Annotated in this window: 53 protein-coding genes and 1 pseudogene (1 of these 54 running past the window's edge); 17 read left to right on the forward strand and 37 right to left on the reverse strand. The window is 36.8% G+C overall.

From position 1 onward, the window contains the following. On the forward strand, window positions 1-438 hold a 438-nt coding region (locus ACIQ0C_RS21015), incomplete at its 5' end, for a proline dehydrogenase family protein (protein WP_403063569.1). A gap of 1,545 nt (window positions 439-1,983) precedes the next feature. On the opposite strand, the gene ACIQ0C_RS21020 is transcribed toward ACIQ0C_RS21015, so the two are convergent. After that, on the reverse strand, window positions 1,984-2,454 hold the full coding sequence (locus ACIQ0C_RS21020; RefSeq protein WP_403063572.1) for a DinB family protein: 471 nt from the start codon (window positions 2,452-2,454) through the stop codon (window positions 1,984-1,986). Window positions 2,455-3,065: 611 nt separating this feature from the next. On the opposite strand from ACIQ0C_RS21020, the gene ACIQ0C_RS21025 reads away from it, so the two are divergent. Together ACIQ0C_RS21025 and ACIQ0C_RS21030 are read left to right on the forward strand one after the other, a co-directional pair. After that, window positions 3,066-4,175, forward strand: a complete 1,110-nt coding sequence (locus tag ACIQ0C_RS21025; protein WP_403063575.1) for a HesA/MoeB/ThiF family protein — start codon at window positions 3,066-3,068, stop codon at window positions 4,173-4,175. Window positions 4,176-4,198: 23 nt separating this feature from the next. Then, window positions 4,199-5,434, forward strand: a complete 1,236-nt coding sequence (locus tag ACIQ0C_RS21030) for an MFS transporter (protein WP_403063579.1) — start codon at window positions 4,199-4,201, stop codon at window positions 5,432-5,434. A 481-nt stretch (window positions 5,435-5,915) separates the two neighbouring features. Here the strand turns inward: ACIQ0C_RS21030 and ACIQ0C_RS21035 are convergent, their stop codons facing one another. Together ACIQ0C_RS21035 and ACIQ0C_RS21040 are read right to left on the reverse strand one after the other, a co-directional pair. Beyond that, a complete protein-coding gene (locus ACIQ0C_RS21035) occupies window positions 5,916-6,767 on the reverse strand; it encodes an isocitrate lyase/PEP mutase family protein (RefSeq protein WP_403063582.1) in 852 nt (283 codons plus the stop codon). A 148-nt stretch (window positions 6,768-6,915) separates the two neighbouring features. After that, window positions 6,916-7,785 carry an aminoglycoside phosphotransferase family protein gene (locus ACIQ0C_RS21040; protein WP_402844465.1) on the reverse strand — a complete coding sequence of 290 codons (870 nt, stop codon included), beginning with the start codon at window positions 7,783-7,785 and terminating at the stop codon, window positions 6,916-6,918. A 220-nt stretch (window positions 7,786-8,005) separates the two neighbouring features. Here ACIQ0C_RS21040 and ACIQ0C_RS21045 point away from each other — a divergent pair, with 220 nt between their 5' ends. After that, entirely contained in the window at window positions 8,006-8,128 is a 123-nt protein-coding gene (locus tag ACIQ0C_RS21045) for a helix-turn-helix domain-containing protein (protein WP_403063813.1), read from the forward strand. 125 nt (window positions 8,129-8,253) lie between these two features. Here the strand turns inward: ACIQ0C_RS21045 and ACIQ0C_RS21050 are convergent, their stop codons facing one another. Together ACIQ0C_RS21050 and ACIQ0C_RS21055 are read right to left on the reverse strand one after the other, a co-directional pair. Beyond that, window positions 8,254-8,445 carry a hypothetical protein gene (locus tag ACIQ0C_RS21050; RefSeq protein WP_403063585.1) on the reverse strand — a complete coding sequence of 64 codons (192 nt, stop codon included), beginning with the start codon at window positions 8,443-8,445 and terminating at the stop codon, window positions 8,254-8,256. A 27-nt stretch (window positions 8,446-8,472) separates the two neighbouring features. Beyond that, window positions 8,473-8,658 (reverse strand): transposase, encoded by a 186-nt coding sequence (locus ACIQ0C_RS21055; RefSeq protein ID WP_403063588.1) that lies wholly within the window; start codon window positions 8,656-8,658, stop codon window positions 8,473-8,475. 359 nt (window positions 8,659-9,017) lie between these two features. Here ACIQ0C_RS21055 and ACIQ0C_RS21060 point away from each other — a divergent pair. The 3 genes and pseudogenes from ACIQ0C_RS21060 (at window position 9,018) to ACIQ0C_RS21070 (ending at window position 11,583) form a co-directional block, all read left to right on the forward strand. After that, window positions 9,018-9,417 (forward strand): annotated as a pseudogene (locus tag ACIQ0C_RS21060) (YjdF family protein). A 287-nt stretch (window positions 9,418-9,704) separates the two neighbouring features. Beyond that, window positions 9,705-10,250 (forward strand): sigma-70 family RNA polymerase sigma factor, encoded by a 546-nt coding sequence (locus ACIQ0C_RS21065; RefSeq protein WP_403063591.1) that lies wholly within the window; start codon window positions 9,705-9,707, stop codon window positions 10,248-10,250. Beyond that, complete coding sequence (locus ACIQ0C_RS21070) at window positions 10,219-11,583, forward strand: DUF4179 domain-containing protein (protein WP_403063594.1); 1,365 nt, start codon at window positions 10,219-10,221, stop codon at window positions 11,581-11,583. The genes ACIQ0C_RS21065 and ACIQ0C_RS21070 overlap by 32 nt, the downstream gene beginning before the upstream one ends. Before the next feature lie 821 nt (window positions 11,584-12,404). Here the strand turns inward: ACIQ0C_RS21070 and xerS are convergent. The 6 genes from xerS to ACIQ0C_RS21100 form a co-directional block, all read right to left on the reverse strand. Further along, window positions 12,405-13,532: a tyrosine recombinase XerS gene (gene xerS, locus ACIQ0C_RS21075; RefSeq protein ID WP_403063598.1), complete on the reverse strand. Its 1,128-nt coding sequence runs from the start codon at window positions 13,530-13,532 to the stop codon at window positions 12,405-12,407. 137 nt (window positions 13,533-13,669) lie between these two features. Beyond that, on the reverse strand, window positions 13,670-13,834 hold the full coding sequence (locus ACIQ0C_RS21080; protein ID WP_403063601.1) for a hypothetical protein: 165 nt from the start codon (window positions 13,832-13,834) through the stop codon (window positions 13,670-13,672). Window positions 13,835-13,846: 12 nt separating this feature from the next. Further along, complete coding sequence (gene hepT, locus ACIQ0C_RS21085) at window positions 13,847-14,251, reverse strand: type VII toxin-antitoxin system HepT family RNase toxin (protein ID WP_403063604.1); 405 nt, start codon at window positions 14,249-14,251, stop codon at window positions 13,847-13,849. Next, complete coding sequence (gene mntA / locus ACIQ0C_RS21090) at window positions 14,241-14,648, reverse strand: type VII toxin-antitoxin system MntA family adenylyltransferase antitoxin (protein ID WP_403063607.1); 408 nt, start codon at window positions 14,646-14,648, stop codon at window positions 14,241-14,243. Before mntA ends, hepT begins: the two co-directional genes overlap by 11 nt. Window positions 14,649-15,089: 441 nt before the next feature. After that, the gene (locus ACIQ0C_RS21095) at window positions 15,090-15,560 is read right to left on the reverse strand and encodes a DUF2690 domain-containing protein (RefSeq protein WP_403063609.1); all 471 of its coding nucleotides are present in this window, start codon (window positions 15,558-15,560) and stop codon (window positions 15,090-15,092) included. A gap of 370 nt (window positions 15,561-15,930) precedes the next feature. Further along, a complete protein-coding gene (locus ACIQ0C_RS21100) occupies window positions 15,931-16,185 on the reverse strand; it encodes a hypothetical protein (RefSeq protein WP_403063612.1) in 255 nt (84 codons plus the stop codon). Window positions 16,186-16,325: 140 nt separating this feature from the next. Between ACIQ0C_RS21100 and ACIQ0C_RS21105 the strand changes: the two genes are divergently transcribed. Beyond that, a complete protein-coding gene (locus tag ACIQ0C_RS21105; RefSeq protein WP_403063615.1) occupies window positions 16,326-17,468 on the forward strand; it encodes an Ig-like domain-containing protein in 1,143 nt (380 codons plus the stop codon). Window positions 17,469-17,967: 499 nt separating this feature from the next. Here ACIQ0C_RS21105 and ACIQ0C_RS21110 read toward each other — a convergent pair whose 3' ends face one another. The 15 genes from ACIQ0C_RS21110 to ACIQ0C_RS21180 all read right to left on the reverse strand — a co-directional run bounded on the left by ACIQ0C_RS21110 (window position 17,968) and on the right by ACIQ0C_RS21180 (window position 33,590). After that, window positions 17,968-18,117 carry a hypothetical protein gene (locus ACIQ0C_RS21110; protein WP_403063618.1) on the reverse strand — a complete coding sequence of 50 codons (150 nt, stop codon included), beginning with the start codon at window positions 18,115-18,117 and terminating at the stop codon, window positions 17,968-17,970. Between the two features lie 46 nt (window positions 18,118-18,163). Beyond that, on the reverse strand, window positions 18,164-18,295 hold the full coding sequence (locus ACIQ0C_RS21115; RefSeq protein ID WP_403063621.1) for a hypothetical protein: 132 nt from the start codon (window positions 18,293-18,295) through the stop codon (window positions 18,164-18,166). 759 nt (window positions 18,296-19,054) lie between these two features. After that, window positions 19,055-19,186, reverse strand: coding sequence for a hypothetical protein (locus ACIQ0C_RS21120; protein WP_403063625.1), 132 nt, complete (start codon window positions 19,184-19,186; stop codon window positions 19,055-19,057). Between the two features lie 418 nt (window positions 19,187-19,604). Beyond that, complete coding sequence (locus tag ACIQ0C_RS21125) at window positions 19,605-20,231, reverse strand: hypothetical protein (protein ID WP_403063628.1); 627 nt, start codon at window positions 20,229-20,231, stop codon at window positions 19,605-19,607. Continuing rightward, complete coding sequence (locus ACIQ0C_RS21130; protein ID WP_403063631.1) at window positions 20,215-20,703, reverse strand: hypothetical protein; 489 nt, start codon at window positions 20,701-20,703, stop codon at window positions 20,215-20,217. The genes ACIQ0C_RS21125 and ACIQ0C_RS21130 overlap by 17 nt, the downstream gene beginning before the upstream one ends. Before the next feature lie 325 nt (window positions 20,704-21,028). Next, the gene (locus tag ACIQ0C_RS21135) at window positions 21,029-21,304 is read right to left on the reverse strand and encodes a hypothetical protein (protein ID WP_403063634.1); all 276 of its coding nucleotides are present in this window, start codon (window positions 21,302-21,304) and stop codon (window positions 21,029-21,031) included. A gap of 2 nt (window positions 21,305-21,306) precedes the next feature. Continuing rightward, window positions 21,307-21,603: a JAB domain-containing protein gene (locus ACIQ0C_RS21140; RefSeq protein WP_403063637.1), complete on the reverse strand. Its 297-nt coding sequence runs from the start codon at window positions 21,601-21,603 to the stop codon at window positions 21,307-21,309. Between the two features lie 1,080 nt (window positions 21,604-22,683). Then, window positions 22,684-23,241 (reverse strand): hypothetical protein, encoded by a 558-nt coding sequence (locus tag ACIQ0C_RS21145; protein ID WP_403063640.1) that lies wholly within the window; start codon window positions 23,239-23,241, stop codon window positions 22,684-22,686. Between the two features lie 249 nt (window positions 23,242-23,490). After that, window positions 23,491-24,111 carry a recombinase family protein gene (locus ACIQ0C_RS21150; protein ID WP_403063643.1) on the reverse strand — a complete coding sequence of 207 codons (621 nt, stop codon included), beginning with the start codon at window positions 24,109-24,111 and terminating at the stop codon, window positions 23,491-23,493. A 434-nt stretch (window positions 24,112-24,545) separates the two neighbouring features. Continuing rightward, on the reverse strand, window positions 24,546-25,859 hold the full coding sequence (locus tag ACIQ0C_RS21155) for an HAD family hydrolase (RefSeq protein ID WP_403063646.1): 1,314 nt from the start codon (window positions 25,857-25,859) through the stop codon (window positions 24,546-24,548). 191 nt (window positions 25,860-26,050) lie between these two features. Then, window positions 26,051-27,040 carry a ferredoxin--NADP reductase 2 gene (gene yumC / locus ACIQ0C_RS21160; RefSeq protein WP_403063649.1) on the reverse strand — a complete coding sequence of 330 codons (990 nt, stop codon included), beginning with the start codon at window positions 27,038-27,040 and terminating at the stop codon, window positions 26,051-26,053. Between the two features lie 147 nt (window positions 27,041-27,187). After that, window positions 27,188-28,336 carry an aromatic ring-hydroxylating oxygenase subunit alpha gene (locus ACIQ0C_RS21165; RefSeq protein WP_403063652.1) on the reverse strand — a complete coding sequence of 383 codons (1,149 nt, stop codon included), beginning with the start codon at window positions 28,334-28,336 and terminating at the stop codon, window positions 27,188-27,190. A 78-nt stretch (window positions 28,337-28,414) separates the two neighbouring features. Further along, window positions 28,415-29,566: an N-methyl-L-tryptophan oxidase gene (gene solA / locus ACIQ0C_RS21170; protein WP_403063655.1), complete on the reverse strand. Its 1,152-nt coding sequence runs from the start codon at window positions 29,564-29,566 to the stop codon at window positions 28,415-28,417. 26 nt (window positions 29,567-29,592) lie between these two features. Continuing rightward, complete coding sequence (locus ACIQ0C_RS21175; protein ID WP_403063658.1) at window positions 29,593-32,025, reverse strand: GcvT family protein; 2,433 nt, start codon at window positions 32,023-32,025, stop codon at window positions 29,593-29,595. Between the two features lie 911 nt (window positions 32,026-32,936). Continuing rightward, window positions 32,937-33,590 (reverse strand): TetR/AcrR family transcriptional regulator, encoded by a 654-nt coding sequence (locus ACIQ0C_RS21180; RefSeq protein ID WP_323066577.1) that lies wholly within the window; start codon window positions 33,588-33,590, stop codon window positions 32,937-32,939. A 696-nt stretch (window positions 33,591-34,286) separates the two neighbouring features. Here ACIQ0C_RS21180 and ACIQ0C_RS21185 point away from each other — a divergent pair. Further along, on the forward strand, window positions 34,287-35,813 hold the full coding sequence (locus ACIQ0C_RS21185) for a glycine betaine uptake BCCT transporter (RefSeq protein ID WP_403063662.1): 1,527 nt from the start codon (window positions 34,287-34,289) through the stop codon (window positions 35,811-35,813). Window positions 35,814-35,959: 146 nt separating this feature from the next. Here ACIQ0C_RS21185 and ACIQ0C_RS21190 read toward each other — a convergent pair whose 3' ends face one another. From ACIQ0C_RS21190 to betB, 3 genes are all read right to left on the reverse strand, one after another. After that, entirely contained in the window at window positions 35,960-36,373 is a 414-nt protein-coding gene (locus ACIQ0C_RS21190) for a cupin domain-containing protein (RefSeq protein ID WP_403063665.1), read from the reverse strand. Window positions 36,374-36,568: 195 nt separating this feature from the next. Beyond that, window positions 36,569-37,807, reverse strand: coding sequence for a choline dehydrogenase (gene gbsB, locus ACIQ0C_RS21195; RefSeq protein WP_403063668.1), 1,239 nt, complete (start codon window positions 37,805-37,807; stop codon window positions 36,569-36,571). A gap of 53 nt (window positions 37,808-37,860) precedes the next feature. Continuing rightward, window positions 37,861-39,354, reverse strand: a complete 1,494-nt coding sequence (betB, locus tag ACIQ0C_RS21200; protein ID WP_403063816.1) for a betaine-aldehyde dehydrogenase — start codon at window positions 39,352-39,354, stop codon at window positions 37,861-37,863. A 200-nt stretch (window positions 39,355-39,554) separates the two neighbouring features. Here betB and cudC point away from each other — a divergent pair, with 200 nt between their 5' ends. From cudC to ACIQ0C_RS21220, 4 genes are all read left to right on the forward strand, one after another. Further along, window positions 39,555-40,130 (forward strand): choline uptake/conversion transcriptional regulator CudC, encoded by a 576-nt coding sequence (cudC, locus tag ACIQ0C_RS21205; protein WP_403063671.1) that lies wholly within the window; start codon window positions 39,555-39,557, stop codon window positions 40,128-40,130. A gap of 661 nt (window positions 40,131-40,791) precedes the next feature. After that, window positions 40,792-42,495: a high affinity choline transporter 1 gene (locus tag ACIQ0C_RS21210; RefSeq protein WP_403063819.1), complete on the forward strand. Its 1,704-nt coding sequence runs from the start codon at window positions 40,792-40,794 to the stop codon at window positions 42,493-42,495. Window positions 42,496-42,551: 56 nt separating this feature from the next. Beyond that, window positions 42,552-43,019, forward strand: coding sequence for a helical membrane plugin domain-containing protein (locus tag ACIQ0C_RS21215; RefSeq protein ID WP_403063674.1), 468 nt, complete (start codon window positions 42,552-42,554; stop codon window positions 43,017-43,019). A gap of 37 nt (window positions 43,020-43,056) precedes the next feature. Beyond that, a complete protein-coding gene (locus ACIQ0C_RS21220) occupies window positions 43,057-44,235 on the forward strand; it encodes an NAD(P)/FAD-dependent oxidoreductase (RefSeq protein WP_403063677.1) in 1,179 nt (392 codons plus the stop codon). A gap of 1,497 nt (window positions 44,236-45,732) precedes the next feature. On the opposite strand, the gene ACIQ0C_RS21225 is transcribed toward ACIQ0C_RS21220, so the two are convergent. From ACIQ0C_RS21225 to glpX, 8 genes are all read right to left on the reverse strand, one after another. Further along, on the reverse strand, window positions 45,733-47,259 hold the full coding sequence (locus ACIQ0C_RS21225) for a glycine betaine uptake BCCT transporter (protein WP_403063680.1): 1,527 nt from the start codon (window positions 47,257-47,259) through the stop codon (window positions 45,733-45,735). A gap of 297 nt (window positions 47,260-47,556) precedes the next feature. Next, window positions 47,557-48,225, reverse strand: a complete 669-nt coding sequence (rpe, locus tag ACIQ0C_RS21230) for a ribulose-phosphate 3-epimerase (protein WP_403063683.1) — start codon at window positions 48,223-48,225, stop codon at window positions 47,557-47,559. Window positions 48,226-48,374: 149 nt separating this feature from the next. Beyond that, window positions 48,375-48,815 (reverse strand): ribose 5-phosphate isomerase B, encoded by a 441-nt coding sequence (gene rpiB, locus ACIQ0C_RS21235; RefSeq protein ID WP_403063686.1) that lies wholly within the window; start codon window positions 48,813-48,815, stop codon window positions 48,375-48,377. A 149-nt stretch (window positions 48,816-48,964) separates the two neighbouring features. Next, a complete protein-coding gene (gene pfkA, locus ACIQ0C_RS21240; protein ID WP_403063689.1) occupies window positions 48,965-49,939 on the reverse strand; it encodes a 6-phosphofructokinase in 975 nt (324 codons plus the stop codon). A gap of 223 nt (window positions 49,940-50,162) precedes the next feature. Continuing rightward, entirely contained in the window at window positions 50,163-50,390 is a 228-nt protein-coding gene (locus ACIQ0C_RS21245; RefSeq protein ID WP_048883430.1) for an aspartyl-phosphate phosphatase Spo0E family protein, read from the reverse strand. A 405-nt stretch (window positions 50,391-50,795) separates the two neighbouring features. Next, window positions 50,796-52,799: a transketolase gene (tkt, locus tag ACIQ0C_RS21250; RefSeq protein ID WP_403063693.1), complete on the reverse strand. Its 2,004-nt coding sequence runs from the start codon at window positions 52,797-52,799 to the stop codon at window positions 50,796-50,798. A 22-nt stretch (window positions 52,800-52,821) separates the two neighbouring features. Then, window positions 52,822-53,715: a class II fructose-1,6-bisphosphate aldolase gene (fba, locus tag ACIQ0C_RS21255; protein ID WP_403063696.1), complete on the reverse strand. Its 894-nt coding sequence runs from the start codon at window positions 53,713-53,715 to the stop codon at window positions 52,822-52,824. A gap of 106 nt (window positions 53,716-53,821) precedes the next feature. After that, complete coding sequence (gene glpX, locus ACIQ0C_RS21260) at window positions 53,822-54,802, reverse strand: class II fructose-bisphosphatase (protein ID WP_403063699.1); 981 nt, start codon at window positions 54,800-54,802, stop codon at window positions 53,822-53,824. Between the two features lie 393 nt (window positions 54,803-55,195). Here glpX and ACIQ0C_RS21265 point away from each other — a divergent pair, with 393 nt between their 5' ends. The 4 genes from ACIQ0C_RS21265 to ACIQ0C_RS21280 all read left to right on the forward strand — a co-directional run. Then, complete coding sequence (locus ACIQ0C_RS21265; protein ID WP_403063702.1) at window positions 55,196-55,540, forward strand: winged helix-turn-helix transcriptional regulator; 345 nt, start codon at window positions 55,196-55,198, stop codon at window positions 55,538-55,540. 451 nt (window positions 55,541-55,991) lie between these two features. Beyond that, window positions 55,992-56,876: a carbon-nitrogen hydrolase family protein gene (locus ACIQ0C_RS21270; RefSeq protein WP_202186457.1), complete on the forward strand. Its 885-nt coding sequence runs from the start codon at window positions 55,992-55,994 to the stop codon at window positions 56,874-56,876. Window positions 56,877-56,888: 12 nt separating this feature from the next. After that, on the forward strand, window positions 56,889-57,617 hold the full coding sequence (locus ACIQ0C_RS21275) for a GNAT family N-acetyltransferase (RefSeq protein ID WP_403063705.1): 729 nt from the start codon (window positions 56,889-56,891) through the stop codon (window positions 57,615-57,617). Further along, window positions 57,586-57,671: the 5' end (the start) of a GNAT family N-acetyltransferase gene (locus ACIQ0C_RS21280; protein ID WP_403063708.1), read on the forward strand. It continues 586 nt past the right edge of the window; only the first 86 of its 672 coding nucleotides appear in the window; the start codon lies at window positions 57,586-57,588; the stop codon falls past the right edge of the window. Before ACIQ0C_RS21275 ends, ACIQ0C_RS21280 begins: the two co-directional genes overlap by 32 nt.

Here is a 57,671-nt window from a genome sequence, read left to right on the forward strand (position 1 = left end):
TCCCAATTTGACCTGCAAGAATTACTGGAATTTCAAGGGAAAATCCGCTTAGTAAAAGGTGCTTATCAAGAAAAAGAAGGTACGTATATCCCACGGTCTGTAGAACTAGATAAGCGTTACGTAGATTTTGTTATGGCTTGTGTGGCAAGAAACCATCCTCTGTCGATAGCAACACATGATGAAAAGCTTGTCGCAGCACTTAAAGAAAATGGACTGATAGCCAATCCATATACTGAAGTAGAAATGTTAGATGGTGTTCGTCCAGATTTACTTAAATCACTGAGAGATGAGAATTTCCAGACGAAGGTGTACGTCACATATGGAACGGAATGGTACTTGTATCTTGCACATCGCATTGCAGAGCATCCACCAAATCTGTATACGTTTGTGTCTGATATGATTGAGTCAAAAAACCTACAGACCTCCCTTTATGAATAAAGAAGACCATGGATATTTTAAAGGCAGAATGATTGAGCTCTGCCTTTTTTTATTTCTCAGTTTATTTCAACTCTACATAAGTCTTAATGAACTAATGGGTGCTTTAGTTCATTAAGACAAATAAAAAATCGATTTCTTAATGTACAAGAAATCGATTTTTTGATTTAAAATTGTTGGTGGTACCCTATGCCCATCAAGGGAAGAAATCATAATACCCCCAGAACGAAAATTTTGTGCATCTTACTCGTTTTTATCGTTTTGGGGTAACTCGTTATTGTTAGCTTGATGGCGATGTGGGGGTACCCCATTAAGGAACAAAAAAAGGTGATAATGTTATGATATTTATAAGTTAGTTAATACATTAATCTTAACCTTAACCTTTATCTTAAGGTAGAGGTTAAAGTTATCCAAAGCTACAATTTTCCAAATTGAGTGCACCTGTCAATTTAATGTTGGGGGTACCCTGGTGCTACCCCATTGCCATCAAGTTAAAGTTTTGTAGTACCCCCAGAATGAAATTTTGGACTTTCTTGTAACTTATAAGCTCAATTTATCGTTATGGGGGGGACTTATTTTCTTAGCTTGATTGGCATGGGGTACCACCATGACAGTACCCCTTAATGAACTCCCATGAAAATTAAAAAGCTCAAAATCCGGAAAAAACCACAACAAAATAGACTCAGTAAAAACGCTTTTTAAAAAAGGCTGAGCCTTATGAGTGATCTGATTGAGTTTGGTCAATCGTTAAACAAAAACCTCCAATCATAGCAAATTAAGTAGAGGCTGGCGCGACGACCAAAAAAGGATTAATCTCCCATGAGTGCTACCCATAAAGGGCGCGACAGTCGGTGGTACACCGTGGTCGCCGGAGTCAGACTAACGGATGGGCTCAAAGGCACCATAGTTCAACGACCTTCTTCGCCAGCCATTAAAACATTATCGACATAGAGACCAATTTTCATTCTCTGTGGTGAAGCGCTGATTTTTGCGCTTCATGGATGGCTAACGGGTGCGTTAGCTGAAGATCAGAGCTGTTTTTAAGGCAGCTTTTTCTTTATGCAACTAAAGGGGAAGGTTAGTTTAACAAGTTATCATAAAATAAAGAAATTTTGCTCCCAGTAAAGGAAGAATAAATTAAGAAAAGTGGAAGGGATGAAGAAGATTTCACACCAAAGCAAAAACCACATTATTCACATTAAGCCTTGGGAGATAAGGACCTTGATAAACTTTTTCGATAAACGCTCCAGAGATGATCGAACATCTTGGAGGTCAAGAGAGCGTAAAGAACAGGTTTTGAAACGTCACAAACGGTATCTTAAGCTTGGTAGTAAGGGATGTATGTTTAGCATTACATTTTTACCAGAGTTAGAAGCAGTGGGTTCTGTTGGTTACTGGCAAACTTTTTGGAATGAAGAAAGTATGTACGAAATTGGATGGGCTGTACTGGATTTATGTCAATGTTTTCATCCTAAAACTCCTATACCCCTCTAGGAGATTTCCTCCATTTTCTTAGTTATCATAGTTGAGATTACAGGAATTTTCGTATTAATCCCAAATATTAGGACGTTCAACTTCCATTGTCCTTAAATAATCTAAGAGTTGCCCTGTATGCACTGCTTCATGATATGCGATACGCATTAACATATCTCCTAATGAACGAACATACCCTACATCAGAGCGATCAATTTTAATTAGACTTAGATCTTCATTAGAAAAGGAATGAACGGCAAGTAAAAATTGTTTGTGATAAATCTCTGCAAAATCTAATTCATCTTCAATTGATATATACGGTCTTTTTTCAAATGGAGAATGAAAATCCTTCACACTTCCTCTATTTTTAATAGCTAGATAATAATAATACTCAGATTCTAATACGTGACGAACCATTTCTAAACATGTCATTGCCATCTCATCTGGCTTCCAATTTAATTTGTCACTAGAAATTGCTTGCCATACAGTAATACTTCGTCTTCTAGTTTCTTTTAGGTTTAATACTAAGAAATCAATAGTGTTCAATTATATTTCTCCCTTCTATTCAACCTTATAAATTAAGTTTACTAGAGTCTCTGAATAAAATGCAAAGGTTCGTTCTTTTATTTGGATATATTCCCAAAATAAATCTTTCTGTAAGTGGGGTGGTTGCAACGAAATGCTTCATTTCAAAATAAATATTTTCGTATCAATTAGAATCAAATCCAACCATTTTTGTTAACAAGGTCTTATGACATAAACATAGGTTAATCGTACCCATAAATTGTTTTTGTATTTAGTATTTTTTTCCTGTTATTCAATAAATTACTATAAACTTATTGAATTTTTATTTAATTGGTAATATTATGAAAACACCTTGGAGGGATGGAGGTGTTAAGTATGACAGTTAAAGTTCAAAAAACTAGCAAAAAAGCTGCAGTTTTATACAGTTTCCCAGGTTAATAATTATTCATTCTATTATTACATAAACGGGGGTGTTAAACATGACAGTTAAAGTTCAAAAAACTAGCAAAAAAGCTGCAGTTTTATATAGCTTCCCAGGTTAATAATAGCTAAATGTATAAACTTCAAAAATTTTAAGAATAGGGAACTATCGTCAGATAGTTCCCTATTTAAATAAAATGGAGGATTTTTAAATGGTCAAACCTAAATTTAAAGAAACTATCCCTGTGTTTTTTGTAAATGATGAAATACATATAGGTGAAGAAGATGGAGTGGCAGGAATCATTGAAGATCCTAATGGTAGTATTAAGTATTTAATTTCATTAATCGATGGGGAAAATACTATTGATGAAATTATCGAGAAAGTAATACTGAAATTTCCAAATATTACATCTCAAGAAGTACATCAAGCCATTAAATCATTAGATGAAGAAAAATATTTAGAAGACAGCTCTATCAGTCCTAAAGTAATGGGAGAATATGAGAAAGAACGATATAAGGCAAATTTAAACTTTTTTTCACTTTTTACATCTTTAGAAGATAGTAAGTTTGAGATCCAAGAAAAAATTATGAATACTAATATTGCGTTGTTAGGTATTGGGGGGTTGGGTAGCCAGATACTATACCATCTAGCAGCATTAGGATTTCATAACATAAACGCATTAGATTTTGATACTTTAGAGTTAAGTAATTTTAATCGACAGTTGTTATATTCAGAAGAAAACATCAATGAATTAAAGACGGAACTTGCTAAGAAGAGAATTTCTAAGTTTAATCCTAATGTAAACTTAAATATTACAAACAAACGGATAGAATGTGCAGAAGATGTTATGAACCATATTAAAAATAGTGAATATGTCATTTGTGTAGCTGATAAACCAACATTGCATATTCAAGACTGGGTAAATGAGGCTGTAGTCAAGTTAAGAAAACCTTTAGTTTCTGGTGGAGTATTAAATACTAGAGGGCGTTTTTATTCTATGATACCTGGGGAAACTGGTTGTGTAGAATGCCATAAACAGACTGTAATAGACAGTGATGTAGCTATTGATGATCAACTTAATAATATGAATCAAGTAAACTTCCAGAGAAATAATGCAGCAATTAGTCCTAATGTAGCTATGTTAGCTGGAGCTATTGTTAATGAATTTTTAGGACTAGTTACTGGTATTAGTAAGCCAAAGTCATTAGGTAAGATGATGGAATTAAACTTTTCGACATACCAAACATATTCTATTTCAGAGTGGGAAAGACAAAAAAAATGCCCTGTTTGTTATTCAATACCTGTAACATTAACTCAGTAAATATATTATAAAAAGGGGTAAGTATGAAATCTTATCAAGTATTAAGAAACAAAGACTTTTTATTTTTATTTCTTAGTGCTACAACTAGTAAATTGGGCACTTCTTTTTTTCAAGTTGCATTACCTTTATTAGTTTATGAACTAACAAAATCACCAAGTTTAATGGCTTTTACTTTTGTGTTAGAGATAATTCCTCAAGTTTTATTTAGTTTGATAGGAGGAGTATTTGCAGATAGAATCAGTAAAAAGAACATCTTACTGATAGGAGATATTTTCTCGGCTATTTTAGTTATTGTTATTCCTATCTCAGCACTAATGAATCATTTAGAGGTTTGGGTTATTTATGTTATAGCATTTTTATTATCTTCTGTTAGTGCATTTTATCATCCTAGCTTTGAATCTATAGTTCCAGAAACCTTGCAAGGAAAAAACTTAATTCAAGGGAATTCTTTATTTAAATTATCTGAAACTCTAACTACTTTTATAGGGCCTTCTATAGCTGGTATTTTAATAGCTGTAATTGGAGCACATAACCTATTATATTTTAATTTTGTCACTTATTTCTTTTCAGCGATGTTTATTGGTTTTATAGCTAATAAATATCAGAATAAGAATATCGTCAATACATCAATTATTGTTTCTATTAAAGAAGGTATTGATTACGTAGTTAAGACTAAAAAAATATTAATAGGTACTATTTTTATATTTTTAGTTAATTTAGGATATGGAGCAATGGAATCTTTATTCATGTTTTACCTAAAAGGTACGTTGAATCTATCTTCTCAATATATTGGATTAGTGTTTTCTTTACAGACACTAGGATCATTTTTGGCCATTTATTTCGCCAATAAGTTAAACAAATTACCTAGAGGGAATGTAATCATAATTGCTGGAATCTTAATAGGGTTAGGGCAAACAGCATTAACAATGTCTCAAGGACTGTTAATAATATTAATAGCGTGTAGAATAATAATTGTAGGTTCAGTTACTTTATTGGCAATTAATTGGTTTACTTTACGACAAGAAGTAGTTCCATCTGCTTTACTTGGTCGTGTTATTAGCTCAACGCGCATGTTAGCCTTTTTGGCTTTACCTTTCGGTGGAATGCTGTCAGGTATATTTGCTGAATATGTAAATGTAGAAGTAATATTTATTTTAGCTGGCCTTCTTACGGTAATAGTATCTCTTATAGGAATTAAAACGACATTATTTCAAAAAAATCAACATGTTAATAATGAAGTAACTAGTGGAACTGATTGAATAAATTAAAATTTATTTACTGTACACAAGGTCATATACTTAGTTCCTTTATATTATTCGCTAGTAATAACTCTTGAAGATTGAAGATTAAGCCAAACGAAAGCCACATTGCATATGCAATGTGGCTTTCGTTTTCTGGTAAAAGACTTCAAGACGGATGGTACTATTCTAAAAAAGGTGTGTGACCAGTTAATATGGAAGCATTATCAGCCTGATATTATTTTACTAATGGTAAGATGGTACCTACGTAGAACCTCGATTTCTTAGTGCTGAGGGTTTGTTACTTTGCTAAATAAGAGAACGTCGCAACTCGGCAGCTAAAAATATGGATTGTCACTAAAAATCTAAAAAATAAGTTATCTATAATTGCTGTGGAAGGATTTTTACTTCGCTTTAGAAGATAAAGAAAATTTAATTTGATGAGCATGTGGTTAGATCTCCTAATTTGAAAATACCACTCTGCCAACTATTTATTTTTCTTTTACATATCTGTGCTTGGCTTTATCAATTCAGCCACATCTTTATATGTGATAACGTCGTCAATCATTCGCTGAAAATTTCCATGATTAATAATATCTTCACTAATTTTTCTTAATAATGTTACCGTTGCTCTAAAAGGTGCAGACCCACTACTAATTCTCTCAATTCCAGTTTCAGATAGCCGATTCAAAGAAGGTGTACCTTCCCCAGCTAACAAGTTAATTGGACAAGAAATTTCCTGTCTAAGCTTTTCAATGGTATCAATATTTTTTACACCAGGAATAAAAATACAGTCTGCCCCTGCTTTTTGATAAGCTTTTGCCCGATTAATGGCAGACTGAAGCCGAAACACAGAGTCACCAATATTTAGCCAATACAGATCAGTACGTGCATTGATAAATAAAGGCATATTCAACGATCGAGACAGTTCATTGATTGCAGATATTTTTTCGGCTTGTACTGAAACATCAAAAATTGGATCCTCCGGATTTCCAGTCCCATCTTCAAGGTTAATTCCAACCACTCCAGTTGAAATAATCTGTCTAACGTTTTCTACCACTTCCTCAATTGAAGTTCCATAGCCAGCCTCAATATCAGCGCTTACAGGAACAATCACAGAATTGACAATCATTTTGAGAGCTTCCATCAATTTTTCAAACGGAAGGTTCTCACCATCTGAATAACCTAACGAAATTGCCATACCTGCACTGGTTGTACCAATCGCTTTAAATCCACTTTCTTGAAAAATTCTGGCACTACTTGCATCCCAAGCATTTGGCAGTACAAAAGTAGATGATTGGCTATGAAGCTGCTGAAATGTATGGAATTTTATAGATCGATTCTGATAATTCATAAAGTATCTCTCCTTTTCCAAGTAACTTTCACTACTTTTCATTCCTCTATAAGTTTATTGTAAGCCATAATCATATTTTTTAAGTATCATCGAAATAGGGAATGCACAAGGAGTGAATGAACTATGATCTCGAATTTATATAACTCAATTATAATACTTTTTTTAAAATCTCTAGGTTTTCTTTGATGAATTCTTGATGCTTTGTTGCCTCTCGTATCTTACTCCATCCAATAGAACAAAATGCATCATAAAAAGTATAGAACGGCAGAATTTTTTGTAGATTAATCATAGGACGAACCGAATTATAGCCTTGTATGTATGATTCTTTTGTATTTGGTTGTTTACACCAAATATCACGATTAATTTTTGTGAAATCATTTTCTGTTGAGCCTAAACGTGCACTTTCAAAATCAATAATTCCTTTCACATTATTATCCTTTACTAAAATATTTCCGGGTCTAAAATCCATATGTATTAAACAAGGACCATCTGGTGTTGGTAAAGAATAAAAATACTTTTCGAAATAGTGTATACTTTTATCAAATAAATCTTTCGATAAAATCGCCTTTGTATGCTCAGAAAAGTACTCAAATTTTTGTTGAATGAATGCTCTCCATTCTTCTGGCTGATATCTTTCAATAGTATCACTTTTTTTAAAGAACGTTGCAGGTATGGAATGCAGCTTTGCGTGACTTAAGCCTATCTCATATGCTAATGCTTTATCGATTGTCTTTGTACATATTTCTCCATCTATTGCCTCTAATAACAATGCTCCAGGTATCACATCATTTCCTTCCCAAAAATCTAGTACTCTGGGCGTATTTAACTTATCTTGGAGTATTTGAAGAAATTCGTATTCTCGCATTAACTTAGTCTTTGAATAGGGGATTTTAACAAAAACTTGTTGTTGATTGTTTAAAAGTAATTTATAGACAGTTGAGCTATACGACTCTGGAACACTGCTAATTGATAAAACATTCAATCGAAATTGCTGAATAACTTGTTGTAAAATTCCCACTAGAATTTATTCCTCCCTAATTGTCGTTTCCTTTATTTTCCTCATAAATCATTGTATCGTAAACAGCGAGAGTCTACACTAAATAAATGCTCTAGTATCAGCTCATATTATTAAACAATTTTATTGTCTGCATACCAATGCTATCTTCAAGTGGAGATAGCTTTTTTACTGTCTTAAAATGCTAAATAGAACTTAAAGAAGGTGCAAAATAACAGCTAAAATAACAGAAAATACTTTAAAACGAGCTATTAAGCTTTATAGCGAAACAAACGGAATGAGTGTTAATGACATAGTAAAAGCTACAGGAGTTCCACGTTCCACTTTATATGTAAAAATCAGGTAATGGGGTTACTTTAGCAGCTCTTTTTTGTATGAAAATACCTTAGTAAAAAAGCCATGCTAAAATAAACCCTCTATATTCTCATTTTTTTTCGAAGGGCATAAATACTATCTCGTTATTTTAACTGGTTATGCATTTTGTTGTTTAGATGGAGCGATTGAATAGCCTTTCATTTTTAGGTATTCGATCATTTTTAATTCTTTGTTATTTTGTTTTTCTTCAAGGTAATTTGAGCCTAGTTCATGATAAGGTTCGCCAGTTTTTAAGATGTTGTAGGCAATCGTTAATAGTAAATGGGCAAAAGCGATTCGTCCCTTCATTCTTCCCTGCCGTTTGGTAATTCTTTTTCAATGTGTAGCAATTCGATTATTTTGCCTTGATGTCGCTAATACACACTCAACGGCCATCGTTTTCAAAGCTTTGTTACCTTGTGTGGTTTTACTCGTTTTTTTACCAGCACTTTCGTAATTTCCGGGACTCACACCAGCCCAAGAGGCAAGATGTTTAGCCGACTTTATAAAAGAATAATCCAATTAAATATTATAAGGGCATGTTTTGATGAATCTTTTTTCAAAACATGCCCTTTAGATTTATTTATCAAGGTTTCTTGTATTAATTTGATCAAACTTTGTTTCAAATCTACAAGTAACTAACAAATTTTTAAATTAATGAAATAAAAATAATTTTATGAACCAAAGATTCTAATGGTCTCCTAAAGGGAACGCATTACCAATACTTTACAAAAACATATATTTTCATATAATGGTTAATAGAGTGAAAAATCACAGTTTGGTTGGTAGTCCAGACGTATTAGTTGCATCATACTAATATTAGTAGCCTTCCCCCCTCGGGATGTCCATCACTCTGTTATTTAATTAGAGGGGGTTTTCTAATGAAATTAACACTTTACTTTGATGGCCAGTTCTGGGTAGGAATTGTTGAAGATAATCAAGATGGGTTTTTGAGAGCTTGTAAACATATCTTTGGAAAAGAACTTAAAAGATGAAGAGGTACAATACTTTGTAAACCACATAATGATGAGGTTACTGGAACGAGTTACAACAGGTGTAAAGGTTAATTAAAAGAAAGAACAGCACATAAACCCTAAACGGTTAGCTCGTGCTGTTGGAAAAGAAATGAAACAAAAAGGCGCCTCTACCAAAGCTCAAGAAGCATTGAAATTAGAGCTTGAAAAGCGAAAAGTACTTTCTCGTGAACAAATAGAAGAGGAAAAGGAAAAGAAAAGACAATTAAAGGTAGAAAAGCGTAAAAAAAAGCACCGTGGAACGTAAAACTACACCTCCAATTGTTAGATGTTCACTAATGCAGTTCACTTCGGCAGCTCTTTTTCTTAATGAACTAAAGGGGCAGGTTAGTTCTATAAGATGACCGTTAAATGGCGGTCTTTTTTTATGATTATCTTCTTAACGAATATTTGCAACTCAACTGGTTTGTGTCTGCTAAATTACACTATCGTATAATTTATATATAAAATTGTGGAAGTCTACTAATAATTTAATAAAAAAGTTGAAACTTTTTTGTGTCGACTTCTCTCTAATGAGCGAAAGGAGGTCAGTACATGAATGAAATGAAACTCGTAAAAAGGGCGATAAAGGGAAATAAAAACGCCTTTGAAGAACTTCTTGTCATACATAGTGATCAATTGTATCGCACTGCTTTTCTATATGTAGGAAATCGTGAAGATGCATTGGATATTGTTCAAGAAACAGCCTATAAAGCTCTTTTAGCAGTTGGACAATTAAAAAATGAAAGGTTTTTCTTAACATGGCTAACAAAGATTCTTATTCATTGTGCCTTTGATGTCATGAAAAAGAAAAAGAAAGAAATACCAATAGAAAAAATTATTGACCTATCATCTGGAAAAATAGAAAAAAGAGATGAGCATTTAGATTTAGTGAGAGCTATAAATCAATTAAAGGAGCATTATCGAAATGCTGTTATTCTATTTTACTTTCAAGATCTTCCAATCAGCGAAGTGGCAAAAATAATGAACGTGCCTGAAAATACGGTAAAAACATATCTTCACCGAGGAAAAAATCAGTTGAAAAAACTGTTAGGAGGGGTGGCGTACAATGGAGAAGAAACAATTTCAAGTAGAGTATGAGAAGATTGAGGTACCCAAAGAAGACGTTTTGAATGCTATACAAACGGGAGTAAGACGAGCAAATTCTACTGATACACCAAAAAGAAATAAAAAGCGATTGAGTGCATATAGTTTGTCGGCAGCAGCAGCTATTTTTATTTCCTCTAGTTTTATCTTTCCTTCAATGTCACATGTTATGGCTGAAGTACCCTTACTAGGGAAAGTATATATGAACTTTAATGACTTAGTTGGAAGAAATTTAGAATCTCAACAATTAATAACCAAATTAAATGAAACAGCAAGCAATAAAGGTATAGATGTATCTATTACCAGTGCTTATTATGATGGAGCAGTTATTGGTGTTACCTTTAATGTGGCAGGAAACATTAAAACGGAACAAGATGGTGGGCTTATGGGTTTTTATGAAATATTTGATGGTAAGGAAGGTATAGATGATAGTAAAGAAATCGTATATATGGAGCCTTCAGAAAAAGGGTATTCAGGTCATATCCAACTAAATTATCCGAAATCCGAATTACCTCCTGATACTACTTTTCCTCTTGAATTCAAGAGTATTGGAGAAAAAGAAGGAGTTTGGAAATTTGATATTCCAATTAAACAATTACCATACGAGACAATAAAATCAAATGAGGAAAGAAGAAACATTGGTGCAGACGTCAAGGTTCATTTTGATTCGATTATTAAAGGAAAAGCATCAACTGCAATTAATTACACAGCAACTTTTCCAAGTGAAGGAAAACATGATCAAGTCAGATTAGAGGTTTTCAACGACCAAGGAATGGAAATTCCCTTGTTGTCAGATGGTATTGATTTAGAGACCTATAAATCTGAACATCAGATAACTGTAAAAGGAAGAATGATAATTCCTCAGTCTCTAAAAGAAAAAACAAGTTATTTGGAAATTCAACCAAAAGTGGCAGTGCATGAAAAAGATCAGTTTGTTACATTGGAACAGCAAACTCCTATTGAAATAAATTCTAATCGACAAAATCTATCCGTAACAGTGGAAAAAATGACTTTAAAGGAAGACAATTTCATCGTCGATTTCCAAGTTAACCATGGAGACATGAGAAATTGGAATTTTACTTTTTTTAAAGATTTTGCTCGTAATGATATAACGTTAGTTAAAGAGTCCGAAAAAGGTATTTATGAAGAACCGATGAAACATTCAATCAAAGTATTAGATGAGAAAGATTTAAGATTTCGAAGCACATTTGATATTGGTACAGTTAGTGATTTTAGTAAGGACAATTATGTAATAAGAGTTAATTTGAATTCACTAAGTATGAATATACCACTTGAATTAGAATCGGTAAAAATTGATTTAAATTAAATCTTAAAGGTGCTTTACTTCAATAAGGGAGGTAGCTGCGGCACCTCTTTTTCTTATTCCAAAGTTAGTTTGTGAAGGATTGTACTTAAACTAACGGGTGCGTTAGTTCATTAAGATAAATAAAAAATCGATTTAAAATTGTTGGTGATACCCCTTAACGTTGTATATCCGCACTTTCCTGACGCTACCCCATATTGAAGAATGGGTTATAAAAGAAAAACCCCGGTGAGTAGTCTGTATGACTTTAACCGAAAAGGTAATTATTGTATAATGGAGGTATGACAAACTAACCAGGGTTGGTCATACCCCCTTTTTACTTTTTCTAGGTTCTTTGTTCACTTTCCGAAAAGTCGAGCAAAGAAGCCTTTTTTTTCAGCTTTTTCCACTTCTTTTTCTGATTTAATCGTTTCTATTTCCTCTTTAGCAGCTGCCACTTCTTTTTTAGTGGATTCATAATAGAAGTTAGCTTGCTAGAATATTAGAAAGCGATTACATAGAGGAGTGGATTCAAGGTCATCCGATACCTTAGCGAGGAAATTGTCATATGACATTTTTACACTGGTACGGTTGATGGAAGAAGTCGTATGATGCGGATATTACAGGGAGAGGAGCGATGAACCTTACGAAATCAGGTTTCATCCTAATGGTTTTTTATTGTTAACTTTCGTTAGCAAGCAAAGGTCTAGTTTGCTTCACCTCTTGGTAAAATGGAGGGGTAGAAGATAATACCTCTTGGCTCTAAATAAGAGCCAAGAAATAAAGTTTTAGTTAGGGAAAAATACATTCAAATTAATATAGAAAGAAATCTTCTCCTTTTTCATCTAATCCTTTTCACGATAATTGGTTCTTCTCTCTCCCAGCATTTTCGCAGCTTTTTTAGCCTTCTCCTGCTCAGGGTTTGTATACAGGGCAGCCGTTGTGGTTGAGGTATGACCAAGTTGGGTCATCAGTAAATGGATGTCTCCTGACTGCTCCATTAAGTTTGTTCCATAGGTATGTCTCAGTTTGTGTGGCGACATCGACTTATTGGACTTAAATGCCTTGGTGTATTTCTTTACTAGAGCCTCGATGGCGCGGTTGGAAAGAGGGGTGGCTCCATCATTCACTCTAGTCAAGAAAACATAGGCCGTATCATCATTTGAGCCCCTATAACGTTCCGTTCTCACAGCTAGATAATCTTTTATGTCCTGCATAGACGGAGGAGAGACTGCCACTACATCCTTTTTTCCACCTTTACGTAAAACATGTATTTGTTTTTCTTCGAAATCCAAGTCTCGTAGCCTTAGATTAGATAACTCATTCACCCGGATGCCGCTTCCTAAGAAGAGGGATAAAATCGCAAAATCACGTTCCTTGTCCCTTTTAAAATATATGAGTTTTCTGGACTTTTCAGGTAGCTCCTTTTCATAGTTATGCTTCACGAATTCAAGAAATCGCGCATCCTCATCATTGTGGAAAATCTTTGTAGATATTCTGGAAGCACGCGCCCCCAATGTTTCTTTCACTTTATTCACTTCAATTTTCAACATAACATTTCGATAGAAGTAAGGTTCGCCATCATCATTTTCTGTCTGTGTGGTTAAATATTTGAAAAGGGAACGTAATGCTGAAATTTTCCGATTGACGGATACCTTTTCGGCTTTTTTTGTTTCCTTCTTATTGATAGGGATATTTCTCCGTTCCAAAAATTTGATAAAGGATTGGGCTTCGATCAACTTCAACTTTTCCAGCACGGAAAGGGGGATATCCTTAATATGCTCCTGCTCAGCAATGCCTTCGGCTATCAGCCACTCCAAAAATAATTTATAATCAAGAACGTAATTCAAGAGGGTGGAAGGAGACCTTATATCCAATTTATTGTCAACATATTCAACGATATAGAAAGGCATGGACTTAACCAGCTGTTCCAATTTCTGCTCATGGACTTGATGTTGTCTGGTATTGGCCATTGATTTACTCCTTTTTAAAGTTTAATTTATGCGTAAAATTCAATTTTTACGAATAATTGTTTACATAATAATATTATGTTCAAGTTACTAACTGCTAACGTAATAGCCCATGCCCGAAAGGGGTAGGGCTGAAATAATTAACTTTTCACTGGAATTTTTATATACTCATATTTTTCTGGATTTTGAAGTTTATGATTTTCGATAGCAGATTCAGCAGCATCTTTCGTTTCAAAAATTTTATCTACCCTGATTGTTTCCTTTTTTGTATGGAGATCATAAACACGGATTTTGTAATTCATCATAAAACCCCTTTATTAAAATTTAAGGATTTGTTTTGTATAGTCAGTAAAATCCTCAAGATGGTTCGTAACAATTTGCTGCAAAATGTCTATATTAACCGTCTGGTAATCATGAACGGCTATGTTTCTAAAACCTACCATGGCCTTTAATCGCTTGACCGTAATTTCGTCAATAATTAAAGCCCCATGAAGCATATCAAAGGCATCTCTGCTGGTTTGAGGCAAACCTAGTTTCTGTTCAGCTACAATATGCATAGCCAAGTCGATTGACGCTTCGCAGGCCCTTTGTATATTGAGGATTATGGAGTCTTGTTTGGTATAGTCCTTTAGGTTTTCTGGATTATTTTCGTATACAACTTTAACCCGGTTCATGCAACGTTCTATAACACTGATTTTGTTCAATATCACATCATTCTTCATAAATGGTCCCACTTTCTCCTATTTTTTTTAAGATATGTTCGCGTTCCTCATTCAATTTAGCGTACATGCTTAGTGCAGTCATTTGGAGGTTTTTAAGAAGAGTGTCGTTCACTGAATATATAATTGTTCCGGTAGTATATATCTGGGCTTTAAATACCGTGGATGCTATACGGATATTGACCAAATCCACCTCAATTTTCAGAATATCTGCCAATTCCTGTGACAGCTGAAAAACTTCATATGTAGTAAGCGATTGATTCTCACTGTAGAAAGCAATATCGATATCACTGTCTTTATGTATAGAGTTTTTGGCATAAGAACCAAAGATAATAATAAAAACGGGATCTATTTTCTTTATGAGAGTATCTTGAATGGTTTGAAACATTTCTGTATACATAAGACACGCTCCCTAAATTATTATATGAAGATTATACCAAACATTAATTCCTTCGTCCATTTATTCGTAAAACAGAGATTTTACGCATAAATGAATTCTTCCCTCATTATGAACATTAGAAATTCTCAAATAACTACGCCCCAATATAGTGCTCTCCTCCACCTCATTATCCATGGCTACAAGTATGCCTGTATTCTAAAGAACCATTCATTTATTATATCCTTTCTTTTTAAGGTGAGAAAAACATAATACTAATATTAACAAAAAATATCGAATTGTGTTTAAAATTCTTATTCAATTTAATGGCCTTTTAAATGCAAAAGAGCACTACCCTTATTCAAGGATAGCGCCTGATTATGCAACAAGACAAAAAATATGGGATTATCAGAGTAATAATTTCTTAAATCTCATTTTGCTGAAGGACGCAAAATTTCTTAGCGATTAATACCAAGTAGTTTTTGCTGTGCCTCCTCCAGCAGCTCCAAAGGCGTAAGCCTTATACCCAACACCATTATACACTTGTGCGCTATGACAGGAGGTTTGACCACGATTTATCCTCCCGTTACCACCACTACTAGCACAAGAATAAGATGTTCTTTTAGTACCGCTACTAGTATAACTATATACCGTTGCATTCCCAAAGGCATCTATCGGAGCAGCATTAGTAAGCTTCATATAAGCCCAAGATGTTTGACACTTATAACTCCATTTTAGGTATACAGTTCCAAGATAATAACCGTTGGAGTCAATGATATGTTTTGAAGCTTTGGTGACTCCATCACTTGAACAACCTGTTGTAATAGGATTTGTACCATCATAAGATAGGGCAAATGCTTTTTGAGCTGGTGAAACCGCAAATATCAGACCAAAGACAAAAGTAAATATCATCCCAATATTTAATAGTTTTTTCATTATAACAGCTCTCCTTTTTCCTAAACTTTACCATGCAAAAATTTGTATTACGATGAACTAAGGGACTATTTTACATTTAAAAAACGACCATTTTTTAGACAGCAACTAAGCAAAAAAGCTACTAAAGTATTAATTTTCTGAAAATAAACTAAAAAAGAAATCAAATGCAGTTTTAGAGTACTTAAAAGGGAAAAAATCCTATAAATCCATTGCTCAAGAAAGAAATGTAGGTTTATCCCCTCTGAAAAGATGGGTCGCATCCTTTTTCTACGTAAAAAGGATTTTTTAATGGAATCCTTGAATTAATTCTTAATACTAAACGAGGAAGAACAAAATCGCTAACGCGACTAAATCAAGACCCAAGTGTTGATTATTCACTTGGGTCTTTTCTCACGCGTCGCATTGTAACGTTACAAAAAGGACAGACCACTTCAACTTCTTCATCTTCTATTAAATCATAATGGAATTCATCAACAACATATTCAGGTACTTCATCTTCTTTCTCACAACGCAAACACTTAAAAATAATTATCTTTATTTCTTCATCTAAACCAAAAGGATCCTCCTCTTCTAACCACTTTAGAAAATCTTTACTCAATTCATCCTGCTCTTTGTTTTTGGCCAAGGGGTCCTACCCCATTGCCATCAAGCTATTGCAGTTCTTGTCAAAATAAAGCTAAAGAAACTTATGGAAATTCCGGTACTTATGTATTAGTATGTAAAAGTATTACATGGTTCTTAATAACGAATCCAGGGGGAAAAAACGTGCGTAATAAAGGTATTTTATCATTGGTTGCTGTAGGTCTATTTGCTTCATCATTGTCTGTAGGTGCTGTGAAGGCCGAAGGAACCGAGAACGGATTGGCAAGGAAAGCTATTGAACGTCAAGTGGAAAAACCACTTGAAAAAGGTTTCGTTGATTCTAAAACATTTAAACAACTTGAAAAAGAAGTAAATGGTTCTCAACCGCATTCAGTTAAAGGTTCTAGCAAAATGAGTAGAATGAGCAGTTCTTCCAGCGATGAGTATATTTTTGAAACTGAATATAATGATGACTTTGACTCAGCAGACACCGCATCATACGAAAAAGGAACAATCGGTCAATTGCTTCCTTTGAATGATGTGGATTTTCATAAAATAGATGTGCCCAGTAGTGGAGTTTTATTAGTGGCTGGATTATCTGACTCATATGTTATTGATCTAGTATTTGCAGCTGTGCAAAAAGATTTTGTTACAAATAGTAACTTAGAATATTTAGGTAGTGAATATGAGGACGGTGTTGAAGTACAAGCTTATCAAGCTAAAAAAGGCACCTACTATGTGGGTGTTATAGACCAAGATAACGAATACATTGACGATAATACTGAATATGACATTTATGCTACCGCAACAGCATTTGTAGACAATGTTAACCCAACTAAGCCAACTGTTTATAAGGTTGACAATAATGACAAAGTTGTTACTGGTAAAGCAGAAGCTTATTCTACAGTTACTGTTAAAAACGGAAGTAAATCCCTCGGTTCAGCTAAAGCAACATCTAAAGGAACGTTCTCTGTTAAAATTGCAGTTCAAAAAGCAGGTACTAAATTGTCAATCACAGCTAAAGATAGTTCAGGGAATGTGAGCTCAAGTTCAACGGTAACTGTTATAGAAGTTATTGCGCCAAACAAGCCAACAGTAAATAAAATAGATGACAACGATAAAGTTGTTACTGGTAAAGCAGAAGCTCATTCTACGGTTACTGTTAAAAATGGAAGTAAAGTGCTAGGCTCTGCAAAAGCAAGTTCTAAGGGGAGCTACTCAGTCAAGATTAAAGCACAGAAAAAAGGAACTACACTTTCAATAACTGCAAAGGATAAGGCTGGGAATACTAGTTCAAAGGCAACTATTAAAGTTGTAAAACATTAAGTGCAATATGACAAAAAGGGAGCCTAATGGTTCCCTTTTAAGTGTCCGAATATTTACTTTGAAATTTGGGTATGTTATCCTTATATTAACATAAACTAAAAACACCCCCATGCTGATACATGAGGGTGACAACTAGCAAGAGTGCAAGGTCACATCTAACTCTTAATCAAAAGAATCAGAAGAAGAACCATTGACATCTTGGGAGGATGGGTGGTTCTTTTTCTTACTGAACGCAGATATGATGAGACTGGTTGCTACAGCAACTATAGTGTCTTTACCAATATCTGTTACAATGTTCAATAGGAAATGTATCATGCGGTCACCTCCCTTCCCATCTATCATTAGATGGCAAAGGTGAAACTGTGACCTCCCACTCTATCCTCAGTTGTTCCTCTATTTTATCATATCTTTCCCATTCTAGTAATTATATGCAGAAAAAGTCTAATAAATAATTTAACATAAAAAAGAAGGCGTATTCGCCCTCTTCTACTAACTTAGATTAATTCCCTTTGTTTACAAGTGCAGCTAACATCTGAACAACATCAACCAGATAAGCATTTATATTATACGCAATGACTACAAGGCTCGCTGCAATAGCAACTAAAGAGTATGTTCTAATCAATTCTTGTTTTTCGGGATCTATTTTCACAACGCATCTACTCCTTATTATTTCGATTTGGAACATAGAACCCTTTTCATTCGACGGATTCATTAATTGTTTTTACTTCAGATATTGGAGCGTATTTATAGAATGTCATACCTGCTAACCCAAGAAGCATAATGGCTACTAGAATACCAGTAACCCATATGATGATTTTCCTTTTCATATACATCACTCCTTGTACTTTTTTAATGAGCCGCCTGCGTTTTTTGAAATCTTCTCATACTATATGTATAAAAATATATTCGTAGAAAAAAAGGGTAATCTAATGACTACCCTTTTTTTCTATTTCTTAAATTTCACTCTGATTTAGTAATTGTTGGACCAATCAAATTGCCATGAAGTTGATCCTCTTTTAATTTTTACATATTGACTAGAACCGACAACTGCAGCTCCTGCACCAGACCCCATAAATAACGGATTAATTTAATGTATTTATTTATAATCAAAAGCCCAATACCACCTGCTCTTCAAGTATCAGTTTCTAAACACGAACTAATTGAATTAGTGGCTAAGTGGTATAAACCAATCGAAGAATTAACCTCACATTTTAAAATTTCTAATACCCTTTCCCCGATTAAAAAATAAAAATACCTCTACCATAACTATGTTATGGTAAACTGTTTGTTGAAATTGTAATTAATATGAAATTTAAAAAGCAGAAAAGGAGTGACAATATGCGTCGTGAACAAACAGTCCATTTGGAACGACTTCACACCAATATGCTGGAGCTTCCGTGAGATCACTTTTAACATTATATATTCTATCGAGGTGTATGGTCTTGAATATGACCTTCTTTTTCGAGTGATAAATCAATAAAGAGAACTGATGTCGATATATATCAGTTCTCTAGTAAAAATTTTTTCTATATTCTTTATTTGTTATATGAGAAGAAGTTTATAGTGGAATCAAAAAAGGTCAGTCCCTACTGAACCTTCCCATTATTCTCTTGGTTATTCTTTTCTGAAATTCGTCTTTGATTGGCTTTCGTCTCAGCATTCACATGGTTTGCATCATTTGGTTTATTTTTTTTAGAACCTCTTGCATCATTACTCATACTTATTCACCTCCCGTGGCAGCTTATATACGTATGTTAGCTTACTCTTGCCTCCAAATTTTATACGCCTCACCTGAATGTAGCACATCGCTAACTAGCAAAAAGACACCCGTACAGACCGCGGACAACATTATTTCAATCACACAAAAAGAGCAAACCCGTTTAAAGTCCACTCTTGTCATGATTCAAAAATATCCCCATCAAAACTTATATCCCTTCGATGTTCAAATTCAATTGCACCCTATTCACTACGTGAAAACCGAAAGAGGTCCTTATAAATGAATTCAGAAGTAGTAGCGTTACAAATACTCGCTTAATCGCAGGATTTCATCACCTTTGAACCCCAGTGCAAAAGATCTTTAATAAAAGGATAGTTGTAACTATCCTTTCTCTGTGCCTGATTTTTTTTGACAGCTTATCAAAAGTAATCCTCAAAGTTCAATAAAATGGCCTTCATGGCTTGGCTTGAGTTTCCCTTTTCTTTAATCCTTTGCAGAAAGTCCATGAACAAAATCACCAGTAAATCTTCGACCGTCAACTCTTCATCCATCAAGTATGGGGAAATATCATGCAGGAATACCTCTCCCCGGTAAATCTCCGACTCCTTGATTCGAAGGGTGATCTCTGCTCGTTTTTCTTCTGAGGTTAGCTCGATTTCTTCTTCCCTTTGCTCAAAAGAGAAAAGGTTAGTCGTCACCTGCTTCAATACCCTTTTTTCAATCATCGGCCGTTCTAGGAATTTTTTCTTGGAAGAAATCAAAAAGGGACAGATCTGTTCATATTTGGCCCCTTTTTTCACTTGTTCCAGAAAATCGAAGTATAAGAGGGCAATAAGGTGATACAAACTTAGGTTTTGTGGAGCCTCTTCAAACAAATCCTTCATGTCCTCGACGAATACCTCTCCCCTTAAAAATTCATAATAGGGTACCTCGATTTGCAGATATCGATATTTTGGCAAGAAGTAATCAAAAAAACCCTTTTTTTCCTTTGTCCCATAAAACAGCTTGTTCGATAAAAGGTTGAACTGACTATAGGATTTCTTCAATGGAACCCCCTCTTTCTAACCAGGTAACCGTATGATGGATCATGCAAAAGGCAACCCTCCGATCGGACAGGTCCTTTAAGATGGCGACTTCATGCAATCCTCCCCTTTCACCGTATTCCGTTTCCAGCAAATAGGTATGCATATATTCCTTCGTGTCCGTATAGTCCATTGCATAATTCACATCCTTCCATCTAGTCAAACTGAACCTTAGCAATAACGTATTGCAGGCCGTTTGGGTCAAGGATTTCCCCGTCTTTTGCTTATATATCGGATTTAACGTTTTGCAAAGCGTCCGGAGCTTGACCTTCATGACATAATCTACAGGGAACTTAATGTCATGCTGCTTGTCCTTCCTGACTTTTCTCACCGACGTTATTTTGTGCGAAGGACTTCCGGAAGATGTTTTTTGAATAGCTTTTGGTTTTGGATCCTTTTTCTTCATTTCCTCGAAAAAAGGGTTCAATGATGACATCCCTTCCCTCCCCTCCCCTCTCATTCTGTAAAAATGGAAACATACCTCAGGGTCACTTTGCCAGTTTTCCACTTTACTAACAATATAGTGGGGAAGGGGGCACTTTAGAACCGGGGAATGTATAAGCTTCCTTTACCATGGCGATACTATTTAGCAAGAATATTAAATTGCGAGGGATATATATGATGAAAAAGAACAAAAAGGATACGGAGATAAAGAAGCAGTTTGTGAAACTAATGGAACATGCGGGTAAAAAGGCTGGAGGGAAAATTGTAAAGGTAAAGATAAAGTAAGGAGGAAGCGAAGAATAACATTCTGACTTTTATTACGTGTATAGAATATTGCTCAGCAAATTGTTCCTTCTACCCGAAGGCGCTCCTGTAAGTTTTAGAGGTTGCATCAAGCAACCATCAAGCAGGCCTGATGCCTGCTCTAAATGAAGAAAAAACGGATGTTTTTTTCTCCATGCGTGAACGCACCAGCTGAAGATCCAGCCGCTGTGCCTCCTTTTATTGGGTGTTTCCTTCAGTGCTTTCCAAAGGTACTCAGTCCCTAGAAAACAAAAGGGAAAATCATCCCCCTCTTGCTCGTCTTTTTTCATTATTATAAATACCCCTTTTCTTTAAAGCTAACATACTTTCCCGTATGGGAAACAATCAAATGGTCTAAAACTTCAATCCCAATAATTTTCCCTGCTTCCGCCAATCGCCTTGTGACTTCAATGTCTTCCATACTCGGGGTTGGGTCACCCGATGGGTGCTGATGGCTGACAATAAGGGAAGCCGCGTTATTTAAAATGGCGCATTTCAACACATCTCTAGGATGGACGACACTCGCATTCAGGCTTCCCACATGCGCCCGATGTAGACCTACAACATGATTTTTTGTATTGAGCATCATGACAAGAAACACTTCCCTGTCCTCGTTTGCGATTTGCGCTGCGGCTAATTCAGGGCATCTTCTGGCTTACGAATTTGAAAAGCCGCAAACGGTTCAACATTTCCCTTATTTCCTGCTTGATTCGTACCACTTCAAAAATTGGGGTTAATTCCATTTTCAAAAACGCCTTTTCATTTTATTTTTTTATTTGTTTCGCTTTTGATTTTTCTCTGGTGGGTTTTTCTTTCCTATTTTCATTTGCCTTGCGAAGCGAATTAGTTCCCCAAAGGGGGATTATTTTTCCCCTTTGACATGTAGAACGAAAAACACGCATAGGCATTCGGTCAAGGGATTAAGCACAAAAACTTTTTGATGTTGCGAAAGCGCCCCTAATCAAAAAGATTTTTGCCCCTTGATTGATGGACTGGCCGCCTTAGCTTCCTGCCGGAAAGGTTCGGGTGCCCTACCGGCTGGAAGGTTAGCCGGCCTGCGCTGTTTTACGATTCGGAAGGCAAAGGGAAAAATAATAAAAAAAGCAGCCGGGCGGCTGCTATCCTTGTGTTCTTTTATTTTATTAATCTTACGGTATCCGGGTAGTTCTGTATGGCGACGGTAGCCGTAAATGGAACAGGAACTTATGGAATGTAGGCGAAGCATGAGCCGTATAGATCGTCGTTATCGAATCATTTAATGCCAAAGCGACACGTACTAAATTTCAGAAAGGTGTTCTTTCCTTTCTAGACAGTCTGTAGTCTATCCGCACGAAGTAGGTTCTCAGGTCCCTAAAGCTGAAGAAATCAGACAGCCCTTAAGACTGTACAATCGATATAATTAGCATGACTGGATATTTTTTAAAAATATCCAGTAAGACAAACCTTCATAAATAAGATTGAACGCACCTATTATGAAATTTACCTCATATGGTTTCATTATGTAACTAGATGACAAAATAAAACAAAAAAAGACACTCATTAAAGAGCGCCTAAATAAACACCATTCTCTGGTTGGATCCGGTAAACTTATTCTATTCATAGAACCTTCCTTCTGGCCTCATTAATTGCTTATATAAACAAAGTGAAGTATATAAATGACTTCTAATATTCATTTCATCACATTTTCATTTACCATATCTCGAATATAACCAGGTACATTCGTAAAGAATTGTTCCGATCCTTCACGATCATAAGTAGGCATTCCCTCATATGGTCCTTCTAAGATTGAATCAGCAACCAGTACACCCAAATCAACAAAATGACTTTCACTATAATCCAACATCTTTTTATATAAGGATTTATTTATTTGGACCATGAATTTTTTAGGCTCTAAATCTTTATTATTTGGATCAAAATGATTTGAAATGATATATCCAATCAAAACATTCTTTCTCATTCCATACCTTTCAACTAACTCATTTATTCGATCAGATACTTTTTCATTTACGGACATTGCAAAATGATCTGGCTTTAAAGTAATCGTTTCTTTATATTCTTCGACCATTGCCTGTGATGGAAGATTTTTAAAAATCTTTGATAACTCCAAAAGAATGACACCAGCTTTTGATGTTCCTAAATTTACAGCTGCCTTTTCTATATACTCTTCAGCACCATACGAAAGACGAATACTTAATTTTGTTGTCTTGCCTTTATTTGGTTTTGGCAATTTTCCCTCTCCTTTATATTAACATTAATATTTCATAACCATTTCACTTTGAGAAGCTATTTCCACAAAAAACATCCTTATGGTAGTAGAAATGCGATAATCACTATTAGCTTATGGCACCTTAAGGGTGCTTTTTTTGTTTAAACATTAACACTACCTTTATAAAATAGATGTATAGTAATCTATAAAATTGTTGAAAATCCTTTGCTCCGGTTGAGCTAAAGTTCCTTTTTGGACGAGTTTCTTCTATTATATAGAACTACTTTGAAAGTCGCTTTCGTATTCCTTAACCAACTTATAAAAAGTCGTCTTTTTAACGTCTAATTCTCCCATTGCCTTCACAGCTGTCATCTCACCTGCTTGCCAACGATCATACACTTCTTTAAACTCTTCCGTTATTTGAGCTTTCGGTCGGCCGAAGGGCACACCGTTTTGTAAAGCAACATCAATTCCTTCACGCTGCCGTTTTCGTATACGGTCTCTCTCCTCTTCCGCCATCCAGGAAAGGATTTGTAAAACAAGATCTGCGATGAAGGTCCCTAAACTATCCTTAAATTGAGTAGTATCCAGTAAAGGCATATCCATGACGACGATATCTGCTTGCATATTTTTTGTGATGTCATTCCACTCCTGAAGAATCTCTTCTTTGTTCCGGCCAAAACGATCGAGTGAATGAATATATAAGACATCCCCTTTCCGGATCATACGTTTTAACAATTGATATTGAGTCCGGTCAAAGTTTTTCCCACTTTGTTTATCTAGGAAGATATCTCGTTCATCTAATCCTTTTTCTTTCATGGCCTGAAGTTGACGTCCTTCATTTTGATCTTTGCTACTAACTCTTATGTATCCGAATTTACGAAATTCCATCTTTTTACTCCTTTTTCCACTTACTTTCCTATTATTCTACCAAAAGCGTTCGTAAAAGTGTATACAAAATGACGAACGTTCATAAAGTGTTTTTCAGCTTTAACGAACGTGAAAATGAGTTGATTTTATATAAAAAAGACGCGTTCGTAAAAGTGTACTTTTACGAACGGTAGTAACAATGCTATACCACCTATTTCGGAAATTTTATACGCTAAAAGAATTCTAACCTAAATAGTCGATCTCCACTACGTTAAGGAATCGACTTTTTTTACTTCTTCTTATAGCCACTCAAAAATTACCTTGATCCATTTTAAAATTTCAGATGTACTTTATCTTTTGGACATAAAAACACCCCTTTAGAGGATATTATCCAAAGGGGTAAAACGGTGCAACTCTATTATAAACATCGCGTCTTTTTTATAAACATCCTGACTTTATTTCAAAGCCACATCAGTCAATAAAACCTTTTCATTTGTTCCTAATTTAATGGAGTACTCTGTCGGTATCCATAATCCCGTATTTTCGTCCCTGCCTTGAAGCACATAGTTTGGATTCTTTTCTCCGATTTGAGAAGCGGCAATGGCTGATAGCTTTCCTATATTACCACCACTGACACGGTTTACAATCAACACAAGCTCCGTATCCGAAAACTCCGTCATCATTTCATAATCCCCATTGCTATCGCCTGCCACCAATATTGGACCACGTCCCCCTTTTTTACTTGCGATCTCTTTTTGGATCACTTCCGTTTTACCATGCATTCCAGTAAACGGCCAATCCTCTTTATAGTAAGGTTCATACTTGCCGTCTTTCATTTCTAATCGCATGCCAAGGATATTATTCTTTGGCAAATTGTAGCCGTATTTTGGATAATTGGCGAACACTTCGACGAGGTCCCCTAATGACGCGGTAACAACATACACATCAATACCGTTCGCTTGCAATATATACATTAAGTTTGACATTTCAGGTGTCAGCCGGATTCCAGTATAATAAGAACTGCTAACAACACCAGCTTCTCCTTTTAAAGATTCTGGACTTTTCAATGTCACTTTAGATAATTCTCTTCCAAGATTGGCATCATTTGAAGCTTCCCCCAAGCTTTGAAGCTCCTCACGCGTCATATTTGTAAAAAAGTAGAGAATCCATTTCCAACCAATATTTGCTCCATGAGTATCATTAATGGCTTCATACATGTACAACAGCTTTGTTTTAAAATCCTTAAACTCGTCTGTTGCTGTCACTTCCTCTAATGATTTTCCCCTCTGCAGCTCTTGATACAGGAATTGATAATCCCTATCTACATCTGCAGCGATCTCCTCTATCGTAACAGGATTGCCTTCCAAGTTTTTATATTCCCCTGAAAATTCGCCAGGCGGAACGTCCTTTCGAATAATTTTTGAAAACTCTTCTGGGGTTAACTTATATGCCAAATGATCAATTAGATAAACAAAAAGAGCTTCCTCTGTGTCATTCATAATGTTTGTGTTATCCCAATCAAAGACAGCATAAGGTTTCTTTTTCGGGTTATATTTCGGATTGTTTTTACCGTGCTTATCTATTAAACTCTGAACAGCTTTGTACGTATGTGGCGCCCATTTTCCTTCATCCAGCACTTGAACATATTTGTGTCTATTATTTTCTGCTTTTTTAAGCATTGCTTGTTCAGCAGATGCTGTACTAATTGTTGAAGAGAGGAGCAAGCTTAAAATCATGGTCATGACTGAACCCTTTACTTTGTTCTTCATTGCTTAACACTCCCCCTAAAAAAGTAAATAGAGTTTTTTTGAAATATTCAATTTATTTTCCGTTACTGTAAACAATGATTGGTTTTTATCATCTTTTGATTTTTTAACTCTTCTGATTCTAAAAATCCCCCAATAGTATTTTCAATTTTCATTCCAAGTCGTCAGAATCAAATAAAATGAAATCACGGATTTCAAAACAAACTTGTGCTGTGAAGTGGTTGGAGACGTGCTTTCGGATCCATATATGCCTTTGCATTGTTAACTGCAGTAGGTGCTTCACCGAAACCACTTGCGATTAGCTTCACTTTGCCTTCATATGTACAAATGTCTCCAGCAGCATATATTCCCTCGATGTTTGTTTCCATTTTGCTATTTACGACAATAGAATTTTTCTCGATTTCTAGACCCCAGGTTTTGATGGGTCCTAATGAAGAAACAAATCCATAGTTCACAATAACATGATCAACATCCAATATTTCTTTACGATTGCCTTTTACTTCTTCTAAAACTACTTGCTCAATTCTTTCACCACCAGTTAATTCCTTTGGAATGAAAGGAGTGCGTACCTCCACTTTTGAGTTATAGAGATTTTCAATACTGTGTTCATGAGCACGGAACTTATCTCGCCTATGAACTAGAGATACTTTTTCGGCAATCGGTTCAAGCATAAGAGCCCAGTCCACTGCTGAATCTCCGCCTCCACATACCAGTACTCTTTGTCCAGCAAATGTATTCAGGTCATTTATAAAATAATGGAGGTTACTATTCTCAAAATGAGCAGCTTCCTCAAGTTCAATTTTTCGAGGTTGAAATGCACCGTTTCCAGCAGTAATCACAATCGTTTTTGAATAATGCACTTCATTGTTTGTTGATAATTTAAATACCCCATCTACTTGTTTTTCAACCGTTTCTACAGCTTGTTCAAGGCAGATTGTTGATTCAAACTTAGCCATTTGCTCCTTTAAATTGTTAATTAATTCTTGTGCTCGGACCTTAGGGAATCCAGCAACATCATAAATGTACTTTTCAGGATATAATGCTGTAAGTTGCCCACCAAGTTGCGGCAAGCTTTCAATTATTTTCACACTCGCTTGACGCATTCCACCATAGAAAGCTGTAAACAATCCTACAGGTCCACCACCAATGATTGTTATATCGTATACTTTAGTGTCTTCTTTCACACATATCCCCCCATTTAGTAGTTAGTTATCTTGATTTAATCCAGTAACAATATTAACCCTACTCCACCAATTCAACTGTTGGATTCACAAAAGGCACCTGTTCTCAGCAGGTGCCTTTTTTTTACATCACCATTTTATAAGTATCTTTTATTCGACTACCGTACCGATTGACTCTAAAACGTAATTGTAAAATCGGGAAACATGATGTTCAATCGGAACTAAGATTCCACCATCTCTGTATGCCTTTGATCCCATATTTTCTTGACACCATTGACAAGCTTCGAAATCCTGCTCATTTACGCGATGGAATAATTCAACTGCGTCCATTGGATCAAAATCTGGTTTGGCCATTTCATCCGGATCAAATAACCAATCACAAATCACAATCGATCGATCCGTACTAATCGGAATGATTCGGTGAGTGATCACATGATCCGGCGTTAAGTTGATGAATACATGAGGAATAATGGTCATTCCATAATAGATACGGTCATCTTCAGGAAGCAGCCCTTTTAACATTGGTCGATTTCCTTTTCCACTTATGGAGAAGGCCTCCAAATTTTCATTGAAATCTGCCCCTATACCGACTGCATTTTGTGTTCCAATGCCTGTTTTGAATTCAGGAAGTGCCGCTGTCAGTTCAGGGTGAATGGCAGAGCAATGGTAACATTCCTGAAAGTTTTCTACAATGATCTTCCAGTTTGCTTTAACATCATACTCTTTGCGATGTGCGACTCTTAGATTTTGAATTTGATATCTACCGAATGTCTCAAGTTCGCCGAAACGATCAACAATTTGTGAGTCTAATTGTTGTTCAACCGGCATTGGATTTTCTGAAAAGTTCAGCCAGATCATACCATGCCATGTTTGTAAATTCACTTCTTCTAAACCGTAAGTATCATTATTTATTAACTCTTCACGGCATTCACTCGATTTTGGCACTCCCAGCAAGGAACCGTCAAGTCCATAACTCCACGAATGATATGGACATCGGATGATTCCTGTCTTTCCAGATGGATCACTGCAGAGTGTTGCTCCACGATGACGGCATACATTTAAGAAAGATCGCAGCACACGGTCTTTTCCCCTAACAATCAGAATATTTTCGCCTTCAACCTTCGTTGTAATGTATTGACCTGGTTCCGCTACCTCATATTCATAGCCAACGAAAAGCCATGATTTAGCAAAAATATTCTCTTTTTCTAGTTTGAATACCTCCGGTGATGTATAAAATTCTCCTTTTAACGTAGATCTGACTTTCCCTTTATCCTTTAAGACACTCTGATCCATTGCCATCAATTATTCCTCCTTGGTCCTTTTGGAATCATTTAACGATAGTCTGGCATAAGGTGTTTTTTATCTGTTCACAAAAACTTACTTAAAGGCAAAACGCTGCGGGCTGAATAAATCAATGGGATGATTTGTTTTACCATCTATCACTAGTTCCGCTAATATTTCTCCTACAACACTCGCAAACTTAAATCCATGTCCAGAAAATCCAGCTGCAACTGCCACTTGCGGATGATTAGGATGTGCAGAAATTACAAAATGTTCGTCCGGTGTGTTTGTATACATACATGTTTTCCCTTGTAAAAAGCGACCATTTAATTGTGGAATGCCTTGGGCCAGATACTCTCTCATCATGTCCACTTCATCGCTATGCACGTTTCGGTCAATGGTTTCTGGTGTACATGGTTTTCCCTTACGGAAAAAGGCGACTTTTGCTCCTTCTGCACCTATTCCTACAGAAGGGAAACCATATAATTGCACATTGTCATCTGCTTCCCATATATAAATCGGTTGATTCCCAACACGGAATGGTTCTATTCCTCTTGTTGGCTCAAAGAACATTTGAATATGACGCTCTACTTGTAAGTTTACCCCTAAGTCTTTCAAAATCTGTGGTGCCCAGGCTCCTGCAGAAATGACCACTTTTCCAGCTTCGTATGTCCCGTTATTTGTCACAACACGGACACCTTCACCAGAAGGATGTGCTTCCCATGATTGAACAGTTTCGAAGAATCGAAGGTCGGCACCATGCTTCTCTGCATGAAGAAGATGGGTGTATACACTACGTTCGGGTCTGACAAACCCAGCCTTTTCTTCGTATAATGCGATAGTGTTAGGTGATGGGTTAAACACCGGGAAACGCCCGCGAATATCAGTTGCCTCCAGCACTTCGTAAGCAAGGTCCCACTGTTTCGAACTTTTAATACTGCCGGATACAGTTAAACTATCTGGAGGACCCATCATTAATCCTCCCGTAACCGTCATAATCTCTTCTCCGCTTTCTCGCTTAATCTCATCCCATAATTCGTAGGCACGAAGTAATAATGGAACATAAGCTGGATCTTCAAAATAAGATTGTCGAATGATCCGTGATCCGCCGTGGCTGGATCCTTGATCATGTGCGGGACCAAACTGCTCAAGCCCAAGCACACGTTGACCTCTCTTAGCTAATTGATAAGCAGCTGTACTGCCCATGGCTCCTAACCCGATAACAATAACATCATAATGTGTTGACATATATAATCCTCCTGGCTGTTTTCATTTTATTGATGAGCCCTCACAGCGGATTGGCTAATTCTTGTTACTGTATAGCGTTTTCCAAAGTATTCAATACTCAATTGGCTACTTTTATGGATAGTTTCAGGTGATAACAGGGCATACACAATCCCCTTACCAAAGTTGTATGCATAGCCAGCACTTGTTACAAAACCAGCTACCTTATTTTCATCAAATACTGGTTCATACCCCATAACAACCATTGAAGGATCATCCAGTAGTAATGGAGTTAACAATAGGTTAGGTCCATTTGCCTTGCGGTCAATCAATGCTTGTTTCCCAATGAAAGTTGGTTTGTTAAGGTCGACCAAATGGTCGAGTCCTACTTCATAAGGATTATGTTCACTCCAAAAGTCCTTACCGTTTCTTAGTGAAAGTGATTCGATTCGAAGACTTTCAAGTGCACGATCTCCTGCAGCAATGATCTGATAGTGACGTCCTGCTTCAAATAGGATATCCCATAACTTTAATCCTTGATCGGATGTTGTGAATAGCTCCCATCTTTCTGTTCCGGCATAGGAATCGTACACTGCGAGAACTGGAACATTCCCGATAAATCCTTCTTTGGCTTGTCCAATCTCCCATTCACTTTTAACAAAAGCCTGGGAATCAAGAGAATTCATTATCTCGCTCGCCTTACCACCTATTACGCTAAGACCACACATTCCGTTCGTTAGATCTTGGATCACAACCTGGCTGGATACAGGTACTTGTTTTTTAATCCAGCTAGCTTCAACTGCTCCTGTGCAAAGAACAAAGAATGTTGAAGCTGCGGTACGAATCACTTTTATTTCATCTTTTATACCAGCTAATTCATGAAGCATCAGTGTACTCGTCACCTGTCCGATTGGAATATCAATCGTGCTTGTTGTGAGGTGTTCTAGAAACTCAAGTGCCCCTTTTCCACTGATTTCCAACCGTTTTTTGACTGCTGTCACATCATAAAGTCCAGCATATTGACGAGTATGCAGATGTTCAGCTTCGATAATTGGTGACCAATATTGGGCAGCCCACCCTTTGCGCTCCAAGATGCTTTTTCCATACGTTGCAACAAGCGAATCATTTGCTTCAAACCATTGTGGCTGCTCCCAGCCCGATTTTTCGTTAAAATAAGCCCCTAGTGATTGTTGACGCATATAATATGGACTTACACGCATGTCACGTGATGTTTCCGGCTGCATGAACGGATGATGAATATCGTATACTTTTTCATAATTTTCAATAGAGCGTTTCTTATAATAAGCGGGGCTTTGTGCATAAGTGTCAAAACGATTAATATCACACAACTCCAAATCGAGGGTTGGTGCTCCATTTACAATCCATTCAGCCATTTCTTTCCCAACACCGGCAGAATGAGTTACCCATATAGCTTCTGCCGCCCAAAAACCACGAACTTTTTGTGATTCTCCTAGTAGTGGCATCCCATCTGGTGTAAAGGAGAATATCCCGTTTATTCCTCTTTTCACGCCGGCTTGTTTTAATGCAGGAATGAGTTCCTGAGCATCTTCCCATGGCTTTTCAAAATCTTCAGGTGTAAAAGGCTTTACAGATGGCATTTCTTTCGCTTCGCCATATTTCGTAATTTCACTGACCTCAACAGGCAATGGTCGATGTTGATAAGAACCAATTCCTATCCCATTGAATACTTGGCGATAATACATGGCACTATCCTGATGACGGATAATCGGCATTGATACTTCTTCCGTTTCAGCAGCAAGTTCTTGTAAGTCATTCGAAAATACATATTGATGAGCGATTGGTTGAAGAGGAATGGTAACGCCTACCATTTCTCCAATACGAGGTCCCCAGAATCCGGCACAGCAAATGATCAAGTCCGCTTCAAATCGTCCTGCACTTGTTTCCACTGCCTTTACCCGGCCATCCACTACCTCAATGTCCGTTACTTCTGTGTGACCATAAAACTTAGTTCCGCAAGATTTAGAAAAATGAGCCATTTGGTCAACAGCCCGAAGAGGTTTGGCAATTCCATCTGACGGTACATACAGACCACCATAAATGTTATCTGAGTTGAGTAACGGGCTTTTTTGGGCACATTCTTCTGGTGAAAGAACAAATGTCTCCATTCCCCATGATTTTGCAACGCCTGCTTTTCGTTTCAAATCGTCTAAACGTTCCTGAGTATTTGCAACTTCAAGACTTCCTACCGAATAGAAAGAGGGTTGACCTTCATGACTTAACTCTTTGAACGCTTCTACTGTTTGAGAGGCCAAAGTTGTTAGCACTTTGGAAAAACCAAGTTGAAACACAAGCCCTGGAGCATGCGATGTGGATCCCCCTGTTTCAAATAACGGTCCTTGTTCAATAACAGTTATGTTTCGCTGCCCCATTTTATTTAAATAATAGGCTGTACTACATCCAACAACACCTGCACCTATGATGACAATTTTCTTTTGTCCCATAACTCTCCGACCCACTCCCCTCTTTTACCTTCATAGTAACTAGTTGGGTTTTTCTTAATCTGTTAAAAAATCACTATGTTCACATTCAATAACAATTGCTCCTTGTACACCAAAAGAAATTGAAAATTGACCTACTAAAAACATTGACTAACTTTCTAATTGCCCTGTTCGATTACACTAAAAAAATATTGTTGTACAATGTTCCTTCTTAAACTTTTTAATAGTGTGTTTATAGACTGATAAGCTAAAATTTAAGATGGGGCGGTTTGTAGTATCTTGAGGAAGTTGCAAGATGTATTCTAGGAGGATGGTAAACTACTTCACTTTGAAGATCTGCATAAGGATGCACTTACACTTCTAGTTCTTTGAGTCTTTAATCATTGAGAAGGTTTTCTAATTACTTATCCTTTTTCCACTCCATATTTCTATTTTTTTATTAAATAATCATGATTACTTAATAATTAAGATAATTATATTACCGTTTTTTAACAAAGTAAATAGTATTTTAAATATTTAAAATATTTAAAATACAAATTAGTGATAATCATTGTAAGCGCTTACTGAAAAGGGGGGCTAGTTAGATGAATAACATTGATTGGGGAATGAAAGTTATATCAAATACTAATATTTTTGCTTACCATTTTATGTACAAGCTTAAGAAAAAACCTATTAGGAAAGTTCTTAAGCTTCAATCTTGACATTATTTTTTTAGGTATGGTGGAAAAAATGGGGACCGTTTTTAGGGAGAATGTACTATCAAAGGGTTTGTTTTTGATTCATTAATTTATTCCAGAGTTATCCTGCCGATTCGGCTATTTAGAAGCATCCTTCATCATTTGCAGCAGCATTTCCATTTATGATTATTTTGTTCCAATTCGAAACAAAAAGTCGTTTGATTTATCAATTATTGTTTAAAGAATGGTATTACGAATATGATTAACAGTTACTTCTGCGGCTTCATCAACAGTATAAGTAGATCTATTATTGATAATCATGGTAAGCATGCCCTGCCATATTAAATAATGACTCTCTGCGATACGCTCTGCATTCATCTCTTGAATGTACCCTTCACTGATACATTGATTAAGGGCAATAAGATTTCTCTTAGATAAATTAGATTCTAAAAGCATTGGCTTTATATCATCTGGAAATGCTACCAAATCAGTCGGGTAATATTCGTAATATTTTGTCAGGTTAATCGGGTGAGTACCTAAATTAGCCGAAAATACCGCATAATAGATTTGTGGAGATTCAAAAGAATATTTACAAAAACATTCCCAAATCAAAAAATATCTTTCCAAGGGTGTTCTTGCTCTCAAAAGATAAGTTGGTAAAGCATCCGTGTATTTTTTTACAAATCTCATAGAAGCAAAGAAAATGAGGTGGGATAAGTCTTCAAAGTAGTTATAAATCGTTGCACTGTTATAACCTGCTAAATCAGCGATTTTTCTTATAGTAACTCTATCAATTCCCTCATCTGTGATAATTTCAGCAGTTGCATTAATAAAGTAAGACATCATTCGGACAGTTTGCGTTTCTTTATTTTTTTCTGTTTGTTTTTTCATATTTAACACCTCAAATTTATGATAATAATTTTGAGTGTAACATAAAAATGCATTCTATAGCAGCAATGAAGGTTCCTATAAGGGCCCTTCATTTATGAGAGGGCATATGAAATTAGCCTGATATTTATTTTAACTATTATTGGAATACATCCCGATAACGCTTAAATATTATTATTCTACTTTTATTTGTCTGTATATCTTGCTGGTTTTAAGGATTTTAAAGGGTCTTAACTTGAATCCTTTTTATTTTTTAGTAATGTTTATTTTTTGGGGTAGCCTATTAAATAGACTTTCTGAAGGGTAGTATAATCATACGGATAAGAATAATTAAGCTTATTATAATAATTTTTTTCGAAAGTTAAACTTTTTGAATTTTTAGATATTTTAACATAATCACATTTTCTTCTAATTTTGATTATGGTATTATCATGATTAGACATTGTTAAAAAATAGAAATTAAAACAATATAAGCGTTTACTTGTTGATAGGAGGAAACAGAGAATGTGAAAATAATGTTTTCAATACTCCACAATAGATTTTAAGAGTTTTAATTTTACTTACTACATTATTTACTAAGCTAGTAATAAACCTTGAGTATCTTTAGAATAATTTGATTAAAAGATAAGCAGAAAACAGGATGCAGCCCACAACCGAATTCTCAGGAGCCACTTTTATCGAAGTAAAGGAGGAGTTAATTTGAGTAAAAAGAGGATAAACGAAAATATCGTTTTTTATGTTTCAGTCCTATTAACGGTTGCTTTCATTATTTGGGGGATCTTTTTTACAAAGAGCCTCTCAACGATTACCACTACCTTTTTTAAGGGTACCATAGACTACTTTGGCTGGATTTATCTTGGTTCAGCCCTCTTTTTTGTTCTATTTTCTGTTTATTTATTATTCTCTAAATACGGTCATATTAGGTTGGGAAAGGAAACTGACAGACCGGAATTTAAGACAGGATCATGGTTGGCTATGCTTTTTGGTGCAGGTTCGGGAGTAGGAATTGTCTTTTGGAGTGTTGCTGAACCTGTATTTCATTATACGAGTCCACCTACTGGAGAAGGACAAACAGAAGCAGCAGCTAATTTAGCGATGCAGTATACATTTTTTCATTGGGGTTTCCATCCCTGGGCTATTTACACCCTCATTGGTTTGGCCCTTGCTTTTTTCCAATTTAACAGGAGTTTACCGGCATCAATGAGTTCTGCATTTTATCCTCTTTTAAAGGAAAAAATTCATGGTCCGATTGGTAAAACGATTGATATCCTTGCGGTTTTTGCCACCATCTTCGGTATAGCTACTTCTCTTGGTTTGGGTGCCATGCAAATTTCAGGTGGACTTAATGCCTTATTTGGTATTCCAAACACTCTTCTGGTTCAAATCACCGTTATTGCCGTTGCAACCATTCTATTCTTAATCTCTATAACCACTGGATTAGAAAAAGGGATTCAATTTTTATCCAACACGGCCATGATCCTATCGTTTTTGATCATGTTCTTGGTCTTAGTACTGGGCCCGACTTCTACAATTTTCAAAGTGTTTTTTAGTACGATGGGCGGCTATGTAAGTGATTTCGTTGATATGAGTTTAAACTTAGAGCCCTTTGGTGACAGTAAGTGGATTGGGAGTTGGACGTTATTCTATTGGGCATGGTGGATTGCTTGGGCACCTTGTGTAGGCATGTTTATTGCCAGAATTTCTAAAGGAAGGACGATAAAGGAGTTTGTCATTGGCGTATTATTCGTCCCTTCACTTGGTACGTTTGCTTGGCTTTCCATCTTTGGGGGATCAGCTCTCCATATGATCCATAACTTAGGTCAAAAAGAACTAGCCACACAAATTACTTCAAATGTTGATTTATCCGTTTTCAGTTTTTTTGATTATCTTCCGGCAAGTTCTTTATTAAGTATCGTAGGTTTTACAGTCATGATGATTTATTACATAACGGTAGCTGATACATCCACTTTTGTGTTGGGGATGCTAAGCGAAAGAGGGAATTTAAACCCTTCAAATAAAATTAAAATTACATGGGGGGTCATTCAGTCAATGGTTGCCGCCGTATTACTTTTGGCTGGTGGTTTACAGGTCCTTCAAACTGCCTCCATGGCAGCTGCATTTCCTTTTTCTATTATTATGGTTATCATGTGTTGGTCTTTATTCAAGGCTTTAAAGGAAGAGGTCAAAGAAGACTATACCTCGATCCCAAAAGAAAAAATTTCTTAAGCAGTAATTCCTTCTTTTTACTTCAAATAATATAATAGACTCTCGGTAATTACCGAGAGTCTATTATATAGGAACTTCGTATTTGCTAGAAAGAGAGAACTAAGGAAAGACTGCACTCCAAGTTTTCACTTAGTGGGGTGGGGTTATCATAAATAAGAAGGATTAGCTGCTACATTCTTAAAATAAACTGCTTCTCCATCACTTTCACCATCGAAAATAACTGTTGTCTTAGGAGAAAAGATTAAAACATCTCCAACTTCTGCTACATATTTATTCCCTTCAACATCACGCACTACCATTTTCCCTTTTGTAACTACTTTTATCTCTATAAAATTAAATTCTGCTGAATAATCTACTGAAGGTTGCAATGCAAAGTAACCCATTGTTAATACTTCTTTTTTGTCTGTGACAGGTGCATCAATAATTTGTCCCTTTAGATCCGGTGTTCCTCGCAACTCACTCAATTCATTTAAACGATAAGAACCCGCCTTAATTAACTTAATACCTGGCTTTTCATCTAAAAATTTTAACTCGTTTTGGGTCAAAGTTTTTTCGCTCATTTTGCACCTCAAATGTTTTAGTTTTTTTAAGTTCCTAATTTTCAACTGACTTAAACGTAGTTTCATAAATCTTTCACAGGAAAGTATCTAATGATACTGAGTGGCTTTCGGGAGTTCACTTTCCATCCTCGCTCGCCACAATGGTCATAAAAAGAGGAATATGGCAAATATACGCCGCACTCCTCTTTTTTTAATTTAACCGATTTCTACTGGAATTTTAGTAGTTTTAGTTTCTAATGTAGGTTTTTCCAAATTAAAGCAACGACGGTATATCCATTCATATCCTTTTACATTAATATCTCGTGGATTACCTACCGTTTGCGGATCATTAAATGCTTCCTTGGCTAAGCGCTCAATATTTTCAACAGGTACACCTTGTTCCGCAAGTGTTGGAATTTCAACGTCTTCAACAAGTTGATATACTGCTGTAACTGCGGCTTTTGCTGCTTCTTCCAAACTCATACCATGAATATTCACACCCATAGCCTGAGCAATACGAGCAAATTTCTCTGGCTCTCCCATCCAATTATACTCCATTACTGGTCCAAGCATGGCTGCAACACAAGGTCCGTGAGCAACAGGATGAATGCCTCCAAGAGTTTGTGCCATTGCATGTGCAGCACCGGCAGACTCACTGCCGTATGATAAGCCTGCAAGCATGGCTGCTTGTGCCATTCCATAACGAGCCTCAATGTCTTTTCCATTTGAAACAGCACGGCGTAAATATTTGGCTACGTATTCGATTGCAAGCAACGCGACTGCATCAGTTATAGGTTGGGAATAGTGACATGTATAACACTCGATTGCATGTGAAAGGGCATCAACACCAGTCCCGGCAGTAATATGGGCTGGCATTGAGACATGTAGTTCAGGGTCAATGATTGTTAAATGTGCAGCGATTAATGGACCGCCCGTATTAAATTTAAATTCACGAACAGGATCAGTAATAACCGCCCACTGAGTTACCTCACTTCCTGTACCCGCTGTTGTTGGAATTGTCGTTAATGGCGGGATCCGTTTTTCAAGCGGTTTTTTACCTTCAGCTGCTTCATAGTTTAATACAGGCTCACCGTGAACGACCTCCACACCAATCGCTTTTGCTGTATCCATGGAACTCCCTCCACCGACAGCAACAAGCCCATCACAAGATAATGATTTATAAATAGATGTTCCTTTTTCCACAACATGAACAGAAGGGTTCGGTTCAACTTGGTCAAAAATAACAACTTCTATTTGTGCCTCTTTTAAACTTTTAACAACTGGATCTATTAATCCTACTTTTTTAACACCGGGATCCGTAACAAGCAGAACTTTGCTGACGCCAAGATTCTTGACCTCTTCACCTGTATGTTTGGCTGCACCTATCCCGTGTTTTAAAACGGTTGGAACTTCAAAGCTTTTTAATCTTCCCATTCTCTCAAATCTCATAAACATCTAGATCACTCCTTCATCTATTTTTATAAAATTAAGTATAGTAATCTTCTTATTTAAACTAATTCGACTTTTGCATTTTCTTCTTTAAACCAGTGCATAGGTTCAGGATTTGTATTCATATATATATGTTTAATTTCTGTATATTCTTCAAGGCCCACATGGCTCAATTCGCGGCCAATACCGGATTGTTTATAGCCACCCCATGGCGCTTGCGGAAAGTATGGATGAAAATCGTTAATCCAAACAGTTCCCATACGTAGTTTTTTGACAATCCGTTCAGCACAATTCATATCATTTGTCCAAACCGCGCCAGCTAATCCATACAAACTATCATTAGCTAGTCGAACAGCTTCTTCTTCTGTTTCAAAAGTCTCCACTGTAATGACAGGGCCAAAGGACTCTTCTTGCACGATCCGCATTTTCGTATGACAGTTTGTAAAAATCGTGGGTTCGATAAAATATCCCTTTTGTAATTCAGGTGCTGTCGGGCGTTTCCCACCGACGGCAAGTGTAGCTCCTTCTTGGATTCCAAGTTGAATATACTGTTCTATCGATTCTAAATGCTCGGCTGAGATAACAGGACCCATTTCAGTCGTCTCATTGAAACCGCTTCCAATATTTATTTTCCTTGTCCGTTCTACAATCGCTTCTACAAAGCGGTCATGAATTTTCTTTTCAACTAACAAGCGGGTGCCAGCAGAACACACTTGTCCAGCATGAAAGAACACAGCATTAAGTGCATAGTCAACAGCCGTATCAAAATCTGCATCGGCAAACACAATGTTGGGATTTTTCCCTCCAAGTTCCATCGAAATCTTTTTAAAGTTACCGCTCGCTGCTTTCATAATGTGTCGACCCGCTTCTCCTCCACCTGTAAATGAAATAAGGTCGACGAGAGGGTTTTCAGCCAACTCCGAACCGACTGTTGAGCCTGGACCCAATACAAGATTCACAACACCTTTTGGAAAGCCTACTTCTTCAAAAATCTCGCACATTTTAATCGATGTAAGAGGTGTAATTTCTGCTGGTTTTAACACAACTGTATTTCCAGCAGCCAATGCTGGAGCTAGTTTCCATGAAGCCTGAAGCAATGGGTAATTCCAAGGTGCAATCAATCCACAAACCCCAACCGGTTCACGTACCACTCGACTGACCGAGTTTGGATTAGGTGATTCGATCATCAGACCGCCGTCTTTATCAGCAAGCCCGGCATAATATTGAAATACACCTGCAATCCCATCCATATCTGCAAGACTTTCTGTCAACGTTTTCCCTGTATTCAGTGACTCCAACTCTGCCAACTCTTGTTTATACTCTTTTATTTTTTGAGCAACTTGATATAGAAGATCACCTCTTTCCGCCGCCGTGAGGCTACCCCATACCCCTTCATCAAAAGCACTTCTTGCTGCTTGAATTGCATCTTTAGTATCTTCCCGGCTCCCCCGCGGAACCGTTTCAATGACTTCTTGATTAAAAGGATTGATAATCTCCCTTTTTTCACTACTCTTAGCCTCAACCCATTTACCATTGATGTACATTCGTTTCATTGCCAAATCAACACCCCCAAAAATTGGAATTCGTTAAAAAAATTTTTAACGTTCTTAATATACCGAAAGTATAGTACATAAAATATTTTCAGTCAATACGAAATATTCAGATTATTTTTACATTGACATTCAATCTTTCTCTGTTTATATTAAATTTATATTTTATGTATTATTTTGATGAAATAAGGAGGTGATATAATATGGTAGAGAGGGCGTGTGTCTATATGGAAGAACAGAAGGATCACATAGAAATTCTTGAAGAAGCGGAATCACTTGTGATTGATGCTATAGCAGAAACGATGGACCTATATGGGGTAACACATTCCATTGGAAGGCTTTACGGAGTTCTATATTTTAGTGAAGAACCGATGACATTAAATCAGATGAGCAATAGTTTAGGAATGAGCAAACCAAGCATGAGTACAGGAATCCATTCTCTTGTTGATATAGAAATGGTCCAAAAGGTTTGGCGAAAAGGGGAACGAAAGGATTTATACAAAGCAGAGAAAGATTTTTTTGTATCGTTCCTTTCATTTTTTTGTAAAAAATGGGATCGGGAACTCTCTGTCAATATGCAAGCCATTGAAAAAGCAACTGAAAAATTAAATTCTCTATTGGAAAACCCCGATGTCCCCGATGCTATACAACAAAAAGCACGAAAAGATCTTCAACAACTTCAAGATTCAACCCAATATTACTTGTGGTTAAAAAAATTAGTCCATGCATTTCGATCGAAAGAATTGTTTAAAATGATTGAAGAAATTGAATGTGATTAATAGGTTCTCTACTCAAAATAGAAGAAAACAACGATGAGGTAAAACATCTAATCTTTACCGATCTTTAGTGTTACTATCCAGTAATGCTTGGTCGGTAAAAAAATGCTAAAATCACCGAGAACAACTACCAAAACCACCTACTATCTATAGAAGAATGGATTCTATTTCTCCTTTGAATGTGAAGCATAAAAGCCCCATGTTCATTAGGAAGAAAATGAAAGAGCAACTAAACAAAAAACCTCAAGTAGGTAAAACCTTACCCCTATAGAATCTACTCCAATAGACAAAAAAGCTTCCACACCATAAAGAGGCAACCTTTATTTTTTAATCCTAAAAAAATAGTTTAGTAGTTTGATTCATAGAACTGTTTATTAGTCGAACCTTCCTGCAAATTATTACTCTCAAAATAATTTGGTGGGAAAACAGTTTTTGTGATATTAGTTGATACTATTAAAAAGAAATTAAAACATAGGGTCGAACGAAGTAACAGTTTGCAGTATACACGTTCACCCCCTAAATAAGATGGTTCTTGAATCAAGACCGTCTTATTTTAATATCAAGGTCTCACATTTTCTCCTATCCTTTCAAAAACATACTGAAAAGTAATGATATGAAAGCGCTTGCACTATTAGGCACTATACCTAATTTCAAGAAAGCAGGGATGCATTTGAACGGAAATCAGGCCAGACAAGACCAGGAGCAGATAACTATTGATCTTCCAGAAAGTCAAAAGCGAAAATTTTGGACTCCTTTAAAAACAACGATTGCTGGTTTTATGGGTTTTACCAGCTTTACAATCATTTATTCTCTTATCATCAAGAAAAGTATTTATTGGCCCGGCCTACTGATTATGCTAGCTTTATATTGCATTTTCTATTACATCGGGGCGATGGCAGTCGAGAAAAGGCGAGGGAAAACAGATGATATGCTTGTTGCAGGAAGGTCGATGCCCCTTTGGTTATCCATGTTTACGATGACAGCAACCTGGGTTGGCGGAGGTTACATTGCCGGTACAGCTGAAACGATTCATGCTTCAGGAATTGTGTGGACACAAGGGCCATGGGCATATGGGCTAAGCTTGATTATTGGAGGGATTTTTTTCGCAAGAAAAATGCGGCGTATGGAATTTATGACCATGCTGGATCCTCTTGAATCTCGTTTCGGATATAAGATGACTGGACTTCTCTACTTCCCTTCTCTTCTTGGTGAATTGTTCTGGAGCGCCGCGATGTTAACCGCTCTTGGGACGACATTCAGCGTTATTCTCGGTTTAAGCTTCACTGTTTCAATTATTATTTCAGCGATTGTAGCAATTGCCTATACCGTAGTCGGTGGTCTTTGGGCAATCGCTCACACTGATGTTCTACAGCTTTCTATTATGTTCTTCGGATTGATAATAGTCTTACCATTTGCCTTTTCCAATGTTGGAGGCTTTCAAGTGGCTTTTGATAATTACGCCGACAACATGCAAGGAATGATGAATCTTTTTCCTCCTCTGACTGGATGGAATGATCCTAACTGGGGAAATTCTTTCTGGTATTGGTGGGATTACACACTTTTATTGGTGTTCGGAGGAATTCCTTGGCAAATTTATTTCCAACGCGTGCTATCAGCAAAAAGCGAAAATGTGGCGATGTGGTTATCGATTTGGGCTGGAATTCTATGCTTCTTCTGTGCGATTCCACCCGCATTAATCGGAATTGCAGGTTTTAATGCTGATTGGGCATCACTTGGGACTACAGCTCCTGAAAACTCTTCAATGATCCTAACCTATGTATTTAAATATATGACACCTAGCCTTGTTGGTGCCATTGCTCTTGGTGGATTGGCTGCAGCAGTTTTATCAGCAGTTGCCGCATCACTCTTGTCGGCATCAGGCATGGCAGCTTGGAATGTTTATCGCCCGCTTGTAAAACCAAAAGCTAACCCTCGTCAACTGCAACAGATTATTAAACGCAGTATCATCTTGATTGGTATTGGTGCAACATTGATTGCCTTAAACGCTAAAAGTGTCTATGCGTTATGGTACTTATCGAGTGACCTGGTCTACTGTATCTTGTTCCCTCAACTTACCTGTGCCCTGTACTACAAATGGGCGAACTGGTACGGAGCACTCTCGGGATTTATTGTCGCCTTATTATTACGAGTCGGTGGTGGAGAACCGTTACTGGGGTTACCTCCTGTCATTCCATACCCTTTGATTGAGGACGGGACAGTATATTTCCCCTTCCGTACCGCTGCCATGCTTGCGGGCTTGATTACGATTCTCGTCGTTTCTTATTTAACACGTCATAAATGTCCTCCACTACCACTGAGAAACTTACATGAAAAAAAGGAAGTACAAAGCCCGTTAGATAATATGTAGTTAATAAAGGTGACGTTTTGCCACCTCTTACTAAAATGGTAAAGGAGATTCTATCTATGTCACAAGCAATTAATCAACAAGCAACTACAATGAAAGCTTCTTCTATTGAGAATCAATTCACATCTTCAGCAGTAAACCAAGCGCAAATAGACGTGCTTAATCAATTGTTAAAACCGGAAGTACAGGAGTCTTTGACTGTCCTTGTGGAGAATTTACCGAAATTGGCAGAAATGGTTCCATATCTGACCAAATCATATGATGTAGCGCAATCTATAATGACAGATCGCGTACTCATTAATGATTTAGTAGGTGGTATGCAAGAATTCGTAAAACCGCTAGAAGGAAAGATAAAGGAGTGTGCAGCAATAGCTATAGAAGCAAATGATTGGGCCCAGGCAAATCAGGGAACTACTATCAGTGTGTTTGGTTTATTGCGAATGTTAAAAGATCCCCAAATACAAAAAGTGTTTCGATTTATACAGGCTTACTTAGATTTAACATCAGAAAAACAGGAGAAAAAGTAAAAATTTCTGAGGATAAAGCAATGAACGGAGGAAAATCATGGGTAAAAATATTTTAATTTTGGGTGGAGGTTATGGTGGTTTGCTAAGTGCCTTGACAGCACGACAACATTTAGGCACTGATGAGGCCTCCATTACACTTGTCAATCGCTTTCCAACCCACCAAATTATTACGGAATTACACCGTCTGGCTGCAAGGAATTTGTCTGAAAAAGCAGTAGCATTGCCGCTAGAAAAAATGCTGCGTGGTAAAAACATTGATTTAAAGATTGGTAGTGTTCAAGAGATATCCCCGGACGATCATCAAGTTTTTCTTACAGATGGAACGAAACTGACATATGACTTGCTAGTGATTGCGTTAGGTAGCGAAACGGCTTACTTTGGTATTCCGGGCCTTCAAGAGCACAGCTTTATTCTAAAGTCAGTAGAAGATGCCAATCGTTTACGTGACCATGTAGAATCCTGTATTCGCACATATAGCAAAACCCATAGTAAGGAATATGCAACGATTGTAGTAGGAGGTGGCGGACTAACTGGGATTGAATTGATTGGTGAGTTTGCTGATTTAATGCCACAATTATGCCGACAATACGGTGTAAACTCTCAAGATATTTCCTTACTTTGTGTCGAGGCCGCACCGACTATTTTGCCAGGATTCCCAGATGAATTAGTGGAACGTGCACAAACTAGTCTAGCAGCACGTGGTGTAGAGTTTGTAACAGGGACACCGGTTACAAAGATGGAACAGTTCACTGTAGCGCTAAAAAATGGAAGAACGATTGAAACGAAGACGATGGTCTGGACAGGTGGCGTTCAAGGTAATTCTGTAGTTGCTAATTCGGGAATAGAAGTAAATCGCGGACGTGCGCTCGTAAATGAATATCTTCAGTCTACATCTCATCAAAACGTGTTTCTTTCCGGCGACAGCGCTGTTGTTATGGGACCTGAGGGACGTCCTTACCCACCAACTGCTCAGTTAGCTTGGCAAATGGGCGAAACAGTTGGCTATAATTTGTTCGCTTACATTACAGGCGGTGTGATGGAAGAGTTTAGTCCTGTCTTTTCCGGAACATTGGGCAGTCTGGGGCGTAAAGACGCAATCGGCACGATTGGGGAAAATAAAACCCAATTGAGAGGCTTGCCCGCATCATTAATGAAGGAATCTAGTAACATTCGTTATCTGTCCCAGATTAATGGACTATTCAGTTTAGCGTATTAATAGAGAAAATGATCTTATTCGAAGCTATGTTTACCCATCAACTAAGTTGCTTGAAAAAAATTAATGATACTCTTGATACAAATTCAAGCCTTATTTCTTGAATGATAAACTCAATATGCAAATTTAAGACTTGTAGTGAAAACAATCTCTTTTATTACAAGACAGGAAAACTCTAAAACATAACCCGGGTGAAAATTTTTAATATTTAGTTAGTCATGCCTATTTTAAAATAATATTAAATATTTAATAATAATTATTATCGTTTTATAGATCAACTTTTATCACAAGTTCGAAGAATCGAGTGGATAATGTCATTCTCTAGTTCCTAGTTGTTTCATCCAATTTTCTTTAGAAGAACATGACCATCTATCTGTCAAACTAGCAATGTTATAAAATATATCCTTATACTAAAAAATCCATCTATCTCTTTTCAGAGGTAGATGGATTTTTTAGATGTGTTTTTTCCTATTAATTAGGAAAGAAGATTATAAATTCTATGTAAGGATAAACAGCATTAGAAAAAATTTAATAAACGTAGCTTTAAAAAGGACATTTTTATTGCCCTATTCCCTGTATCGGCCCCACCTACGCCAAATACTATGACGGCCACTCATGCCATCCAACCCACTTTTAGTATAAATGAAAGCGTTTACATTAGCAATACCTAATAGGTAAAAAAAGTTATTTATTTTAAATCTTGTATGTTGCATATTGTTTTCTAAGGATATTTAAGATAGAAAGTTAGGGGGCTAGTGCGGGTACTTACGGACATTTTGTGTTTATTTCTGTTGAGTAAAGCTTCTTTAACACGAGTTTCTACTATTATATAATAGTAAAAATACGAATAGATTAAGTGTGAAAGACATGTGAAACTCACTGGTGTGCCTAAAGTAACTTTATATATAGAAATTAGAAAGAAATGTACGAACAACCCAGAATAGTTGTTTCACGTTTTGAATGTCTTATTTTGAAATCCAACGCCATATTAAAATGTGTATTTGTTAATCATTCATCGTAAAATTCAACACTATTATTATTTGAAACTAAATGTATATAAATTTGTATAGCTGGCAATACTTATAAAGTATTCCCCCTATTGTAAAAGGCCTTTGCTCCAATTGAGCAAAGGCCTTCTTTTGACGAGTTTCTTCTATTATATAGGTTACTTTATAGGTTACTTTAAACTCCCTTCATTCTATTGCTAAATAGAGTGCAACCTATTACAACTTTGCAGCCTAAATCCCAGTCAACTATTTAGAGATCCAGATGAAGAAAACCTCAGTAAGAAATGAAGAACATTAATAGTAAGCTACGTTTTATCAAATGTTGCCCCGTTTTACGAATTTTAGCTCTTTATTTTAGTTTATTGGATAAATCAAAAGAGTGAAAGTCCCTTTAAGAATCCTTACTCTTCTCGTAAATAAGTCATAGGAATCAGCACTGTTCGATATGACTTATTTCAACAATCGCATCTTTAATTGTCAAAGGAATTGCTGCTTAAGAAATTTTTTCTTTTTGGATTGGTGTATATTCTTCTTTGACCTCTTCCTTTAAAGCCTTGAATAAAGACCAACACATGATAACCATAATAATCGCAAAGGGGAATGCAGCTGCGATGGAGGCAGTTTGTAGTACCTGCAAACCACCAGCCAAAAGTAATACAGCGGCAACCATTGACTGAATGACCCCCCACGTAATTTTAATTTTATTTGAAGGGTTTAAATTCCCTCTTTCGCTTAGCATACCCAACACAAAAGTGGATGTATCTGCTACTGTTATATAATAAATCATCATGACTGCAAAACCTACGATACTTAATAAAGTACTTACCGGAAGATAATCAAAAAAACTGAAAACGGATAAATCAACATTTGAAGTAATTTGTGTGGCTAATTCCTTTTGACCTAAGTTATGGATCATATTGAGAACTGATCCTCCAAAGATGGAGAGCCAAGCAAACGTACCAAGTGAAGGAACGAATAATACGCCAATGACAAACTCCTTTATCGTCCTTCCTTTAGAAATTCTGGCAATAAACATCCCTACAAAAGGTGCCCATGCAATCCACCATGCCCAATAGAATAACGTCCAACTCCCAATCCACTTACTGTCACCAAAGGGCTCTAAGTTTAAACTCATATCAACGAAATCACTTACATAACTACCCATTGTATTAAAAAACACTTTAAAAATCATAGAAGTAGGGCCCAGTACTAAAACTAAGAACATGATCAAAAACGATAGGATCATGGCCGTGTTGGATAAATATTGAATGCCCCTTTTTAATCCAGTGGATAAAGAGATTAAGAATAGAATGGTTGCAACAGCAATAACGATGATTTGAATCAGAAGAGTATTTGGGATTCCAAATAAGGCATTAAGTCCACCTGAAATTTGCTTGGCACCCAAACCGAGAGAGGTAGCAATACCGAAGATGGTTGCAAAGACTGCAAGGATATCAATGGTTTTACCAATCGGACCATGAATTTTTTCCTTTAAAAGAGGATAAAAAGCGGAACTTACTGATGCTGGCAATCCTTTGTTGAATTGGAAAAAGGCAAGGGCCAAACCAATGACCGTGTAAATAGCCCAGGGATGGAAACCCCAATGAAAAAATGTATACTCCATCGCTAAATTAGCAGCTGCTTCTGTATGTCCTTTTCCAGTAGGTGGACTCGTATAATGAAATACAGGTTCTGCAACACTCCAATAGATAATTCCTACTCCAGTACCTGCACCAAAAAGCATAGCCAACCAAGATCCTGTCTTAAATTCCGGTTTGTCAGTTTCCTTTCCCAACCTAATATGACCGTATTTAGAGAATAATAAATAAACAGAAAATAGAACAAAAAAGAGGGCTGAACCAAGATAAATCCACCCGAAGTAGTCAATGGTACCATTAAAAAAGGTAGTGGTAATCATTGAGAGGCTCTTTGTAAAAAAGATCCCCCAAATAATGAACGCGGCTGTTAGAAGGACTGAAACATTAAAAACGATATTTTCGTTTTTCCTCTTTTTACTCATAATAGCTTCCTCCTTTACTTGATAAAAGTGGTTACTGAGTATTCTGGGTGCGCTTCATCCGTAAACGTTATTGGATCCCTACAGAGGCCTGTTTTGTAGTTTAAACCGATTATTAGGATATAGATTTCTACCACCACATTATTTTTGATTTTAGCTTTACAGTCTACAAAAATGATTGGTAGAAAGCTACGGACCCATCCATGAGATAAAATAAACAACATATACCAATCAGGGATGGGTCCTTGCAATTTTTCAAAATTATTGAATCCTTTGGGTCTAAATTATTCACGTTCACTTTTAACGTCTATTTAACACTTGATTTTCATTTCTAATATTTGCAATTGCCTGACTTCTATCCTTTTGATTATATATGGCTGAACCTGCAACAAGGACATTTGCTCCTGCTTCGATACAGAGTTTTGCCGTTTCAGGATTTACTCCACCATCGACTTCAATTTCAACTTGCAAATTTCTCTCTTCCACAAATGCAGCAATTTGTTTTATTTTTGGAAGGACAGAATGAATGAAAGATTGTCCACCAAAGCCTGGATTAACTGTCATAAACAATACAAGGTCAACATCTTCTATCACATGCTGGATTATTGAAACTGGAGTATAAGGATTTAATACCACTCCCGCTTTTATGCCTTCAGATTTAATCTGTTGAATGGTTCTGTGCAAATGATGACATGCTTCAACATGAACCGATAATAAATCGGCACCTGCTTTGGCGAACGCCCCAATATATTGATCTGGATTTTCTATCATTAAATGTACATCTAAAGGTAAGTTTGTGACTGGTCTAATTGCTTCGACAATTAATGGACCAATTGTAATATTTGGCACAAAATGTCCATCCATCACATCTACATGGATGTAATCGGCTCCGCCCCGTTCAACATCTTTTATTTCTTGTCCAAGCCGTGCAAAGTTAGCTGATAGAATGGAAGGTGCAATCTTAATCATAATTTAATACCTCTACTTTCTTTTATGTGTATAGAAAAATTCAACCTAATAGAAAGAGTAGCTGTAATGGATTTTTTGAATATACTGATTATTCATTTTCTACTTCTCCTAAAATAAGACCCAGTAAAATTTCCCTGTGCTTAATTTATTTATAATGATTCATACGATGCTATTTTATTGACACGCCTCTCGTGCCTACCAGCTTCAAAGGAGGTTGTTAACCATGTTTTTACAATATTCCGAGCTAAATCCGGGCGAATGACACGCTCTCCCATTGCTAATATATTAGAATCATTATGCTCTCTTGTTACCCTAGCACTATACAAATCGTGCACAAGCGCACAGCGTATACCATTTACCTTGTTGGCTGCAATACTCATTCCAATGCCTGTACCACAAATTAGAATACCACGTTCTACCTCACCGCTTGCTACCTTATTCGCTACTGGAATCGCGTAATCTGGATAATCAACAGAGGATCTAGATTCACACCCTAAGTCTATATACTCAATATTCAGCTCTTCCATCAAGGATATTATTTCTCTCCGAATATTCACACCACCATGATCAGATGCAATTGCTACTTTCATTTTTTCTCCTCCTACCTTATTGGGATTCCTTCTTGTAATTAAGATTGCAGCTCCCACATATCCCTCTAGAGCATTTCATAAGCAATTCTTACTTTTTCCTGATTTTCAATCATATCTTTTCTGTATTCAATATAAACAAATCATCCCTTTTATATAGAAAGACTTCTTGCTAAATGATAGATGGACAAATCAATGGTATGCTTATCTTTCGCTGCTTCCCCAAAAGATGAATGAATCAGTTTACCATTTTTCAAACCCACCATCACACCCTTTTCACCTTCAACCAGTAAATCGACGGCTTTTGCTCCCATCTGACTGCTCATCATACGATCGTAAGCGCTAGGAGAACCCCCACGTTGAAGATGCCCAAGGATAGTTACCTTTGTGTCAAATCCTGTTTTTTCTCTAATCACTCTACCGATTTCTATCCCTTTTCCTACACTCCCATTAAATGCCCCTTCAGCGACCACAATAATGCTGTGTGTTTTCCCACGCTGGTATCCTTGCTTTATACGGTTAATTACATCTTCCACATCATGGTCAGCTTCAGGGATAATAATCGATTCTGCCCCTGCACACATTCCTGCCCATAGAGCAATATCACCTGCATCACGGCCCATTACCTCGATGACATAGGTACGCTCATGTGAGGCTGCCGTATCACGAATTTTATCAATAGCTTCCACAGCTGTGTTCACAGCGGTATCAAATCCAATCGTATAATCTGTCCCTGCAATGTCATTGTCAATTGTTCCTGGTATACCAATGGTTGGAAATCCTTCTACAGTTAATTTTCTCGCACCTTCAAAAGAGCCATTTCCGCCGATCACGATTAAACCACCAATGCCCTCTTTTTTTAATTGCGCCAGAGCCTTTTGCTGTCCTTCAGCTTTCTTAAACTCAGAACAGCGTGTACTTTGTAAGATGGTTCCTCCCCGGTGAATAATATCACGAACACTTCCAAGGTTCATTGAAACAAAATCCCCATCCATTAAACCTTTGTAGCCATTTTGCACACCAAAGACATCCAGTCCCTTAAAAATCCCTCTTCGAACTACCGCACGAATAGCGGTATTCATTCCTGGTGCATCCCCGCCACTAGTTAATACTGCGATCTTATTCATTAATGTTTCCTCCATATTTTTCACACCTTGTATACAAGTCACTATATGAATCTACAGTCCTACCCTGCTATTACATAATAAAATTCATCATTTTATTCCCTTGTAGATCAACGGGTTTAAAAACAAAAAAATAAGAGGATGTCTTCAAAGACTTAAATAAATACTGACGAAACAAATGTGTGTTTGTTTGTTTGTTTGTTTGTTCACCACTATAAATAATAATTTATGAAACTTTTTTAATAGCCTTCATTAATTCAAGAAAGGAAATATCCCTATTCCTTTTCTCTTCAAACAAAATTTGCTGATATTTATATAAAAGCTGATCTAATTCTTGACTACAGGTTATCGTTTTTTCATCCATATAATCTCCTGCCATAGCACTTTCAATCATTTCTTCACGCTTAGCGTCTATATTAACAAGTAATTTTGATTTTAATATTTCAATCGTCATCTTTTTCTCCTCCACAGACAATTGCTACTTCGTTGGAAATAAACATAGTCTTTTTGAATGTGCTGCTTATTTAATGTCTTTCAGAGATTTACATGATATAAAGACTAAATCTATTTGAATGATTTGAATGAATAGTTCTATTTATAGAAGTGATTCAATTTATATGTTAGAAAAAGGGCAGGCTCACCAACTGGTGCAGTCTGCCCGTAATCAAAAGGTGTCCATTCATAAAATAGACCGTTGAGATTAGTTACTTAACCCCCTATGTTTCCAATAAAAAAGGAAGCTATGTTTCTAGTAAATGTTTTTAAGCCCCACTATTTATTCGATAATAATCAGGGAACAACATTGTTTCTATTTTACAACTGAAAAAATCGATCATTTCTAAGTTAAACAAGGTAAAATTTAGAGTAGTTTTTTCAATTGAGAAATGACATTTTCAACTGTAAAGCCGTATTCCTCAATTATTTTCTCTCCTGGGGCTGAGGCTCCAAATTGATCAATGGTGAGGACGTGACCGTTATCACCAACATATTTACTCCAACCTAACGAAGCCCCCATCTCAATACCTAGACGTGTTTTTACTTTTTTAGGCAATACACTTTCTTTGTATTCATCCGTTTGTTTTTCAAAACGATCCCAGCTTGGCATACTAACAACCGAAACAAAAATACCTTCTTTTTCAAGTGCCTTTTGTGCGTCAACAGCAAGGGGAACTTCAGAACCAGAAGCTAATAACAAACCATCAAGATCATTTTTTGCTTCAGAGATCACATATGCACCTTTTTTAACACCCTCATATCCTTTTTCAGGAGTTACAAGTGTTGGTAAATCTTGACGTGTAAGGACTAGAACTGTTGGTTCGTCTTTACTCTCTAACGCCAACTTCCAAGCTGCCGCTGTCTCATTGCCATCAGCCGGACGAATGGTAGAAAGACCAGGCATTGCACGTAATGAGGACAATTGTTCAATTGGTTCATGTGTTGGTCCATCCTCACCCACAGCAACGCTATCATGTGTAAAGACATAAATTACAGGTAGTTTCATTAATGCTGAAAGACGAATTGCCGGACGTAAATAATCAGAGAATACAAAGAATGTTGCTCCAAATACTTTCACACCACCGTGTAAGGCCATTCCGTTTACAGCAGCACCCATTCCAAATTCACGAACCCCAAACCAAATGTTACGTCCGCCATAATTTGAACGGCTAAAGTCTCCTTCCCCTTTTAACATCGTCTTATTTGAAGAAGATAAATCAGCTGAACCCCCAAATAACTGTGGAACGTTTTTCGCAAGGGCATTTAATACTTCACCGCTGGAAGAACGGGTCGCAAGTTTATCTTCACCCACACGATATTGAGGAACACCATCACCCCATCCTTCTGGAAGCTCACCATTGATTGATTGCATTAATTCCTTTGCAAGTACTGGATATGTTTTCTCATATTGGGCGAACAACTTATTCCAAGACTGTTCCTTCTGCTCTGATGCTTCTTTTAGTTCTGTAAAATGTGCTTTTACTTCTTCTGGAATATAAAAATCTTCTTCATAGTTCCAGTTGTAATGTTCTTTGACAAGTTTTATTTCGTCTTTTCCAAGTGGCGCACCGTGCGAAGCAGATTTACCCCCTTTATTCGGGGAACCATATCCAATTGTGGTTTTGACTTCAATTAATGTAGGTTGATCTTCGTTTGTCTTTGCTTTAGCTAAAGCTTCCGCGACTGCATGGAGATCATTGCCGTCCTCAACACGAAGTACCTGCCAGCCGTATGCTTTAAAACGATCAGCAGCACTTTCACTAAATGACATATGAAGATCACCATCAAGAGAAATATCGTTTGAATCATACAGTACAATCAAACGGCCCAGTTTAAGGTGGCCTGCAAGTGAAGCTGCCTCTGCAGATACACCTTCCATTAGATCACCATCACCACAAATGCTGTATGTGTAATGATCAATTACATTTAAATCATCACGATTGTACGTAGAAGCTAAGTGCCTTTCAGCCATTGCCATCCCAACTGCCATAGCAATCCCTTGACCTAATGGACCAGTAGTGGCATCAACTCCAGGTGTATGGCCGAATTCGGGATGCCCAGGTGTTTTACTTCCCCATTGACGGAAGTTTTTTAAGTCATCCAATGATAGGTCATAACCGGTTAAATGCAATAAGCTGTATAATAGCATGGATCCATGACCTGCAGATAACGTAAAACGGTCACGGTTAAACCAATTCGGATTGCTTGGATTATAGTTCATAAACTTAGACCAGAGTACGTATGCCATTGGAGCAGCGCCCATTGGCATTCCTGGATGACCTGAATTCACCTTTTCAATCGCATCGATTGATAGGGTTCTAATCGTATTAATGGCTAGCTGATCAACCTTTACTTTTTCTTCAATCATGATTTTTCCCCTTTCACATAAATTAAGTTAAACTCTTTTCTTTTTGCTCTACCTGAGCTCTACCTGAAGAACCAAATTCGCGCATTTTACCTTTGACTGTATTTTTAATTGCTTCACGCGCTGGTGCAAGAAATTTACGAGGATCGTATTCATTTGGCTTCGCTGCTAATACTTCGCGAACGGCTTTGGTAGCAGAAATTTGGCTCTCAGTATTGACGTTAATTTTCGCCGAACCAAACATAATGGCTTTTTGAATATCCTTTGTTGGAATACCTGTACCACCGTGAAGAACGAGTGGGACACCTGTTAATTCCATAACTTCCTTCATCCGATCAAATCCAAGGTTTGGTTCCCCTTTATATGGACCGTGTACAGAACCTAACGCAGGGGCAAAGCAGTCTACTCCTGTTTCACGAACTAATTGATCACATTCAGAAGGAATCGCATAATATGCAGATTCGATATCAGCGATAATGTCATCTTCTTGTCCGCCAATACGACCAAGCTCCGCTTCAACAGATACACCAACAGCATGTGCCACTTCAACTACTCGTTTTGTTAATTCAATATTTTCTTTTAATGGATGATGGGAACCATCTATCATAACGGATGTAAATCCAGCATGTATGGCTTGTACACATTTCTCAAGGCTTGAACCATGATCAAGATGAATGGCAACTGGTACTGTCACTTTATATTCATCCATTAATTCTTTAACCATCGTGACAATCAACTTAAATCCACCCATGTAACGGGCAGCACCTTCTGATACCCCGAGGATAACAGGAGAATTCTCTTCTTGCGCTGCTTGTAAAATGGCCTGAGTAAACTCGAGATTATTGATGTTAAACTGTCCTACAGCATACTTATTTTCTTTTGCTTGAATTAACATTTCTTTCATTGAAACTAATGGCATATTGTCCATCTCTCCTTTTCCTTTTTTATATAAATGCCCTTATAGAGGGCTTCAATTGATTATCTATTTAGACAATCAATTGACAGAAAACATCATTTTGTTAGTTTTAATATCGATGATACGCTTCTATGAATTGAATTTTTCCATCCATTCCTCCAACTGTAAGGAAAGAATGAGTTAGTATTGACCCATCTTCAGTTTTTCGAATACCCTTCATAAGCATTCCATCCGTAATTCCGGTTGCTACAAAGAAGCAATCATCAGATTTTACAATATCATCTATTGTTAATACTATTTCAGGATTTGATAATCCCATCTTAATACAGCGATTAAATTCTTCTTGGTTTTGAGGGGCAAGTTTCCCTTGGAAATCTCCTCCCAAACACTTCAATGCAGTCGCAGCAATTACTCCTTCTGGGGCACCGCCAGTTCCTACTAATATATCAACGTCTATTTCTTCAAGTGCAGTACCGATTGCTCCTGTAACATCACCATCAGAAAACAACTTGACTTTTGCCCCCACATCGAATACTTGTTTGATCAAATGATCATGACGTGGTCGATCCTGTATCATTACCGTTAATTCTTTTATGTCTTTTCCTAAAGCTTTAGCAACGGAAATCATATTATCTGTTAAAGATGCGTCTATATTGATATGGCCTTTTGCTTTTGGACCTACAGCTATCTTTTTCATATACATATCCGGTGCATGCAGTAAACTACCTCTGGAGGAAACAGCAATGACTGTTATTGAATCACCCTGTCCTTTTGACATTAAAGTAGTTCCTTCAACAGGATCAACCGCAATATCTACTTGAGGCCCATTTCCAGTTCCTAGCTCCTCATCAATATAAAGCATGGGAGCTTCGTCCAGTTCCCCTTCCCCAATAACAATAACGCCAGTCATATCAATGAGGTTCATTCGATCACGCATAGCTTTCGTTCCAGCCCCATCCGCTTCATTTTTTCTTCCTTTTCCTATCCAAGGATAGGACGCAATGGCTGCTTGCTGTGCTACAGCGAGAAAATCCATTGCTAACGACAGAACAGGCTCTTTACTAACGACTTTGGTTTTTAATTCACTCATTAGATCACCTCCTGTGTTCTTTACACCTATACAAGCCAAACTATTTTTTGTCCACGTTTTTTTCACCTGTATAGAAACAATTATAATTCGTATAATATAGATTTGTAAGTATGCACTTTTTTAATACATAGTAATAAAAAGTATACTAATTGTTTTATACAATCTATTTTACTTTGTACACATTTTCATCTGTACAGAAATAATTAAATTGTATAATATTAAATAATAAGTACGTATCTTTTTAATATATAGTATCAAAAGTATACTGTAATTCTACCAAGCCATATTATCTTTTATATTTGTTCTAGTATAATGCGCAAATTATTGGTACGTAAGTAAGCACTTTACAAACATATAGTATTAAAAAGTATACTTTTACATGGGGGCGAAGCAATGAGGGTCATTCGTGATAAGGAGTTTAGCTGTGAAAAGGAATTGTCACTTGCAGTTATAGGTGGGAAGTGGAAAATGCTTATTTTATGGCATCTAGGCAAAGAGGGTACCCAACGGTTTAACGAACTGAAGTCTCTCATGCCGGGGATTAACCAAAGAATGCTAGTTAATCAACTACGGGAGCTGGAAGATGACCTAATTGTTCACCGTGAAGTCTATCCTGTTGTACCACCAAAAGTTGAATACTCACTGACCGAACATGGGGAAACTCTGATTCCTATTCTAGAATCTATGTATGAGTGGGGGAAGAACTACATGGACGTGGTCTTGAAAACTAATAAATAAAGAGACGAATGAACCAATAGTATACAAGCTACCTCAATTAAGAGATTTGGCGTTTGATCTAAATCGAATTCGAGGATATTGCAGCTACCTTTAATGTCTAAAAACGGTTGCTGTTTCCTCAAAGATTGTCAAAGTTAATCATCAGATCATAGATAACCATAAAATGCCTCAACAACTAGCTCGGTAGCATACTCAATCAGATGAAGGAGCTAGTTTTTTTCACCCAGGTGGAAATCTGACCACTATTCCCCTTTAACGGGACCTCAATAAATTCCTTTCTTTGTGATTTTTCTTTTAGTTTATATCTTTACGGTATACTTTTTTTCACTATATAACATAAAAGTGTGTACTTGTTAAAATTTATTATGTGTCTAATAATAACAATAACCATAATCAATAAAACATGATGCAGTGAAATCTTTATAGAGCATTGATAAGAAAGGATGAGACTATGAAACTTAGGGTTTCAGCAGTGCAATACCATCTCCATACTATAAGTTCTTTTGAGGAATTTTCAAAACAAGTGGAACATTATATTAAAACAGCTGAAGAATTTGGATCAGACTTTGTCTTGTTCCCGGAATTCTTCACCACTCAATTAATGTCCATTGGCAATAAACAGGGACAACCTTTGACCATTCAAGATCTACCCGATTTTACAGAACGATATCGGTCTTTATTTATAAATTTGGCGATGCAAACAAAGATGCATATTATTGGGGGAACCCATGTCATTCGTAAAGGGGATCGATTGTACAACGTCGCTCACTTATTCTATCCAGATGGTAAGGTCGCAGAACAGTCAAAACTTCATATCACTCCAACGGAAGTGAATGACTGGAAGCTGACTCCTGGAGAAAATCTAGAGGTGTTCAAGACTGACAAAGGCACAATTGCCATGTTGACTTGCTATGACATCGAATTTCCAGAAATCGTTCGGATGGCGAAGGCCAAGGGTGCGGATATAATTTTCTGTCCTTCTTGTACTGATGACCGTCATGGATTTCATCGTGTCCGTTACACAAGCCATGCGAGGACAGTAGAAAATCAGGTCTATGTCGTAACCACCGGAACAGTCGGTTCCCTTCCTACGATTGACTTTATGCGAGCGAATTTTGGGCAAGCTGCCGTCATTACACCAAACGATATTCCATTTCCTCCAAATGGGATTCAAGTAGAGGGAGAAATTAACCAAGATATGATTGTAACCGCTGATTTGAATTTAGAGCTGTTATACCAGGTTCGTGAAAGTGGTTCCGTCACGACATGGCGGGATCGTCGTACAGACCTTTATCCAGATTGGGAAACAAATAAAGAACTCACTTCACAAATATAAGGGGGGATCATTTTGTATCGAAAAGAGCTTTTTGTCTTCGATGATAATCAATCTGTCCCTGCCGTGATTCGAAATTATGAAGAAAAAGACTTTCCCGGCTTAATACGTGTTCAACAGGAAAGTTTTCCACCACCATTCCCGTCTGAATTGTGGTGGAATACGGAACAATTGCATAATCATGTTACCATGTTCCCCGAAGGAGCCTTATGCATTGAAATAAATGGTGAAATTGCGGGTTCAATGACTGGATTGTTGGTTGACTTTGATCCCAAGCATCCGGAACATACATGGGAGGAAATCACGGACAATGGGTACATTCGTAACCATAACCCAAAAGGTAGTACGCTCTATGTCGTGGATATTGGCGTAAGTCCCTCCTATCGAAAATTAGGATTAGGAAAATGGCTGATGTTCTCGATGTATGAAGTTGTAGTTCATAAAGGATTGGAACGATTACTGGGAGGAGGAAGAATGCCTGGATATCATAAAAAAGAGAGTGAGCTGACGCCGGAACAATACCTTGAATCTGTCGTAAAAGGCGAACTGAAAGATCCAGTCATCACCTTCCTGCTTCGCTGTGGTCGTACCCCCGTTCAAGTAGTGGCAAACTATTTAGAAGATGAAGAATCACATAATTACGGAACACTGATGGAGTGGAAAAACCCTTTTTGCCCATCAAGGTCAAAACAAAAAGGAGACTATAATAAAAATGGAATATATCAGAATTACAAATATAGATGATCCACTATTTAAGCAATTGCATCAATTAATGCAAGACGTATTCCCCCCAGAAGA

The sequence above is a fragment of the Peribacillus sp. NPDC096448 genome, assembly GCF_044762675.1.
GTDB lineage: Bacteria > Bacillota > Bacilli > Bacillales > DSM-1321 > Peribacillus > Peribacillus frigoritolerans_B.

Coding starts and splice junctions, on each gene's coding strand:
- ACIQ0C_RS21025 (WP_403063575.1), top strand. CDS start 3,066: ATGGTCAAACCTAAATTTAAAGAAACTATCCCTGTGTTTTTTGTAAAT.
- ACIQ0C_RS21030 (WP_403063579.1), top strand. CDS start 4,199: ATGAAATCTTATCAAGTATTAAGAAACAAAGACTTTTTATTTTTATTT.
- ACIQ0C_RS21035 (WP_403063582.1), bottom strand. CDS start 6,767: ATGAATTATCAGAATCGATCTATAAAATTCCATACATTTCAGCAGCTT.
- ACIQ0C_RS21050 (WP_403063585.1), bottom strand. CDS start 8,445: ATGAAGGGACGAATCGCTTTTGCCCATTTACTATTAACGATTGCCTAC.
- ACIQ0C_RS21065 (WP_403063591.1), top strand. CDS start 9,705: ATGAATGAAATGAAACTCGTAAAAAGGGCGATAAAGGGAAATAAAAAC.
- ACIQ0C_RS21070 (WP_403063594.1), top strand. CDS start 10,219: ATGGAGAAGAAACAATTTCAAGTAGAGTATGAGAAGATTGAGGTACCC.
- xerS (WP_403063598.1), bottom strand. CDS start 13,532: ATGGCCAATACCAGACAACATCAAGTCCATGAGCAGAAATTGGAACAG.
- ACIQ0C_RS21080 (WP_403063601.1), bottom strand. CDS start 13,834: ATGATGAATTACAAAATCCGTGTTTATGATCTCCATACAAAAAAGGAA.
- hepT (WP_403063604.1), bottom strand. CDS start 14,251: ATGAAGAATGATGTGATATTGAACAAAATCAGTGTTATAGAACGTTGC.
- mntA (WP_403063607.1), bottom strand. CDS start 14,648: ATGTATACAGAAATGTTTCAAACCATTCAAGATACTCTCATAAAGAAA.
- ACIQ0C_RS21095 (WP_403063609.1), bottom strand. CDS start 15,560: ATGAAAAAACTATTAAATATTGGGATGATATTTACTTTTGTCTTTGGT.
- ACIQ0C_RS21115 (WP_403063621.1), bottom strand. CDS start 18,295: ATGAAAAGGAAAATCATCATATGGGTTACTGGTATTCTAGTAGCCATT.
- ACIQ0C_RS21120 (WP_403063625.1), bottom strand. CDS start 19,186: ATGAGTAATGATGCAAGAGGTTCTAAAAAAAATAAACCAAATGATGCA.
- ACIQ0C_RS21130 (WP_403063631.1), bottom strand. CDS start 20,703: ATGTCATCATTGAACCCTTTTTTCGAGGAAATGAAGAAAAAGGATCCA.
- ACIQ0C_RS21135 (WP_403063634.1), bottom strand. CDS start 21,304: ATGAAAAAAGACGAGCAAGAGGGGGATGATTTTCCCTTTTGTTTTCTA.
- ACIQ0C_RS21140 (WP_403063637.1), bottom strand. CDS start 21,603: ATGATGCTCAATACAAAAAATCATGTTGTAGGTCTACATCGGGCGCAT.
- ACIQ0C_RS21150 (WP_403063643.1), bottom strand. CDS start 24,111: ATGGAATTTCGTAAATTCGGATACATAAGAGTTAGTAGCAAAGATCAA.
- ACIQ0C_RS21155 (WP_403063646.1), bottom strand. CDS start 25,859: ATGAAGAACAAAGTAAAGGGTTCAGTCATGACCATGATTTTAAGCTTG.
- ACIQ0C_RS21165 (WP_403063652.1), bottom strand. CDS start 28,336: ATGGCAATGGATCAGAGTGTCTTAAAGGATAAAGGGAAAGTCAGATCT.
- solA (WP_403063655.1), bottom strand. CDS start 29,566: ATGTCAACACATTATGATGTTATTGTTATCGGGTTAGGAGCCATGGGC.
- ACIQ0C_RS21175 (WP_403063658.1), bottom strand. CDS start 32,025: ATGGGACAAAAGAAAATTGTCATCATAGGTGCAGGTGTTGTTGGATGT.
- ACIQ0C_RS21180 (WP_323066577.1), bottom strand. CDS start 33,590: ATGAAAAAACAAACAGAAAAAAATAAAGAAACGCAAACTGTCCGAATG.
- ACIQ0C_RS21190 (WP_403063665.1), bottom strand. CDS start 36,373: ATGAGCGAAAAAACTTTGACCCAAAACGAGTTAAAATTTTTAGATGAA.
- gbsB (WP_403063668.1), bottom strand. CDS start 37,807: ATGTTTATGAGATTTGAGAGAATGGGAAGATTAAAAAGCTTTGAAGTT.
- betB (WP_403063816.1), bottom strand. CDS start 39,354: ATGAAACGAATGTACATCAATGGTAAATGGGTTGAGGCTAAGAGTAGT.
- cudC (WP_403063671.1), top strand. CDS start 39,555: ATGGTAGAGAGGGCGTGTGTCTATATGGAAGAACAGAAGGATCACATA.
- ACIQ0C_RS21210 (WP_403063819.1), top strand. CDS start 40,792: ATGCATTTGAACGGAAATCAGGCCAGACAAGACCAGGAGCAGATAACT.
- ACIQ0C_RS21215 (WP_403063674.1), top strand. CDS start 42,552: ATGTCACAAGCAATTAATCAACAAGCAACTACAATGAAAGCTTCTTCT.
- ACIQ0C_RS21220 (WP_403063677.1), top strand. CDS start 43,057: ATGGGTAAAAATATTTTAATTTTGGGTGGAGGTTATGGTGGTTTGCTA.
- ACIQ0C_RS21225 (WP_403063680.1), bottom strand. CDS start 47,259: ATGAGTAAAAAGAGGAAAAACGAAAATATCGTTTTTAATGTTTCAGTC.
- rpe (WP_403063683.1), bottom strand. CDS start 48,225: ATGATTAAGATTGCACCTTCCATTCTATCAGCTAACTTTGCACGGCTT.
- rpiB (WP_403063686.1), bottom strand. CDS start 48,815: ATGAAAGTAGCAATTGCATCTGATCATGGTGGTGTGAATATTCGGAGA.
- pfkA (WP_403063689.1), bottom strand. CDS start 49,939: ATGAATAAGATCGCAGTATTAACTAGTGGCGGGGATGCACCAGGAATG.
- ACIQ0C_RS21245 (WP_048883430.1), bottom strand. CDS start 50,390: ATGACGATTGAAATATTAAAATCAAAATTACTTGTTAATATAGACGCT.
- tkt (WP_403063693.1), bottom strand. CDS start 52,799: ATGATTGAAGAAAAAGTAAAGGTTGATCAGCTAGCCATTAATACGATT.
- fba (WP_403063696.1), bottom strand. CDS start 53,715: ATGCCATTAGTTTCAATGAAAGAAATGTTAATTCAAGCAAAAGAAAAT.
- glpX (WP_403063699.1), bottom strand. CDS start 54,802: ATGAGTGAATTAAAAACCAAAGTCGTTAGTAAAGAGCCTGTTCTGTCG.
- ACIQ0C_RS21265 (WP_403063702.1), top strand. CDS start 55,196: ATGAGGGTCATTCGTGATAAGGAGTTTAGCTGTGAAAAGGAATTGTCA.
- ACIQ0C_RS21270 (WP_202186457.1), top strand. CDS start 55,992: ATGAAACTTAGGGTTTCAGCAGTGCAATACCATCTCCATACTATAAGT.